51 protein-coding genes (1 of these 51 running past the window's edge) are annotated in these 56,411 nt (G+C 65.1%); 13 read left to right on the plus strand and 38 right to left on the minus strand.

Going from position 1 to position 56,411, the window contains the following annotated elements; genetic code table 11:
• Positions 1–166: 166 nt before the first annotated feature.
• From BraRD5C2_RS00850 to BraRD5C2_RS00860, 3 genes are all read right to left on the minus strand, one after another.
• A complete protein-coding gene (locus BraRD5C2_RS00850; RefSeq protein WP_223966181.1) occupies positions 167–1,081 on the minus strand; it encodes a DMT family transporter in 915 nt (304 codons plus the stop codon).
• A 214-nt stretch (positions 1,082–1,295) separates the two neighbouring features.
• Positions 1,296–2,354, minus strand: coding sequence for a phosphotransferase family protein (locus BraRD5C2_RS00855; RefSeq protein ID WP_223966182.1), 1,059 nt, complete (start codon positions 2,352–2,354; stop codon positions 1,296–1,298).
• Between the two features lie 134 nt (positions 2,355–2,488).
• Positions 2,489–3,721: an acyl-CoA dehydrogenase family protein gene (locus BraRD5C2_RS00860; RefSeq protein WP_212309687.1), complete on the minus strand. Its 1,233-nt coding sequence runs from the start codon at positions 3,719–3,721 to the stop codon at positions 2,489–2,491.
• Between the two features lie 295 nt (positions 3,722–4,016).
• Here BraRD5C2_RS00860 and BraRD5C2_RS00865 point away from each other — a divergent pair, with 295 nt between their 5' ends.
• On the plus strand, positions 4,017–4,706 hold the full coding sequence (locus BraRD5C2_RS00865) for a TetR/AcrR family transcriptional regulator (RefSeq protein ID WP_176530624.1): 690 nt from the start codon (positions 4,017–4,019) through the stop codon (positions 4,704–4,706).
• 11 nt (positions 4,707–4,717) lie between these two features.
• On the opposite strand, the gene BraRD5C2_RS00870 is transcribed toward BraRD5C2_RS00865, so the two are convergent.
• Both BraRD5C2_RS00870 and BraRD5C2_RS00875 read right to left on the minus strand, forming a co-directional pair.
• Complete coding sequence (locus BraRD5C2_RS00870) at positions 4,718–5,113, minus strand: Rid family hydrolase (protein ID WP_223966183.1); 396 nt, start codon at positions 5,111–5,113, stop codon at positions 4,718–4,720.
• A 236-nt stretch (positions 5,114–5,349) separates the two neighbouring features.
• Entirely contained in the window at positions 5,350–6,576 is a 1,227-nt protein-coding gene (locus BraRD5C2_RS00875; protein WP_223966184.1) for a CaiB/BaiF CoA transferase family protein, read from the minus strand.
• Positions 6,577–6,860: 284 nt separating this feature from the next.
• Here BraRD5C2_RS00875 and BraRD5C2_RS00880 point away from each other — a divergent pair, with 284 nt between their 5' ends.
• The gene (locus tag BraRD5C2_RS00880; RefSeq protein ID WP_223966185.1) at positions 6,861–7,103 is read left to right on the plus strand and encodes a hypothetical protein; all 243 of its coding nucleotides are present in this window, start codon (positions 6,861–6,863) and stop codon (positions 7,101–7,103) included.
• A gap of 20 nt (positions 7,104–7,123) precedes the next feature.
• Here the strand turns inward: BraRD5C2_RS00880 and BraRD5C2_RS00885 are convergent, their stop codons facing one another.
• From BraRD5C2_RS00885 to nirB, 4 genes are all read right to left on the minus strand, one after another.
• Complete coding sequence (locus BraRD5C2_RS00885; RefSeq protein ID WP_223966187.1) at positions 7,124–8,317, minus strand: lanthionine synthetase C family protein; 1,194 nt, start codon at positions 8,315–8,317, stop codon at positions 7,124–7,126.
• Between the two features lie 165 nt (positions 8,318–8,482).
• A complete protein-coding gene (locus BraRD5C2_RS00890; RefSeq protein ID WP_223966189.1) occupies positions 8,483–11,146 on the minus strand; it encodes a nitrate reductase in 2,664 nt (887 codons plus the stop codon).
• A gap of 21 nt (positions 11,147–11,167) precedes the next feature.
• Positions 11,168–11,497: a nitrite reductase small subunit NirD gene (nirD, locus tag BraRD5C2_RS00895; RefSeq protein WP_074130559.1), complete on the minus strand. Its 330-nt coding sequence runs from the start codon at positions 11,495–11,497 to the stop codon at positions 11,168–11,170.
• A complete protein-coding gene (gene nirB, locus BraRD5C2_RS00900; protein WP_223966191.1) occupies positions 11,494–13,953 on the minus strand; it encodes a nitrite reductase large subunit NirB in 2,460 nt (819 codons plus the stop codon). The genes nirD and nirB overlap by 4 nt, the downstream gene beginning before the upstream one ends.
• Before the next feature lie 114 nt (positions 13,954–14,067).
• Here nirB and BraRD5C2_RS00905 point away from each other — a divergent pair, with 114 nt between their 5' ends.
• From BraRD5C2_RS00905 to BraRD5C2_RS00915, 3 genes are all read left to right on the plus strand, one after another.
• Positions 14,068–14,268, plus strand: a complete 201-nt coding sequence (locus tag BraRD5C2_RS00905) for a hypothetical protein (RefSeq protein WP_223966193.1) — start codon at positions 14,068–14,070, stop codon at positions 14,266–14,268.
• 322 nt (positions 14,269–14,590) lie between these two features.
• Entirely contained in the window at positions 14,591–15,850 is a 1,260-nt protein-coding gene (locus tag BraRD5C2_RS00910; RefSeq protein WP_223966195.1) for an MFS transporter, read from the plus strand.
• Between the two features lie 30 nt (positions 15,851–15,880).
• Positions 15,881–17,584, plus strand: coding sequence for a bifunctional protein-serine/threonine kinase/phosphatase (locus BraRD5C2_RS00915; RefSeq protein ID WP_223966196.1), 1,704 nt, complete (start codon positions 15,881–15,883; stop codon positions 17,582–17,584).
• 101 nt (positions 17,585–17,685) lie between these two features.
• Here BraRD5C2_RS00915 and BraRD5C2_RS00920 read toward each other — a convergent pair whose 3' ends face one another.
• From BraRD5C2_RS00920 to BraRD5C2_RS00930, 3 genes are all read right to left on the minus strand, one after another.
• Positions 17,686–18,906, minus strand: a complete 1,221-nt coding sequence (locus BraRD5C2_RS00920) for an ABC transporter substrate-binding protein (protein ID WP_223966197.1) — start codon at positions 18,904–18,906, stop codon at positions 17,686–17,688.
• Positions 18,907–18,940: 34 nt separating this feature from the next.
• Positions 18,941–20,710, minus strand: a complete 1,770-nt coding sequence (locus BraRD5C2_RS00925; protein ID WP_374707942.1) for an acyl-CoA dehydrogenase family protein — start codon at positions 20,708–20,710, stop codon at positions 18,941–18,943.
• A gap of 61 nt (positions 20,711–20,771) precedes the next feature.
• Positions 20,772–20,951: a hypothetical protein gene (locus BraRD5C2_RS00930; RefSeq protein WP_223966199.1), complete on the minus strand. Its 180-nt coding sequence runs from the start codon at positions 20,949–20,951 to the stop codon at positions 20,772–20,774.
• A 19-nt stretch (positions 20,952–20,970) separates the two neighbouring features.
• Here BraRD5C2_RS00930 and BraRD5C2_RS00935 point away from each other — a divergent pair, with 19 nt between their 5' ends.
• Positions 20,971–21,966, plus strand: a complete 996-nt coding sequence (locus BraRD5C2_RS00935; protein WP_223966200.1) for an IclR family transcriptional regulator — start codon at positions 20,971–20,973, stop codon at positions 21,964–21,966.
• Between the two features lie 51 nt (positions 21,967–22,017).
• On the opposite strand, the gene BraRD5C2_RS00940 is transcribed toward BraRD5C2_RS00935, so the two are convergent.
• The 4 genes from BraRD5C2_RS00940 to BraRD5C2_RS00955 form a co-directional block, all read right to left on the minus strand.
• Positions 22,018–22,644, minus strand: coding sequence for a hypothetical protein (locus BraRD5C2_RS00940; RefSeq protein WP_223966201.1), 627 nt, complete (start codon positions 22,642–22,644; stop codon positions 22,018–22,020).
• Positions 22,641–23,183: a c-type cytochrome gene (locus tag BraRD5C2_RS00945; RefSeq protein ID WP_223966202.1), complete on the minus strand. Its 543-nt coding sequence runs from the start codon at positions 23,181–23,183 to the stop codon at positions 22,641–22,643. Before BraRD5C2_RS00945 ends, BraRD5C2_RS00940 begins: the two co-directional genes overlap by 4 nt.
• 79 nt (positions 23,184–23,262) lie before the next feature.
• Complete coding sequence (locus tag BraRD5C2_RS00950) at positions 23,263–25,035, minus strand: PQQ-dependent dehydrogenase, methanol/ethanol family (RefSeq protein WP_223966204.1); 1,773 nt, start codon at positions 25,033–25,035, stop codon at positions 23,263–23,265.
• 134 nt (positions 25,036–25,169) lie between these two features.
• Positions 25,170–25,655 (minus strand): copper chaperone PCu(A)C, encoded by a 486-nt coding sequence (locus tag BraRD5C2_RS00955; protein ID WP_223966206.1) that lies wholly within the window; start codon positions 25,653–25,655, stop codon positions 25,170–25,172.
• A gap of 129 nt (positions 25,656–25,784) precedes the next feature.
• Here BraRD5C2_RS00955 and BraRD5C2_RS00960 point away from each other — a divergent pair, with 129 nt between their 5' ends.
• Positions 25,785–26,780 carry a phosphotransferase gene (locus BraRD5C2_RS00960; RefSeq protein WP_223966208.1) on the plus strand — a complete coding sequence of 332 codons (996 nt, stop codon included), beginning with the start codon at positions 25,785–25,787 and terminating at the stop codon, positions 26,778–26,780.
• Positions 26,781–26,783: 3 nt separating this feature from the next.
• Here the strand turns inward: BraRD5C2_RS00960 and BraRD5C2_RS00965 are convergent, their stop codons facing one another.
• Positions 26,784–27,491 (minus strand): NUDIX hydrolase, encoded by a 708-nt coding sequence (locus BraRD5C2_RS00965; protein WP_223966210.1) that lies wholly within the window; start codon positions 27,489–27,491, stop codon positions 26,784–26,786.
• A gap of 120 nt (positions 27,492–27,611) precedes the next feature.
• Between BraRD5C2_RS00965 and BraRD5C2_RS00970 the strand changes: the two genes are divergently transcribed.
• Both BraRD5C2_RS00970 and BraRD5C2_RS00975 read left to right on the plus strand, forming a co-directional pair.
• Positions 27,612–28,655, plus strand: a complete 1,044-nt coding sequence (locus tag BraRD5C2_RS00970; RefSeq protein WP_223966212.1) for an SPFH domain-containing protein — start codon at positions 27,612–27,614, stop codon at positions 28,653–28,655.
• Positions 28,639–29,574 (plus strand): diacylglycerol kinase catalytic domain-containing protein, encoded by a 936-nt coding sequence (locus tag BraRD5C2_RS00975; protein WP_223966214.1) that lies wholly within the window; start codon positions 28,639–28,641, stop codon positions 29,572–29,574. The genes BraRD5C2_RS00970 and BraRD5C2_RS00975 overlap by 17 nt, the downstream gene beginning before the upstream one ends.
• A gap of 16 nt (positions 29,575–29,590) precedes the next feature.
• Here BraRD5C2_RS00975 and BraRD5C2_RS00980 read toward each other — a convergent pair whose 3' ends face one another.
• The 3 genes from BraRD5C2_RS00980 to BraRD5C2_RS00990 form a co-directional block, all read right to left on the minus strand.
• Positions 29,591–29,773 carry a hypothetical protein gene (locus tag BraRD5C2_RS00980; RefSeq protein ID WP_223966216.1) on the minus strand — a complete coding sequence of 61 codons (183 nt, stop codon included), beginning with the start codon at positions 29,771–29,773 and terminating at the stop codon, positions 29,591–29,593.
• A gap of 90 nt (positions 29,774–29,863) precedes the next feature.
• Positions 29,864–30,319, minus strand: a complete 456-nt coding sequence (locus BraRD5C2_RS00985) for a cupin domain-containing protein (RefSeq protein WP_223966218.1) — start codon at positions 30,317–30,319, stop codon at positions 29,864–29,866.
• A gap of 107 nt (positions 30,320–30,426) precedes the next feature.
• Positions 30,427–30,942, minus strand: a complete 516-nt coding sequence (locus BraRD5C2_RS00990) for a GNAT family N-acetyltransferase (RefSeq protein ID WP_223966220.1) — start codon at positions 30,940–30,942, stop codon at positions 30,427–30,429.
• Between the two features lie 199 nt (positions 30,943–31,141).
• Between BraRD5C2_RS00990 and plsY the strand changes: the two genes are divergently transcribed.
• On the plus strand, positions 31,142–31,816 hold the full coding sequence (gene plsY / locus BraRD5C2_RS00995) for a glycerol-3-phosphate 1-O-acyltransferase PlsY (RefSeq protein ID WP_223966222.1): 675 nt from the start codon (positions 31,142–31,144) through the stop codon (positions 31,814–31,816).
• A 53-nt stretch (positions 31,817–31,869) separates the two neighbouring features.
• Here the strand turns inward: plsY and BraRD5C2_RS01000 are convergent, their stop codons facing one another.
• The 15 genes from BraRD5C2_RS01000 to BraRD5C2_RS01070 all read right to left on the minus strand — a co-directional run bounded on the left by BraRD5C2_RS01000 (position 31,870) and on the right by BraRD5C2_RS01070 (position 50,374).
• Positions 31,870–32,697, minus strand: a complete 828-nt coding sequence (locus tag BraRD5C2_RS01000; protein ID WP_223966224.1) for a cysteine hydrolase family protein — start codon at positions 32,695–32,697, stop codon at positions 31,870–31,872.
• Between the two features lie 71 nt (positions 32,698–32,768).
• Complete coding sequence (locus BraRD5C2_RS01005) at positions 32,769–33,692, minus strand: ABC transporter permease (protein WP_223966226.1); 924 nt, start codon at positions 33,690–33,692, stop codon at positions 32,769–32,771.
• Complete coding sequence (locus BraRD5C2_RS01010; protein WP_223966228.1) at positions 33,689–34,777, minus strand: ABC transporter permease; 1,089 nt, start codon at positions 34,775–34,777, stop codon at positions 33,689–33,691. Before BraRD5C2_RS01010 ends, BraRD5C2_RS01005 begins: the two co-directional genes overlap by 4 nt.
• Positions 34,778–34,790: 13 nt before the next feature.
• Positions 34,791–36,347, minus strand: coding sequence for an ABC transporter ATP-binding protein (locus tag BraRD5C2_RS01015; RefSeq protein ID WP_223966229.1), 1,557 nt, complete (start codon positions 36,345–36,347; stop codon positions 34,791–34,793).
• 2 nt (positions 36,348–36,349) lie between these two features.
• Positions 36,350–37,336: a BMP family protein gene (locus tag BraRD5C2_RS01020; RefSeq protein ID WP_223966232.1), complete on the minus strand. Its 987-nt coding sequence runs from the start codon at positions 37,334–37,336 to the stop codon at positions 36,350–36,352.
• 102 nt (positions 37,337–37,438) lie between these two features.
• Positions 37,439–38,884, minus strand: coding sequence for a YlbE family protein (locus tag BraRD5C2_RS01025; RefSeq protein WP_223966233.1), 1,446 nt, complete (start codon positions 38,882–38,884; stop codon positions 37,439–37,441).
• Positions 38,884–40,482: an acyl-CoA synthetase FdrA gene (fdrA, locus tag BraRD5C2_RS01030; protein WP_223966234.1), complete on the minus strand. Its 1,599-nt coding sequence runs from the start codon at positions 40,480–40,482 to the stop codon at positions 38,884–38,886. Before fdrA (BraRD5C2_RS01030) ends, BraRD5C2_RS01025 begins: the two co-directional genes overlap by 1 nt.
• A 162-nt stretch (positions 40,483–40,644) precedes the next feature.
• On the minus strand, positions 40,645–41,604 hold the full coding sequence (arcC, locus tag BraRD5C2_RS01035; RefSeq protein ID WP_223966235.1) for a carbamate kinase: 960 nt from the start codon (positions 41,602–41,604) through the stop codon (positions 40,645–40,647).
• A 4-nt stretch (positions 41,605–41,608) separates the two neighbouring features.
• Entirely contained in the window at positions 41,609–43,117 is a 1,509-nt protein-coding gene (gene fdrA / locus BraRD5C2_RS01040; protein ID WP_223966236.1) for an acyl-CoA synthetase FdrA, read from the minus strand.
• Positions 43,114–44,364, minus strand: coding sequence for a YlbE family protein (locus BraRD5C2_RS01045; protein ID WP_223966237.1), 1,251 nt, complete (start codon positions 44,362–44,364; stop codon positions 43,114–43,116). The genes fdrA (BraRD5C2_RS01040) and BraRD5C2_RS01045 overlap by 4 nt, the downstream gene beginning before the upstream one ends.
• A 10-nt stretch (positions 44,365–44,374) precedes the next feature.
• Positions 44,375–44,563: a hypothetical protein gene (locus tag BraRD5C2_RS01050; RefSeq protein ID WP_050404632.1), complete on the minus strand. Its 189-nt coding sequence runs from the start codon at positions 44,561–44,563 to the stop codon at positions 44,375–44,377.
• Between the two features lie 204 nt (positions 44,564–44,767).
• On the minus strand, positions 44,768–45,523 hold the full coding sequence (locus BraRD5C2_RS01055) for an oxamate carbamoyltransferase subunit AllH family protein (RefSeq protein WP_223966238.1): 756 nt from the start codon (positions 45,521–45,523) through the stop codon (positions 44,768–44,770).
• Between the two features lie 201 nt (positions 45,524–45,724).
• On the minus strand, positions 45,725–48,259 hold the full coding sequence (locus BraRD5C2_RS01060) for a branched-chain amino acid ABC transporter ATP-binding protein/permease (RefSeq protein WP_223966239.1): 2,535 nt from the start codon (positions 48,257–48,259) through the stop codon (positions 45,725–45,727).
• Entirely contained in the window at positions 48,256–49,131 is an 876-nt protein-coding gene (locus BraRD5C2_RS01065) for a branched-chain amino acid ABC transporter permease (RefSeq protein ID WP_223966240.1), read from the minus strand. Before BraRD5C2_RS01065 ends, BraRD5C2_RS01060 begins: the two co-directional genes overlap by 4 nt.
• Positions 49,132–49,171: 40 nt before the next feature.
• On the minus strand, positions 49,172–50,374 hold the full coding sequence (locus BraRD5C2_RS01070) for an ABC transporter substrate-binding protein (protein WP_223966241.1): 1,203 nt from the start codon (positions 50,372–50,374) through the stop codon (positions 49,172–49,174).
• Positions 50,375–50,516: 142 nt separating this feature from the next.
• Here BraRD5C2_RS01070 and BraRD5C2_RS01075 point away from each other — a divergent pair, with 142 nt between their 5' ends.
• The 3 genes from BraRD5C2_RS01075 to BraRD5C2_RS01085 all read left to right on the plus strand — a co-directional run bounded on the left by BraRD5C2_RS01075 (position 50,517) and on the right by BraRD5C2_RS01085 (position 53,618).
• The gene (locus tag BraRD5C2_RS01075; protein WP_223966242.1) at positions 50,517–51,500 is read left to right on the plus strand and encodes a polysaccharide deacetylase family protein; all 984 of its coding nucleotides are present in this window, start codon (positions 50,517–50,519) and stop codon (positions 51,498–51,500) included.
• 17 nt (positions 51,501–51,517) lie between these two features.
• Positions 51,518–52,738 carry an amidohydrolase family protein gene (locus BraRD5C2_RS01080; protein ID WP_223966243.1) on the plus strand — a complete coding sequence of 407 codons (1,221 nt, stop codon included), beginning with the start codon at positions 51,518–51,520 and terminating at the stop codon, positions 52,736–52,738.
• A gap of 142 nt (positions 52,739–52,880) precedes the next feature.
• Positions 52,881–53,618, plus strand: a complete 738-nt coding sequence (locus BraRD5C2_RS01085) for a TetR/AcrR family transcriptional regulator (RefSeq protein WP_223966244.1) — start codon at positions 52,881–52,883, stop codon at positions 53,616–53,618.
• A 51-nt stretch (positions 53,619–53,669) separates the two neighbouring features.
• Here the strand turns inward: BraRD5C2_RS01085 and BraRD5C2_RS01090 are convergent, their stop codons facing one another.
• The 3 genes from BraRD5C2_RS01090 to hyi form a co-directional block, all read right to left on the minus strand.
• Entirely contained in the window at positions 53,670–55,262 is a 1,593-nt protein-coding gene (locus BraRD5C2_RS01090) for a gamma-glutamyltransferase family protein (protein ID WP_223966245.1), read from the minus strand.
• 151 nt (positions 55,263–55,413) lie between these two features.
• The gene (locus tag BraRD5C2_RS01095; RefSeq protein WP_212309725.1) at positions 55,414–56,301 is read right to left on the minus strand and encodes a 2-hydroxy-3-oxopropionate reductase; all 888 of its coding nucleotides are present in this window, start codon (positions 56,299–56,301) and stop codon (positions 55,414–55,416) included.
• A 106-nt stretch (positions 56,302–56,407) separates the two neighbouring features.
• Positions 56,408–56,411, minus strand: the 3' end of a protein-coding gene (hyi, locus tag BraRD5C2_RS01100; RefSeq protein ID WP_223966247.1) for a hydroxypyruvate isomerase. 782 nt of this gene lie beyond the right edge of the window; the window shows 4 of its 786 coding nt (coding positions 783–786); the start codon falls outside the window, past its right edge — the gene reads right to left on this strand; the stop codon is at positions 56,408–56,410.

The following is a 56,411-nucleotide window of genomic DNA, read 5'->3' on the forward strand; positions in this document are numbered from 1 at the left end:
CTGGTCTTTCCTTGGAACACTGAAGCTTCGCAACCTCAGCTTCCTCGGTTCAGACCAGATGGACAACCTCCTGAAAGAGCAAAGTTAGCCGAAGACGTAACCCGCCGCTCCTGCGTCGCGGCACCGTCGGCGGATTACGCCTTCGGCTAATCCACCCTGCACAGTATCACAACCCATCCGGTGGCAGGCCCGGTCCCGTCGCCGCGGGGCGGAGCTTGTCGCGCTTGCGCTCGCGGTAGAAGGCATAGAGGCCGGACGCGACGATGATCGCAGCGCCCGCGACCATCTGAATGTCCGGCTGGTGGCCGAAGGTGAGATAGCCGAGCAGCATCGCCCACAGCAGCGCCGAGTAGCGGAACGGCGCCACCGCCGAGATGTCGCCGGTGCGCAGCGACACGATGATGCATTGGTAGCCGATCAGGATCAGCACCGCGGCCAGCACCAGCAGGCCGAGCGCGTGGCCCGACGGCGGCCGCCAGCCGCCAAGCGGGACAAGAACGGCAGCGCCGGCCGTCGTCACCGTCACGGTGGTGAGCAGCGTAATGAACACGGTCGGCAGCTGTTTCGGGATGCGGCGGGTGGCGAGATCGCGCACCGCGCAGAAGCCGACTGACGCCAGCGCCAGCAGCGACGCCTGGCTAAAGCCCTCCGCCCCCGGCCGGACGATGACCAGCACGCCGATGAAGCCTGCGGCAATCGCAAGCCAGCGCCGCCAGCCGACCGGTTCGCCGAACACCAGCGCCGCCCCGAGCGTGATGACGAGCGGCAGCGCCTGGAAGATCGCCGACGCATTGGCGAGCGGGATCTGCGCGATCGCCGAAAGATAGGTCAGCGTGCCGCCGATCTCGCCCATGACGCGCAGTCCGACCGGCCAGATCAGCAGTGCGCCAAAACTGCGCAGCGCGTCGCGGTACCAGGCGAGTGCAGCGACCAGCACCATCGCGACCAGGCCGCGGACCAGCAGGATCTCGCCGATGTTGAGCTCGGCCGACACCGCCTTGGTGATGGTGTCGTTGGCCGTGAAGCTGGCCATGGCCGCAGCCATGAACAGGCTGCCGCGAAGATTCGGGGAAAGGGCCAAAGTGAAAGTGTCCGATCAGGACCAGGGCGGGCGTTGACCGGACTGCCTTGCCAAAGCGGCGCCGCGAACTCAAGTCACAGATGGCTACAATGCGGAAACATGCCGCACCACGCAGAAGCGGCGCGATTGTGCTACCTCGCCCCGCTCGTGCGGGGCGAGGTAAGGCGGAAGCAGAAGCGGCGCGAACCCTGGGGGATCGCGCCGCGTTTTCGGATCAGATTGCGCCGGCCTTCTGCGCGTATTCCCACGACGCCTGCGACAGCGGCACGGTGCGCTTGGCCGACTCGAGGGCCTTGGCATTCGCGGCGGTGCCATCGCGGACGCGGCCCGCAATGCCCTGCGTAATGCCCGCGAGGCGGAACAGGTTGTAGGAGAAGTACCAGTTCAGATCCGGCACAGCCATGCCGGTAACGTCGCAGTAGATCCGCGCGGCCTCGTCCTGGCTCGGAATGTTCAACGCCTTGAGGTCGGCATTGGCGAGGCCCGGCATGGTCCACTGCATCAACAGATAGGTGAAGTCGGCCATGGGATCGCCGAGCGTCGACAATTCCCAATCGAGCACCGCCTGCACCCGCGGCTCGGTGGCGTGGAAGATCATGTTGTCGAGGCGATAGTCGCCGTGCACGATCGAGACGCGCTTCTGCTCCGGCACTGTCTTGGGCAGCCACTCCGCGAGCTTCTCGAATTCGGGAATGTGCTGCGTCTCGGACGCACGGTACTGCTTGGTCCAGCGGTCGACCTGGCGCGCAAAATAATTGCCGGGCTTGCCGAAATCGCCGAGGCCGATCTTCTCGGGATCGAGCATGTGCAGCTTCGCCAGGGTCTCGATCTTGCTGGTGAAGATCTTGTGGCGTGCGGCTGGCTCCTGGCTCGGCAGCGTCGGGTCCCAGAACACCCGCCCCTCCTCCATCGACATGATGTAGAAGGCCGAGCCGATCACCGCATCGTCGGTGCACAGCGCGTAGGCTTTCGCGACCGGGAAATTCTGCTTGCCGAGCGCCGCGATGACGCGGAACTCGCGATCCACCGCATGGGCCGACGGCAACAATTTACCGAACGGACGGCGGCGCATCACGTAGTTGCGGCCGGGGGTCTCGAGCTTGTAGGTCGGGTTGGACTGGCCACCCTTGAACTGCAGGACCTTGAGCGGGCCCTGATAGCCCTCGACGTGTTCCTGCATCCAGGCCGCGAGGTTCGCCTCGTTGATACGATGGCGCTCCTCGACTTCCCTTGTGCCGGAAAATTCTTCGTCTTTCCTGACGCCGTCCGCCACGATGACGCTCCCTCAATTCAGTTTTTGGGGAGCGCCGTCGGACGCTCCTTCAATCAGGCTGGCACGCCAGCCTGATTTCTCTTTTTCATTCTGAGCACGATGTCAGCGCGAACGCCCTGCGGTCCGCGTCATGCTCAGTGCGACGTGTTTGCATACTTCCGAAGTTCAAGTCTGGCAATGGCGCGATTGTGCACCTCGTCCGGACCGTCCGCCAGCCGCAGCGTGCGGATGTGGGCATAGTCCTTGGCGAGTCCGGCCTCGTCGGAGACACCGCCGCCGCCATAGGCCTGGATCGCCTGGTCGATGATCTTCAGCGCCATGTTCGGAGCTGCGACCTTGATCATCGCGATCTCGGCCTGCGCGGTCTTGTTGCCGACCTTGTCCATCATGTCGGCGGCCTTGAGGCACAGCAGGCGGTTCATCTCGATATCGGTGCGGGCCTCGCCGATGCGCTGCTCCCAAACCGAATGCTCGATGATCTTCTTGCCGAACGCGGTGCGCGAGGCGAGCCGCTTCACCATTTTCTCCAGCGCCTCTTCGGCCTTGCCGATGGTGCGCATGCAGTGATGGATGCGGCCCGGGCCGAGACGGCCCTGCGCGATCTCGAAGCCGCGGCCTTCGCCGAGCAGGATGTTCTCCTTCGGCACACGGACGTTTTCGAGCAGCACCTGGGCATGGCCGTGCGGCGCATCGTCGAAGCCGAACACCGGCAGCATCTTCTCGACCTTGATGCCGGGGGTGTCGAGCGGCACCAGGATCTGCGACTGCTGCTGATGCTTGGCGGCGTTGAAGTCGGTCTTGCCCATCAGGATCGCGACCTTGCAGCGGGGATCGCCGACGCCCGACGACCACCATTTGCGGCCGTTGATGACGTAGTGATCGCCGTCCTTCTCGATCCGGGTCTCGATGTTGGTGGCGTCAGAGGACGCAACCGCGGGCTCGGTCATCAGGAAGGCGGAGCGGATCTCGCCGTCCATCAGCGGGCGCAGCCATTTGCGCTTCTGCTCCTTGGTGCCGTAGCGGATGAACACTTCCATGTTACCGGTATCGGGGGCGGAGCAGTTGAACACCTCGGACGCCCAAGAGATGTGGCCCATCTCTTCCGACAGCAGCGCGTATTCGAGGTTGCTCAATCCCGCGCCGTGGAATTCGTCGTCCTCATGCGAGGACGGCGGCATGAACATGTTCCAGAGGCCTTCGGCCTTTGCCTTCTTCTTCAGATCCTCGAGGATCGGGATCACCTTCCAGCGCGGGCCTTCGGCGTCCTGCTTGTCGTAGATCGGCACGGCGGGGCGGACATGCGTTTTCATGAAAGCCTGAACGCGCTCAAGCCATTCCTTCTGCCTGGCCGACATCGTGAAATCCATGGGACGCTCCTCGTTTCCTAGACTTGGGCCGCTGACCTGGCCGTGAACTCGGGCCCTGATTGGGTCTCGAACTTCGGCCTTGGCCTTTTGGGCAACATTGTTGACCCCGCCTCCTCGGTCCGCAAGGGCGTTCACGGAAACGGCGGCGGTGGTGTGCCAGAAAGTCGCCCCGCGATCAGCGGATTGACATTTCCGGCTCTTCAAACGATAGTTTCATACAAATGTTTGAAATGCAACTCCCTGTCGTCTTCGTCATTCCCCGGCATACCGCGGAATAACGGAAAGGCTCTCAGCCATGGCCAGCGACCAAACCAGATCCGCCATTCTCGCCGCCGCCGAGCGGCTCTATGCCGACCGCGGCTTCGGCGACGTCACGCTGCGCGACATCGTCGCGGAGGCGAACGTCAACCTCGCGGCGGTGAACTATCATTTCGGCTCCAAGGACGAATTGATCGCGGAACTGTTCGTCACCCGCAGCATCCAGACCAACCGCGAACGTCTCAATGAATTGAAGGCGGCCGAGGAAAGTGGCGGCGGCCGCGCCTCGATCGAGGACATCATGCGCGCCCTCGTCGGGCCCACTTTGCGCGGCTGCCTCGGACCCGATCGCGAGGGTTCGACCGCGGCGCGTTTCATGATCCGGGCCTCGATCGAATCCGTGCCGCCGATCCGTCGCATCAAGAATCGCGAGGTCGATCACTTGCGCAAATTCGCCGCCGCGATGCGCCGCGCGATGCCGGGCCGCGACGACACCGAGCTGTATTGGGGCCTGCACTTCGCGCTCGCGATGGCGCATCACACCATCCGCGAGAAGGAACGCCTGCTGCGGCTGTCGGAAGGCAAATGCGATCTCGACGACGTCCGCGCCATCATCGATCGCGTGGTCACGGTCTCGGTGATGGCGCTGACGATGGGCGACGTGCCGAGCAAGCCGGCGCTGCGGCCGGTCGTGGTGCACGGCCGGCTGACGCGCCAGGATCTGTAAGTGGCCCTGCCCTACACCATCGCGATGCAATCGATCTCGATGTCGAACGGCCCGGTCCATTCCGGGATGCAGACGAAGATCCGCGCCGGCAGATCATCCGCGAAGTATCTCCGGTAGATCGCGTTGAAGGTCGCGAAGTGCTTTGCCGAGGTGCAGAAGATGTTGCACTTCATCACATTGTCGAACGACGCGCCGGCGGCCTCGAGGCATTGCCTCAGCTGCTCCATCACCAGCTCACTCTGCCGCTCGATCGAGGCGCCGGCGGCGATCTCGCCGGTTGCCGGATCGAACGGCGGCAGGCCGGAGACAAAGATCATGTTGCCGGCGCGGGTGACCGCCGACGCCGGCGCCTTCCAGCGCTCCAGCCAGCTCGAGATCGGTTCGACGCGGACCACTTCCCGTTTCATGATTGGCACCTTCGATAAGGGATCGATGGCGCCAATCTAGCAGGCTCGTGTCAAGGATGCTTCGATACAAGTCGAAGTGTTATCGCGAGCCCCCTCTCGCTCCGTCATCCTGAGGTGCGAGCTCTTGCGAGCCTCGAAGGATGAACGGCCACCAGCCGGGCCGTTCACCCTTCGAGACGGCCGCTGCGCGGCCTCCTCAGGATGACGGAATTACGCGGCGTGGCTCCGGCGCGGGCCTACAGAATCCCCTGCGCCTTCAGCCCTTCGACCTTGGCGTCATCATAGCCGATGGTCGCCAGCACGTCCTTGGTGTCGGCCCCGAGCAGCGGCGGGGCGCGGTAGTCGGTGATCGGCGTGCCCGAGAAGGTCAGCGCGTTGCGGATCAGCGACAGGTTCGGCTCGAAGGGGTGATCGACCTTCACCCGCATGCCGCGCGACTGCACATGCGGATCGCTGAACACCTGCTCGAAATTGTTGATCGGGCCCGACGGCACGCCGGCCTCCTCGAGCTTGTCCAGCCAGTAGGCGACCGGATGCTTCAGGAACAGGCCGGCGAAGATCGCCATGATCTCCTTGCCGTGCACGACGCGGTCGTTGTTCTTGACGAAGCGCTTGTCGTTGGCGAGCTCGGGTTCGCCGAGCACGGCGCAGGTGCGCTGGAACTGGCCGTCATTGCCGACCACCAGCATCAATTCGCCGTCGGTGCAGCGGAACACGCCGGCCGGCATGCCGCCATTGCCCCAGGTGCCGCGGCGCGGCGGCATGTTGCCGTTGACGAGATAGATCTGCAGCCAGTGCGACAGTGAGGCGATCACGGTGTCGAACAGGCAGACGTCGACATGCTGCCCTTCGCCATTGTTGGCGTCGCGATTGTAGAGCGCCGACAGAATTCCGATCGAGGTGTTCATGCCGGTCATGTAGTCGACGATCGAGGGGCCGACCTTCATTGGGCCGGCGCCGGGCTCGCCGTCGATATGGCCGGTGACGCTCATCAGGCCACCCATCGCCTGCAGGATCGCGTCATAGCCGGCGCGCGTGGCGTAAGGGCCGGTCTGGCCGAAGCCAGTCACCGAGCAATAGATGATGCCGGGGTTGAGCTGCTTGATGGTGTCGTAGTCGAGGCCATAGCGCTTGAGGTCGCCGACCTTGTAGTTCTCCATCATCACGTCGACCGACTTGGCGAGCTCGCGGATGATCGCCTGCCCTTCGGGCTTGGCGATGTTGACCGTGACCGACTTCTTGTTGCGGTTGGCGCAGAGGTAGAACGAATTGTTGTTGTTCGCCTTGCCTTCGGGATCGGGGAGGTAGGGCGGGCCGAAGGCGCGGGCGTCGTCGCCGCCGCCGGGCCGCTCGATCTTGATCACCTCGGCGCCGAGATCCGCGAGCATCTGGGCCGACAGCGGGCCCGCGAGCACCCGCGTCAGGTCGAGAATCTTGATGCCCGAAAGTGGCAGAGCCGACATGAACGTTCCTCCGAAATCTTGCTCAATCTTGATTATCCGGCGCCGGACCGTGCCTTGCACGTGTCCTGCCCCCGTCTTGGGCGCGCCAGAGCTTGCCGATACACCATTTTGGCGCCGCGAGCACTGCATTGTCGGCATGAAGCTATCCCCGTGTGGCGCAGCGGCGGAGTCCTTCGGGAACCGGCCGCGAGGATCGGCCGATTGCCGCCACGCGAAATTGTGAAGTTGGCCGACACCGATTTGCCCCAGCGTCAGCGGTACTTTACCGCGACGAGGAGGACATCATGCGGACATTCACGACGGCCGGGCTGCTGATGCTGCTTGCGGCCGCAATGCCGGCAGCCTATGCGCGTGGCGGCCATGGCCATGGTGGCGGTCTGCACGGCATGCATGCCGGCGGCGCCAGTCGCGGCGGCGGATTTGCTGCCGACAGACGCCACGCCGACGACCCCTACACCAAGGCGGCCTCCGACGAGGAGGACCGCCTGCTCAACAGCAAGCTGAAGAGCATCTGCCGCGGCTGCTAGGACGCGGACTCATTCTAGAGTCAAAACACATCGATCGTCGGAAACCGGGCATCCCCGGTGATGCAATCCCAAAGGTAGATTGCAAGGCCGATGTCACCGGTCCAAAGCGAATACCGGCCGCGGCCGGTAACCATCTGGGCGCCACGAAACTGGACGATGGCCGTCATGGCGAACTGGCGCGCGCGGTCGAGCCAGATCGGATCATTCGTGCGTCGGTAGAGCTTGAGGAATGCGTAGCCGTTTCCACCCGTGCCGTGGCAAAGGTTCGAGCCCTTTGTCAGCGGTCCGGCGGCCCAGGCAAAGCGCCCGCCATCCAGCAGCAGCGCGTCAAATTCCGGCGTAGCGAACGGCGCGTCCGCAAAGCTCGTCACCATTCCCGGCGCGCCGTGACAATGCTGGCATATGAAAAGCCGCTTCTCGCGCTTGCTTCTCGGGCCCCATGTCGTGCCAATGTCGTAGCGCCACGCATTCGCTTCAAGCGAATTCGGCACGAATTCGGCGACGTGCGCCTGCTGCACTGCCGTCAACCAATCCCATCCGAGCAATAACGGGATCACGTTGCCGGCAAAGCCGTGAACCGGCCCGAGAAAGCGATCCTTGGCACCGTAGAGATCCTGGGTCCAAAGTGGACCTTGCGGCGTATCCTCCAGTTCGGCCAACAGCCGCGCCGCCTGCACTTCGAACAGGCCGCGCCATCTCAATTCCCCGGTCATCCTGCTCATGTGGACTGCCGCGACCATCGACCCCGGCATTCCCCACATCAGCTCCCGGATCGGCAGTTCATTGTTTGCTTCGGCCCGCCTATAGACTAGGTCGGCGAGGCTCGATGTCGGCTCAAGGCGCATTGCGAGAAGTGCCGCCCCCATGTCGCCGCGAAGCAGCGAGCCATGCTTCTCATAATCGGGCAGCGAACTGGCGTCGTGGTCGATGACGGTCTGCTCGATCAGCTTCGGCAGCACGGGGCGGAAATCGCCGGCGACCTGGGTAGCCCCCGCGCGGTGCAAGTAATCCAGTGCCCAGATGACCCCGGCCGCCCCCTTGTAGAAGCTGGGATCACCGTCTCCTCCACCGTCTTCACTCGGATGAGCCGGCCAGAACGTATCGGGATGGAAATGTGCGACCGCATCGGCCGCAATTTCTTCGATCGTGCCCCGAACAGCCGATTCATTCCAGGCGTCCGGCGCAAGCAGACGATGACGTCCCGCGGTAATCATGGCGTAGCGGCTCCTGCTCCTGAGCGCTGTCCATCTGTACTTCAGGTGAGGCAAGTAAGGATGGCACGATTGAACGAAAGCTATCCAAAAGCATGCCGCGCGGCAAACCAGCTGCACCACCTGAAGGCGCGGCGCAGCGATGAGGCGTCAAGTCGGCGCCGGGTCTCAGGACGCGATCGCCTGCTGCGGCCGCGCGGTGGCGCCGATCAGCTTGCCGATCTCGGGCTTGCAGCCGCCGCAATTGGTGCCGGCCTTGAGGCAGCGGCCGATCGCCTCGACACTGTCGGCGCCCTTCCTGATCTCTGCGGTGATCTGGTGCCGTCCGACGCTGAAGCAGGAGCAGACGATCGGCCCGACATCCTCGCCCGCGCCGAACGGCCGCCCGGCCAGCAGCGCCATCCGCGCATTGGCCGACAATTGCTGCTCGGCGAACAACCCGGCCAGCCACGCCCGCGATGGCAGCACGTGATCGGGCGCGATGAACACGCAGCCCTCGAGCCGGCCCTCGCGCACCGCAGCATAGCGGAAGCGGCCGGCGGCCGGATCGCGATAGGCGATCCATTCGATCTCGACGCCTTCGAGGCCGAGCTGCGCCCGCGCCCAATCGCGCCAGCTCTCCGGGCGGACGTCGAGCGCGAGCTCCAGCCGCGTGCAATCGCCGGCCTTGCCGTAAACCCAGTAGCCGCTTGCCGGACGCTTGATCGCATCGCGGCTCAAGATGAAGGCGTGCCATTTCGGCGCGTAAGGATCGGCCTTGACCGGCGTGTGCTTGGACTCCGGCTGGCCGGACAGCGGATCGACCACCGGATTGACCAGCGCGTTGACGCGGCCCTCGCCAGCGAATTCCTCGTTCCAGTGCATCGGCACGAACACGCAGCCACGGCGCTGGTCGGCGCTGACCACGACGCGCGCAATCATCTCGCCCCAGCTGCTGGTCAGCCGCACCAGTCCTTCGTTTTGCAGCCCGGCCTGCCGCGCATCCTCAGGGTGAAACTCGGCATAGGGCTCGAAGATATGCGACAGCAGCCGTCCGGTTTTCCCGGTCCGGGTCATGGTGTGCCACTGATCTCTGATACGACCGGTGTTGAGCACCAGCGGAAAGTCGCGGCTGGTCGCATGCTGCGCCGCGCGCGGCGCGACCGGCACGAAGCGCGCCTTGCGGTCGGGCGTGAAAAACTTCTGGCTCTCGAACATCCGCGGCGTGCCGGCCGGATGGTCCGATGTCACCGGCCACTGCACCGGCGCCAGCGCGTCATAGGCGCGATCATCGAGCGCAGCCAGCGCCGAGATATCGAAATCGCGCTGGCCTTGATTCTCGAAGCCCGACAATTCGGCGTGCTCGCGGAACACCTCCGCGACCGAGGCGTAGTCGAAGCCGGAATATCCCATACGACTGGCGACGTCGCGGATGATGCGCCAGTCGGCGCGCGCCTCGCCTGGTGCTGCGAGGAACGGCCGCTGCCGCGAGATCCGGCGCTCCGAATTGGTGACGGTGCCGTCCTTCTCGCCCCACGCCAGCGCCGGCAGCAGCACATCGGCATGCCGCGTGGTGTCAGTGTCGCGCATGCAATCCGTCACCACGACGAGCTCACACGCGTCGAGCGCCGCACGCGCGCGATCGGCATCGGGCAGGCTCACCACCGGATTGGTCGAGATGATCCACACCGCCTTGATGCGTCCGTCGGCGACGGCGTCGAACATGTCGACCGCTTTCAGCCCGCCCTTCTCCGCAATGACAGGCGCGCGCCAGAAGCGCTGCACCAGCTCGCGATGCGCGGGATTCTCGATTTCCATGTGCGCGGCAAGCTGGTTGGCGAGCCCGCCGACCTCGCGGCCGCCCATCGCGTTGGGCTGGCCGGTGAGCGAGAACGGACCCATGCCGGGACGGCCGATGCGCCCGGTCAACAGATGGCAATTGATGATGGCGTTGACTTTGTCGACGCCGCTCGACGACTGGTTGATGCCCTGCGAATACAGCGTGACGACGCGCTCGGTCTTCGTGAACCAGTCGAAGAACAGTCCGACCGCGCCTTCGCTCAGCCCACACGTCGCGGCGGTCTGCGCCAGGGTCTGGCCTGCCACCTGCTTGAGGGCGTCGACGATCCCCGTCGTGCAATTGCCGACAAAGCCGCGATCGACCGCGCTGCTGCCGGCGAGGAATGCGAACAGCCCGTTGAACAGCACGCTGTCGCTACCCGAGCGCAGCGGCAGATGCAGATCGGCGCCCTCGCAGGTCGCGGTGCGGCGCGGATCGATCACCACGATCTTGCACGCCGGGTTCTTCTCCTTAGCCGCCAGCATGCGCTGGTGCAGGATCGGATGGCACCAGGCGGCGTTGGAGCCGACCAGCACCAGCAGGTCGGCCTGCTCGAGGTCCTCGTAGCAGCCCGGCACGGTGTCGCTGCCGAAGGCGCGCTTGTGCCCCGCGACGCTGGAGGCCATGCACAGCCGCGAATTGGTGTCGATATTGGCGGTGCCGACAAAGCCCTTGGCGAGCTTATTGATGACGTAATAGTCCTCGGTCAGCAGCTGGCCGGAGACATAGAACGCGACCGCATCGGGCCCGTGCTCGCGAATGACCTTGTTAAAGCCATCGGCGACGCGATCGAGCGCGTCGTCCCACGCCGTGGGCACGCCGTCGACGACAGGCTCGAGCAAACGCCCATCGAGATCGATGGTCTCGGCGAGCGCCGAGCCCTTGCTGCAGAGCCGGCCGAAATTGGCCGGATGCTGCTTGTCTCCCTCAACCTGGACCGCGCCCGCCGCGTCCTTCGACGCGATGACGCCACAACCGACACCGCAATAGGGACACGTGGTCTTGACGGGCATGGCTGGCCGATCCTTGCCCGCTCAGCTCACCGCGGCCGCCTGACGCACCGACAGCCAGACAACGCCGTTCTCGACCTTGGCCGGATGGGTATGCGTGCAGCCCTCGTCGGGTGCGACCGCCTGGCCACTGGCCAGCTCGATGACGAAATTATGCAGCGGACAGGTCACGCGCTTGTTGTGCACGATGCCCTGCGACAGCGGCCCGCCCTTGTGCGGGCACCGATCGTCGAGCGCGAACACCTCGTCGCTCTCGGTCCGGAACACCGCGATGTTGCCGCCCGGCGTGCGCACCACGCGCGAGCCGAGCCGCGGAATGTCGTCGAGCGCGCCGATTTCGATCCAGCTGGTCATGCGAGCTCCAATTCGGCGAGAGGCGCGAACTCGTTGCGGTCGACGCCGCGGCTGGCGCGCTCGGCCCACGGATCGGTCTGCGCGAACTGCTGCGAATGGGCAAAGCGGGCGAACAGCGCCTTGCGGTTCGCGATGTCGTCGACCACCCGCTTCCTGATCTGCTCCAGACCGACGCGGTCGCACCATTTGTACATGCGCTCGAGATACCAGCCCTCCTCGCGGTAGAGCTGAGTCAGCGCCACGATCACCTCGAGCGTCTCGTCCTCGGTCTCGACCTTGGTCAGGAACTCGGTGCCCTTGATGTGCAAGCCCGCGGCGCCGGCGAAATGGATCTCGTAACCGGAATCGACGCAGACCACGCCGACGTCCTTGCAGGTCGCCTCCGCGCAATTGCGCGGGCAGCCGGAGACGCCGAGCTTGACCTTGGCCGGCGTCCAAGAGCCCCACATGAACTTCTCGAGCTTGACGCCGAGACCGGTGGAGTCCTGGGTGCCGAAGCGGCACCATTCGGAGCCGACGCAGGTCTTCACCGTGCGCAGGCCCTTGGCGTAGGCATGGCCCGACACCATGCCGGCGTCGTTGAGATCGGCCCACACCGCCGGAAGGTCCTCCTTCTTGACGCCGAGCAGGTCGATGCGCTGACCGCCGGTGACCTTCACCGTCGGGATGTTGAACTTCTCGGCGACATCGGCGATGGCGCGCAGCTCGCTCGGCGTGGTGACGCCGCCCCACATCCGCGGCACCACCGAATAGGTGCCATCCTTCTGGATGTTGGCGTGGACGCGCTCGTTGATGAAGCGCGACTGCTGATCGTCGCGATATTCGCCCGGCCAGGTCGCGAGCAGGTAGTAATTGAGCGCCGGACGGCAGGAATGGCAGCCGTTGAGCGTCTTCCACTCCATGAAGCGCATGACGGCGGGAATGGTCTTGAGCTGCTGCTCGACGATGACGCGGCGGACGTCGTCGTGGCTGTGATCGGTGCACTTGCACAGCGGCTTGACCTTCGGCGCCGCCGAATAGTCGCCGCCGAGCGTGAACGCCAGCACCTGCTCGACGAGGCCGGTGCAGGAGCCGCAGGACGATGACGCCTTGGTATGGGCGCGGACGTCGTCGAGCGTGAACAGCTTCTTCTCGGAGATCGCCTTGACGATCGCGCCCTTGCAGACGCCGTTGCAGCCGCAGATCTCGGTCTCGTCGCTCATCGCGGCAACCGAGTTCTGGCCGTTGACGCCGCCGTCGCCGAGATTGGCGGCGCCGAACACCAGGCGCTCGCGCATGTGCGAGACGTCAGTGCCGTCGCGCAAATGCTGGAAGTACCAGGGGCCGTCGATGGTGTCGCCATAGAGCACGGCGCCGACGATCTTCTTGTCCTTCAGGATGATGCGCTTGTAGACGCCGCGATTGGCGTCCTGCAGCACGATCTCCTCCTTGTCCGGGCCCGGCGCGAAGTCGCCGGCCGAGAACAGGTCGATGCCGGTGACCTTCAGCTTGGTCGAGGTGACCGAGCCGTCATAGGTGGCAAAGCCCTTCATCGCGAGATGGTTGGCGCAGACCTTGGCCTGGTCGAACAGCGGCGCGACCAGACCGTAGGTCTGGCGGCGATGCTGCACGCATTCGCCGACCGCATAGATGCGGCCGTCATAGGTCTGCATGGTGTCGGAGACGACGATGCCGCGTTCGCAGTAGAGCCCCGCCTTCTTGGCGAGCTCGAAGTTCGGACGGATGCCGACCGCCATCACCACGAGATCGGCCGCCAGCTCGGTGCCGTCTCCGAAGCGCACGCCGGTGACGCGGTCCTCGCCCAGGATCGCCTGGGTCTGCGCCGGCATCTTGAACACCATGCCGCGCTCTTCCAGCGACTTGCGCAAGAGACCGCCGGCCACGGGATCGAGCTGGCGCTCCATCAAGGTGTCGAGCAGATGCACGACCGTGACGTTCATGCCGCGCTTCATCAGCCCGTTGGCGGCTTCGAGGCCCAACAGGCCGCCGCCGATTACGACCGCGTTGCGATAGTCGGTCGAGGCCTTGATCATGCGGTCGACGTCATAGATGTCTCGGAAGCCGATCACGCCCGGCAGGTCCTTGCCCGGCAGCGGCAGCATGATCGGATTTGAGCCGGTCGCGATCAGCAGGCGGTCATAGGGCACGCGCTCGCCTGCCTCGGTGACGACTTCACAGGTGCGGCGATCGATCATGCTGATCGTCTCGCCCTTGCGCAGCGTGATGTTGTTGTCTTCGTACCAGTCGACGGTGTTGAGCATGATGTCGTCGACGGTCTTCTCGCCGGCGAGCACCGGCGACAGCAGGATGCGGTTGTAATTGCCGTACGGCTCGGAACCGAACACCGTGATGTCGTAGAGATCTGGGGCGCGCTCGAGCAGCGCCTCGACCGTGCGGATGCCGGCCATCCCGTTGCCGATCACCACGAGCTTCTGCTTGGTCACTTTGTCGAGCATGGTCTGCCTTTCAATTCCGACGGCGCTATCCAGCGACGCGGCGTGCGTCGTTGATAGGCACCGATAAAGGTTTGGAGTTGTAGGAAGCCCAGCCGCGGGCGCAGACCGTCTTCGATGACGACCGATGTTCCGTTACTGACTGATATTCAAGACGCGTGCCAACTCGGCCCGAGCGAATATGGCAGCAAAATCAACGGCTTTTCTGCGACCTCGCATGTGCCTGATGCCGCGGCGCGCGTCCGGCTGGCCGATTTTTTAGCCACGCCGATGATCTCTTGTGCATCACAACATCAGCGGCCGCGGCCGCAATCGTGAACCCGCCATTGATACGTCATCGCGCGCTCGTGACGCATCGCACAAGAAAGCATCAGCATGCGCGTTTGCGCGGCGGCGCTTGCTGCAAGCCACGCCAATTCCGAGCGCCGAACTTGGTTCGCGATCTCGCGGCAACGTCTTGCGACTGCAAGGCAAAGCGACGCGATCGATTCGATGGCACGCAACTTGCTGACCTGAACTCTTGACGGAGTGCGTCTCAACGGCGAGCGCGCTCACGCATTCACCCACATTCGATTTATCTGCGCCCGAGAGCGTCGCACGTCAGCGGCCATCTCCGCCGCATCACCGCGAGACGCTTGCAATGAAGCTAGCTGAGTTCAAGAAGGCAGGTCACTGGCCGACCCTGCTCGCCGCGTTCCTGTACTTCGACATCAGTTTCATGGCGTGGGTCGCGCTCGGCCCGCTGATCGTCTACATCGCGCGCGACATGAATCTGGCGGTGAACGAGAAGTTCACCCTGGTCGCCATTCCCGTGCTGGCCGGCGCGCTGTTGCGCGTGCCGATGGGCATTCTCGCCGACATCATCGGCGCCAAGCGCACCGGCATCATCGCCCAGCTCGTCGTGATCGCCGCGACCGCATCGGTCTGGCATTTCGGGCTGACCAGCAAGCTCGCAATCGAGCTGTTTGGGCTTGCGCTCGGCGTCGGCGGCGCCTCGTTCGCGGTCGCCCTGCCCCAGGCCAGCCGCTGGTATCCGCCGCAATATCAGGGCGTGGTCATGGGAATCGCCGGCGCCGGCAATATGGGCGTGGTGCTCGACACGCTGCTCGCGCCGACCATCGCCGAACATTGGGGCTGGCAGGCCGTGTTCGGCTGCCTTTTGATTCCGATGCTGATGGTGCTCGCCTATTACGCATTCGCGGCCAAGGACGCGCCGGGCGAGCGCAAGAAGATTTCGCTGAAGGCCTACGGCGCGCTGCTGAAGGATTCCGACAGCCGCTGGTTCATGTTCTTCTACTTCATCACCTTCGGCGGCTTCGTCGGCCTCGCCAATGCGCTGCCGCTCTATTTCACCGTGCAGTATCACGTCTCGGGCGTCGCGGCCGGCATGCTGGTCGCGCTGATCGTCGCGTTCGGCTCCGGCTTCCGCCCCGTCGGCGGCATGATCGCCGACCGCATTGGCGGCATTCGTTCACTGTCGATCCTGTTCGGCGTGGTCGTGGCTGCCTATCTCGTGATCGCCTTCATGCCGGAGGGCCCGACTGCGCCGACCGCGGGCGGCTGGGCTTTGACCGAGCTGCCGCGCATCGCCTGGATCTCGGTGCTGCTGTTCTCGATCGGCGTGCTGGCGCTCGGCATGGGCAATGGCGCGGTGTTCCAGCTGATCCCGCTGCGCTTCCGCCACGAGATCGGCCTGATGACCGGGCTCGTCGGCTGCGCCGGCGGCGTCGGCGGCTTCTTCCTCGCCCAGACCCTTGGCTTGGCCAAGGGCATGACCGGCGGTTTCGGCGCCGGCTTCCTGTTCTTCGGTGTGCTGGCGTTGCTTGGCTTCATCGGACTTGCGATGGTCAAGGTCCGCTGGCGCACCACCTGGGGCGCGGTGTCGGGAGCGCGCGTCTAACGGCCCGCTCCGAAAAGGACGGGTTCGGACGTGGCGAACGGCGCGCAACACGATCTGGGCGTACGCGTCGGTTTCGCCAGCGAGACCGGCAAGCGCGCAGCCAATGAGGACTATGTCGCGGCCTGCCTCGGCCAGCCGGGCGCGCTGCATCGCGACGTCGTGGCCGCGGTCGCCGACGGCGTCGGCGGCCACAAGGGCGGACGTGAGGCGGCGGAGGTCGCGGTCCGCAGCTTCATCGATGCCTATTATTCGCTGCCCGAGACGCTCGGCGTTCGCCGCCGCGCCGCGCGGGCGCTGGAAGCTGCCAACAGCTGGATCTACGGCCAGGGCCGCGTCGACGCCGCGCGCAGCGGCATGGCCTGCGCGTTCTCCTCGATCATCCTGTCGCGGCGGCAATGCCATGTGATCCATATCGGCGACACCCGCGCCTACCGCCTGAGCGATGGACGGCTGGAGCGGCTGACGCAGGACCACATCGCCGGTCGCGGCGACCTCGCCCATATGCTGAGCCGCGCCATCGGCTTCGAGGAGTTCGCCCGCTTCGATTACACCTCGGTCGGGCTGCGGCAGCATGACCGTCTCGTGATCTGCAGCGACGGGGTTCACGGCGCGCTCTCCGATTCCCGCCTGCAGCAGCTGCTGGAGGAACGCACGCCGCCCGACGAGTCGGCGCGCAGCATCGTCGATGCCGCGCTCGCGGCCGGCAGCAGCGACAACACGACCGCGCTGGTGCTCGACGTCGTCGACCTGCCGCCGGCGGATCGCGACGACCTCACTGATGCGATCGCGACCTTGCCGATTTTGGACTTGCCGGAAAGCGGCGACACGATCGACGATTTCGCGCTCCACGACGTGCTGTCCGACGGGCGCTACAGCCGCCTGTTCAAGGCGACCGACAAGCGTGCCGGACGCGAAGTGGTGCTGAAGTTTCCGCATCCGCGGGTCGCCAGCGAAGGCTCCTACCGCCTCGCCTTCGTGCGTGAGGCCTGGGTCGCCGCGCGCGTGCGCAGCCTGTGGATCGGCGAGATCATCGAGGTGCCCGCGGAGCGGCAGACCAGGCTCTATTCGGCGATGCCGCTCTACGAGGGCGAAACGCTGGAGCAGCGGCTCAACCATGCGCCGCGGCTGTCGCTCACCGAAGGCATCGCGATCGCAACCAAGCTGGTGCGCGCGGTCACTGCGCTGCACCGCGCCGGCATCATCCATCGCGACATCAAGCCCGACAACGTGATCCTGCTGAAAGATGGCGGATTGCGCCTGGTCGATCTCGGCGTCGCGCGCGTGCCGCTGCTGGAGGATTTTCCCGCCGAGGATATTCCGGGCACCGCGAGCTACATGGCGCCCGAGCTGTTCGGCGGCAAGGCCGGCGACGAGGCCTCCGACCTGTTCGCGCTCGGCGTCACCGTCTACCGCATGTTCACCGCGAACTATCCGTTCGGCGAGATCGAGCCGTTCTCGCGGCCACGGTTCGGCAAGCCGGCGCCGCTGTCACGCTACCGGCCGGACCTGCCGGCCTGGCTCGATGCGGTGATCGGCAAGGCGCTCAGCGTCGAACCCGCGCAACGCTTCGGCGACGCCATCGAGTTCGCGCACGAGCTGGAAAACGGCGCGACCTGGGCCGGCCCCGCCGTCACGACCCGCAAATCGCTGCACGACCGCGATCCCGTGACCTTCTGGAAGGTGCTGTGCGCCATCCTGGCCCTGATCATCGTCGTGCTGCTGGCGCGGCACTAGCGGGCTGTTGAAGACGTCTTCCATGGCGGCGACGAAGCAGACTCCACCGCGAGGCCATGGACGACGTCTTCAGCAGCCTGCCAACGCTGCGAACGCAAACGTTACTGAGCTTTCGTCACGAACGGACACCCGCCTTCCGCGAGAGGCCGCCAGGCTTCGTCCGGCGAAATCGTCGCGATCACCTTTTCATAGTCCCAAGGCTCGTACGATTCGGATGGCGATTTGGCCTGGACCAAATACATCGAACGCATCACCTGCCCATCCTCGCGGATCTGTGCATTCTGTGTCATGAAATCGTTGACCGGAAGCTTGCGCATGGCGGCGGCAACGGCGCCGGGATCGTCGGTTCCGGCCGCCTGCACTGCCTTCAAATAGTGCATCACTCCACTGTAGACGCCGGCCTGGATCATGGTCGGCGCCTGCCCGTGCCGACGCGCCATGAAGCGATGACCGAAGGTCCGGGTTGCCTCGTTCTGGGTCCACGAAAACGACGTCGCGTAGATGATGCCCTGCGCCGCCTCGAGGCCGAGCGAATGCACGTCCGTGATCAACATCAGAAGAGCGACGATGTTCTGGTCGGCAGATTTTCCGATGCCGAACTCCGCAGCCTGCTTGAGGCTGTTGACCGTATCGCCGCCCGCGTTCGCCAATGCAATGACTTTCGCCTTCGAGTTCTGTGCCTGGAGCAGAAACGACGATAGGTCCGACGCACCGAGCGGATGGCGAACCGACCCAACGACCTTGCTCCCCGCGGTCGTTATGAAGCTTGATGCGTCGCGCTCCAGCGCATGGCCGAAGGCGTAGTCCGCAGTCAGGAAGAACCACGTATCCGCGCCCTTCTTGAGCATGGCCTTGGTAACGGCGGAGGCTTCAGCGTAAGTGCTGTAGGTGAAATGAAACCCATAAGGCGAGCACTGCTTTCCGGTAAGATCGGAACTACCAGGCCCGGAAATTACAAAGATGCGCTTCTTCTCGCGGGTGATGGCTTGAATGGCAAGCGCCGTCGCCGAATTGCCGCCATCGGCAATCAGATCGACACCGTTCTCGTCGATCCAACGACGCACGATGCCGGAGGCGATATCGGGCTTGTTCTGATGGTCGGCCGACATCAGCTCAATCTTCTTGCCGAGCACGGTCGGGCCAAAATCCTCGATCGCGAGCCGCGCCGCCTCCACCGAGCCCTCGCCCCCAAGATCGGAATAAAGTCCCGACATGTCGTTGATGACGCCGATGCGCACCACGTCGCCGGACACCTGCGCGCGCACCGACCCAACGGCAGCCAGACACAAGACCGCCGTGAGCGCGGCCGCAATCGATCGCATCGAAACCTCCCCGAGATGTTTTTTGTTGTTGTGGTCAGGCCGTCAGGGATCTGACCGCTTGACCGAACGTGACCGGCGCATCGCTCAGCATCAGATCGATGGCCTCGCGCTCCCACGCGTCGTCGGCCGGAGCCAGCGGATCCTTCGTCGACAGACGATGCTCGAGCACGAAACGCGACAGCAACAAACGCCGTGCGTCCACCTCAGGCTGGGATCCTTCCCATGCGAGCGTGATCGCAGATGCCGCATGGTAGAGCGCGCTCGCCGCAAGCCGCGCCGTGTGCTCCGAGCTGGGATCGGCCGCCACCCGTTCGGCAAAGGCAATCGCCCGATCGAGCGCTGTCCGAAGCCGCTTGCGGAACGGCTCGGGCAACGCCTTCGCCTCCTCGAGGCGCGACTGAAGGACAGCGGCGAGCGCCCGGTGCGCGCCGCTCTTGCCGACGGCGCGCGAAATGATGTCGAGCGCGTTGATGTTGCTGGTGCCTTCCCAGAGCACGCCGACATGTGCATCGCGCACCAGCCGCGGCTGCACCCATTCCTCGATGTAGCCGTTGCCGCCGCGCACCTCCATCGCACCGGTGGCGACCGGAATGTTGTCGCGGCAGGCGCGGTACTTCAACAGCGGCGTCAGGATCCGCAGCAGGTCCCTCGCCTGCGCCGAGCCGGCGTTGGCATCGTCCATCGCGCGCGCCGCCACCAGCATCATCGACAGCGCCTGCTCGGTCGGTACGATCAGCTTCATCAGCTGACGGCGCAGCAGCGGGAAATCGATGACGCGCTGGCCGAACGCCGCGCGCGACGAGGCACTGACGACAGCCTCGTTGACACAGCGCCGCATCATCGCGGCGGCACGCACGCCGTGCGACAGGCGCGAGAGGTTGACCTGCTCCATCATCTGCTTGAGGCCCTGCGTGGGATCGCCGACCAGATAGGCAACCGCGTTGTCGAGCCGGATCTCGCCCGACGCCATCGATTTGGTGCCGAGCTTGTCCTTGAGACGGACGATCCGGTAGCTGTTGCGCCGGCCGTCCTTGAGGCGGCGCGGCAGCGCGAACAGTGCGAGCCCCCTGGTGCCGTCGGGCGCGCCTTCCGGCCGCGCCAGCATCAGCGCGACGTCGGCATCGGCGTGCGAGCAGAACCATTTGTCGCCGGTCAGACGCCAGACGTCGCCATCCCGCCGCGCAACGGTCTCGACGGCGCCGACATCGGAGCCGCCGGCGCGCTCGGTCATGAACTGGGTGCCTTTCCACAGCGTCGCCATGTCGTCCGACAGCATCTTCGGCAGCAGATAGGCCTTGAGCTCGTCGGAGCCGAATTTGCGGATCAAATGCGTCGAGGTGTCGGTAACGCTGATCGGGCACATCAGCCCGAACTCGGACTGCACGAACAGATACTGAAACACGTATTTGGCCACCGCCGGCAGCGGCCGGTCCATGCCGAGCACACCGGCGCGATGGCTCATGGCGTGAAACTGGAAATCGCCGAACGCGATCGCCTCCATCTCGCGGTAGGACGGATGATAGTCGATCCAGTCCTCGTCGCGGCCGTAGGCGTCCCTCGGATTGAGCACCGGCGCATGCTTGTCGGCGATCCGGGCCAACCGGTCGAGGCTGCCGCCCGCCAGTTCTCCGAGACGCTTGAAGTGCGGCTCCAGCCGCTCGCGATCCTCGCGCGCCAGATAGAGCCCCAGCAGGCCGCGGAGCCCGCGATCGAAATCATAGAAGTTGAGGCCGGCGCAATCATGCGAGATGTGGCGGGCCGGATCGGCGGCATCGTCGGGGCTGCGAAGGTCGCGCGCGCTCATCTGCATCGGGGCTCTCCTGGTTCGGGATGACGTCGCGGCAGCCTTGCCGGTGTGCGGGATGTCATCGCTCGGTGTTCAAAACCTTGCCTGCAACATCGGGAACGATCGCGGCGATGTCCACCGGCGAGCCGGCTTGCGAGAATAATTTCAGATACGTGGAGGAAATGCCGTCCGCACGCGGATCGCACGCCCGGTCATGCCGCACCGCGGACGCTTGACGTCCGTTGGTTTCGCTGCACATTCGACAGCACAAGGCGACAATGGATATTGCAGCGCACCAGGCTTGCGCTGCCTTCAAGGACACGAGCGGCAAGAAGATGAAGGGCGTTCGCTCCGATACCCAGCCCCCGCCCCGGCGGGGCCGCAGGCGCATCGTCGCCGACCGCGTGCGCCTGCAAGCGGACGATCCCTCGGCGATGGTGATCGAGGCCAACCGGCATGACGAATTGTTTCGCGCTGCCGACGGCAGCCCCGATCCGTCAATCGTCAAGTCCGCCCATCGCGTGCTCCGCATCTTCGAATATTTTGCCGAGATCGAGCGGCCCGCGGCCATGACCGAGATCGCGCGCCGGTTGAACTATCCGCCGTCGAGCACGTCGGCGCTGCTGAAGAGCCTAGTCGAACTCGGCTATCTCGACCACGACCGGCAGGCGCGCACCTACCGGCCGACGGTCCGCATCGCCCTGCTCGGCGGCTGGCTCACGAGCCAGACATTGCCGGGAGCGACGCTCGATGCGATCACGCGCGAGCTGCACGAGGCGACGCGGCTGACCACCTTCGTGGTGGCGCGCAACCAGCTCTACAGCCAGTACATCCGCGTGCTGCAGGGCACGACACCAGTGCGCTATTATCTGGAGCCCGGCGCACGACGGCTGCTGACCCATTCGACTCCGGGCCGGGTGTTTCTCAGCCTGATGAACGACGAGGATGCGCGGCGGATCGTGCAGCGGATCAACGCCGAGGAAGCACCGTCATCCGCGGTCCGCTTCGGCGATATCCAGCATGCGCTGGCGACGATCCGCCGCCAGGGATTCGCCTACACGCGCGACATGGGAACGCCCGGCCTGAGCGCGATTGCGATGCGGCTGACCGAGGCCGACCAGACGCCCCCGCTCGTCATCACCGTCGCCGGCCCGAGCTCGATCATCTCCGCGGAAGGCAAGGCGATCATCGGAAAGATGCGCGAGCTGGTCGAACGGCAGTCGCCCGGCCTGCTACCACAGATCGACGTCGACGCAGCGCCGATCGAGACCTGAGATCGGGCGGGCTACCCGGCGCAAACGCGCCCGATCGATGTTCGAAGTCTCTCAGGACCCCGCGCGGCTGATCGTGATCCGGGTCTCGTCGGTCATGTCCTTGAGTTCCTTGTTCGGCTCACGGTAGAGGTGACGCTCGATCCGGACGGTCCGGCCATCGGTCGTCTTGCTGCACGTCTCGTCGACGAATACGCCGCCGACCTCCTGCTTGTCGGCGCCCGGCTTCGCCTCCGAGCAGGTCCAGCCGTCCTCGCCGTAGCGTGACTTCGCCTGCAGGCCGAGCAGGAACGCCTTCTTGCGCAGATAGAGCCGCGCCTTCGGATCGGTCTCGATCGTCAACGCCGCGATCCTGGCGTCCTTGTCGATCATGACAGTCAGGATGGCCGGATGGCCGCCGACCATGGTGCCTTCCCGCGCGGTCTCGCGGTCATACTCGAAGCGGATGCCGCGGAGCTCGTCCGGCCCGGCCGGGCAAGCCGCCCACTGCGCCCATTCCGCCAATCTGTGCGTCTTCTCCCCAACGCAGGTCAGGTTGATGTATCCCGCGTCGGGAACCTTGCCGATGTCCATGCCGACATTGATGTCGCGCAGATCTCCCGCGGTCGCCATCGCTGGCACGGCCGCGGTGACGGTAGCCGCGAAGACGAACCCACGGATTGTCGATCTCTGCTTGCTCATGGTTTTGCCTTCTCGCTTGGGTCGGACGGCGCGGCGGCATGGCCGGCCTCCTTGTAGATATTGCAGACGCGCGAGCCGTCGCCGAAGAAGGCGATGCATTCGTCATAGCTCGGCTCACCCTTGCCCTTGACGTGGGCGAGCACGTAATCGGCGACCGCCTCGATCTCGTTCGGCCGCAGGAACACATTGGCCTCGGGTGGCATGCGGTCGGCGACATCCTGCCGGGTCATCTCGTAGCATTTCGTGGTGTCGTAGGAGCCGCGCACGAAGAACGGCATGCCGGTGCCTGGCCGCCCGCACGTCACGGTCTCGATGATCTGCTCGCGCGTCAGCTCGGTCTTGCGCAGCGACAGCGCGTCGCCGCCATAGCCGCCGCCGCCATTGCCGTGCCATTTGTGGCAGCCGACGCAATTGCCGCGCTTGAACACCGCCTTGCCTGCATCGGTCGGGTCGCCCGCCGACTGCGCCTGCGCCGTGCTCACGAACCCCATCACGAGCGCGCAGCCGAGCCACGCGCCAACCAGCCATGTTTGTTTCATTTGTCTTGTTTCTTGTTTTACTTCTCTCGGCCAGATCGACGCGGGAGGCCTCTCGCTGAGGCCTCCCGCGCTTACGATGTCAGAGCGCGAACACGTAGAGCATCGAGCCCGGCTGCATCCGCTTCAGCTCGGGCGTGGCGTCGATGAACCACTTGTCCCAGGCACCGCCGAGGCCGACCAGGATCGCGACATACTGCTTGCCGTCCACCGAGAACGTCATCGGAGGCGCGTTGACGCCACCGCCGGTGTTGAACTGCCAGAGTTGCTGCAGCGATTTCGCATCATAGGCGATCACCTCGCCGGACGGCTGTCCGGAGAACACGAGATCAGGCGTCGCCAGGATGCCGCCGAGATTCGGGAATTGCGTCTCCGCTTTCCCCGCCACCTTGCCGGTGGTGACGTCGATCGCGGTGACGCTGCCGGTGATCTTGACGTTCTGGCTCGGCCCGCCGCCGGTGAAGAACTCGCGCGCCTTCACCTTGTCCGGCGTCATCTCCTCGACCTTGATGTGGTTGCAGCTCTCGATGACGGGAATGTACCAGAGCTTCAGGGTCGGATTGTAGGCGGTCGGCGGCCAGTTCTTGCCGCCCATATTGCCCGGGCAGATATCCGTCTCCTTGTTGGTGCGGCTCGGCGTCACCGACGCGTTGTACTTCTGCACCCCCTGCTTCGGATCATACTCCACCGGCTTGCCGGATTCGGGATCGAGCCCCTTGGTCCAGGTCACCTTCTTGACGAAGGGCAGACCCCAGACGAACTTGCCGCTGTTGCGATCGACCGCATAGGCAAAGCCGTTGCGGTCGGCCTCGAGCGCGAGCTTCAGCGTCGTGTTGTTGGGGCCGGGAACGTCGACCAGCACGTTCTCCGCCACGCTGTCATAGTCGTAGGGATCGTTCGGCGTGTGCTGGTAGTGCCACTTGATCTTGCCGGTGTCGGCATCGAGACCGAGCGACGAGTCGGTGTAGAGGTTGTCGCCGGGCCGGTATTCATTGTCCCAGTCCGGTCCGGGATTGCCGACGCCCCAGACGACGGTGTTGGTCGACGGGTCGTAGCTGCCGGTGACCCAGGTCGATCCGCCGCCGCTAGCCTTGGCGTTCTTGTCGTCCTTCCAGGTCTCGGAACCGGGTTCGTCCTTGCCCGGGATGGTGTGGGTGCGCCAGACTTCCTTCTGGCTCTTCAGGTCGGTCGCGGCGATCCAGCCGCGAATGCCGTATTCGGCGCCAGCGACGCCCGTGATCGCCATGCCCTTGACGATCAACGGCGCGCCGGTGATCACCTCACCCTTGTCGGGATCGGCGACCTGACGCTGCCAGGCGACCTGCCCGGTCTCCTTGTTGGTCGCGATCAGGCGGCCGTCGAGCGTGTGCGAGATCACGAGGTTGTCCCACAGCGCGACGCCGCGGTTATCGACGCCGCAGCAAGCGACCGCGCCGGCCCAGTCGTGGTCGGTCTTGGGATCCATCTTCCAGAGCAGCACGCCTTTGCCGTCATGCGCGTCGATCTTGTAGACCGAGCCCCAGCCGTCGGTGACGTACATGAATCCGTTCTCGACGATCGGAGTTCCCTCCAGGCCGCCGTGTCCCCAGATTCCGCCGCCCTCGACGCCGCCGAGATGCATGGTCCAGGCGACCTTCAGGTTCTTGACGTTGTCCTTGTTGATATCCGCCAGCGACGAGAAGCGGGTCGCCGAATAGTTCTTGTGATGGTGCAGCCAGTTGCCTGCTTCCTTGTCAGCATTGAGCAGGCGATCCTGGTTGACATCGTCGGCGAGCGCGAAAGAGCCCGCGAAGGTCGCGGCGGATGCTACTGCCGCCGCAAGCATGTGCGATTTAACCCAATTCAACCTTGTCATGAGTTCATTTCCTCCGGATCCAGCATTCTTCATTGATCGAACCGCCCGTCACATACGGGCGGTCGCGCGAGAAGCCTTGAGTCCTGGCGATCGGCTGTGCCGCCCGCCGCCTTCCTTAGCGACTTGTCTTGTGGTCACTTCTGGACCTGTACCTCCGTCTCGATGGTGCCTGCTTTCTGAAAAACGACCGCGCATTTGAAGGTCTCGCCCGGCGCGAGCGCCTGACGCAACTGCAGCAGCATGACGTGATAACCGTCGCGCTTCAGTTCGAGCGTTGTCTTGGCGGGGACTGGTATATTGGATATCGAGCGCATGGCGGGCGCGCCTTCGCCGCGATCGACGATGTGGCGCTCGGAAAAATTCGCGACCGGGCAGCGCACACGGAGCAGCGCATCGGCGCTGTCGGCCTCGTTCTTGATCGTCATCGTCAACGGAAGGTCTCCGCCTTCTTTGTCCGCAGCCGGTACGCGCGCATCCACAATCTGCAAGGATTCGTTCGCGACGGCGTGATGCACCACTCCGAACGTGCCGATCAGGCAGAATAATGGCAACGCGATCCATGATCTGCGCTTGACGGTCCTGCACGCAACGGCGCAATGCAACCCCCGCTCGAACGACATCAAGTTTTCTCCCGACATGATTTTTCAGTAGTGTTTCATGCTTCGTCGCGCACGGCCAGCGATTGAAGATCGGGAACCCAACATCAAAGCGATTTCGGCACGCATAGCCGTCATGCTAACTCTTTAAGCATGAGCGACCTCGATACACTTCAGCCGGAACAGCGTGATGCAGCGCATGCTGCGTTGCGTGAGGTCATCGGCAGAGCAACGGTCGACGCGGTGACGCCGATCTCAGGCGGCGCTACGTCGGCACGTTTGTTTCGGATCGATGCAGGCGGCAAGAATTATTTGCTACGGATCGAAGGCGTGCCGAGCCCGCTGCGCAATCCGTATCAGTATGCTTCGCTGCGTATCGCGGCCGAGGCCGGCATCGCGCCACGACTCTATTATGTCGACGAGGCATCACGCGTCGCGGTGATGGATTTTATCCAGTGGCAGCCGCTCGGTCATTATCCCGGCGGGCTGCCGGCGCTGGCAAAGGCGCTCGGCGGATTGCTGGCGCGGTTGCAGGCGACGCCGACCTTTCCGGCTTTCGTGCGCTATCCCGACATCGTGGCACGGCTCTGGGCCCATGTCTGCCGCACCGGCCTGTTCGCACCCGGCGTGCTCGACCGATGCAACGAGCATCTCGAACGCATTCGCGCGGCCTATGTCTGGGATGAGGCGAACTCGGTCTCGAGCCACAACGACTCGCTTCCAGCCAACATCCTGTTCGACGGCAACAGGCTCTGGATGATCGACTGGGAATCCGCCTATCGCACCGATCCGCTGGTCGATCTCGCTGTTGTCGGCGACAGCTTCGCGCGAACGCCGGAGTTGGAGGAGATTTTGCATCGCGCCTGGCTTGGCTGCCCACCCGACGAAGCGCTGCGCGCCCGGCTGCGGCTGGTCCGCACCCTCACCCGTCTCTATTATGCCGGCGTGCTGTTCAGCGCATCTGCGACGGCACCGCGCGCCGCGCCCGACACGAGCCTCGCCGCACCGACGCTGACCGAGCTCGCAGCAGCCGCCCGCGCCGGCCGGCTCAGGATCGACACGCCGGCGGCAAAGCACGTGCTTGGAAAAATGTTCCTTGCCTCGTTCCTGACCGACGTTGCGACGCCCGGCTTCGATCTCTCGGCTTGACGGTCAGCCCGGCGGATTGAACGTCCGTGCAAAGAACACCGGCGACCTGGCCTTCTTCAACCGGTAGAGCTGCGCCGGCCGGTTCGGTCCCTTGCGCATCTTCGCGACTGGTTCGATCAGATCGGCGGCGAGCATACGGGTGCGGAAGGCGCTTTTCTCCAACGGACGATCGAGCACGATCTCATAGGTCCGCTGCAGTTCCGGCAGCGTGAATTCCGGCGGCATCAGATAGGCGGGCAGCGAGGTATACTCGACCTTGCTCCGCAAACGCTGCACCGCGGCCTGCAGGATCTCGGCATGGTCGAAGGCAAGCTTCGGCCTCACTCTCTCGCCCTCGATCGCGAACCACTGCGCATCTGCGGCCAGCGCGCCGCCCGCGGCGTGTTCCGGCAGCAATGCGAAGTAGGCATGCGTCGCAGACCAGCCGCGCGGATCCCTTGACGCGCTGCCCCAGCTGCCGAGTTGCTCCAGATACGGACTGACCACGCCGGTCTTGTCCTTCAGCTTGCGCGCCGCGCACGCTTCGAGGTCGCGATCGCCGGCGATATCGACGAAGCCGCCGGGCAAGGCCCAAGACCCTGGAAACGGCTCGGTTTCCGCTCTTGGGCGTTGAACCAACAGAACCTGAAGCGCGTCTGACCGTATGGCGAAAATGACGACGTCGACCGTCGTCAGCGGCCTCGGAAAGTCGAGTTCCGGCTTCTCGGGCATGCTCTCCCCGCTTCCCCTGCTGGCGTGAACCTTCTCGCCGCCGGCCTTGACAATAACATACTTAGTTGTACAGTGCAACTAACTTAGTTGCCTAGACACACTTACTTAGGAGTGCACGCCATGTTCGGTCTCCGCTTCATCAAGGCCCAGCCGACCACCTATCTCATGAAGTACCGCCGCGGGGCGGTGACCCAGCAGGGCGCCGGCCTGTCCGGCTTCTACTATGGGCCGGTCACCTCGCTGGTCGCGGTGCCGATCGGCAGCCGCGACGCCGCCTTCATCTTCCAGCAGATCGCGCGCGACTTTCAGGCGCTGACCATCCAGGGCCATGTCACCTACCGGATCAGCGAGCCGCAGAAGGCCGCCGCGATGCTCAACTTCACCCTCAAGGCCGACGGCAAGACCTACGAGTCCGACGACCCGGAGCAGCTGGCGCAGCGCATTCTCGCGACCGTCGAGGTGTTGGCGCAGCAGGCGGTGAAGGAACTCACCTTGAAGGAGGCGCTGCAGGCCGCCGATCGCATCGCCGGCCTGATCGAAAGCGGACTGCGCGCCCGCGCCGATATCGCCGCCCTCGGGCTCGAAATCCTCGGCGTCTCCATCCGCGGCGTGAAGCCGACGCCGGACACCGCCAAGGCGCTGGAGGCCGAGGCGCGCGAGGCGATCCTCAAGAGCGCGGACGAGGCGATCTTCGCGCGGCGCAACTTTGCGGTGGAGCAGGAACGCGCCATCCGCGAGAGCGAGCTCGACACCGAGATCGCGGTCGAGCAGAAAAAGCGCTCGATCCGGGAGACCCAGATGGATGCCGAAGCGAGCGTTGCGGCCAAGCAGGCCGAGCTGCGCGAGGCCGGCATGGTCGCCGACATCACGCTGGAGAGCAAGCGCAAGGATTTCGTCGGCCTCAACGCCGAGAACACCCGCACCTTGGCGGATGCCGAGGCCTATCGGGTCGGCGCGCTTATGAAGATCTTCGAGGGCGTCGACACCCGCGTGATCCAGGCGCTGGCCGCCGCCGGCATGCAGCCGGGGCAGCTGATCGCGCAGGCCTTCAGCGGCATCGCCGAAAAGGCCGAGAAGATCGGCCAGCTCAACGTCTCGCCCGACCTGCTCAACACGCTGCTGGAAAGGCCCGTCGTGGAGGCTCCCCGTGCCCGCCGACAATGACCGCAAGATCGTCCTCGTCACCCGCAAGACGCGGCTCGAGGAGCTGATCGCCAAATACCTGACGGCGGCGCAGGCGCGATTCTATGTCGAGCATCTCGGCGCCGACTTCTCCGATTACCAGCGCGAGCACGATGTTTATCAGGCCGAGCGCCACGTCACCGTGCAGGCGCTGGAGCAATGGGGCCGTTACCAGGTGATCGACCGGAGCTTTCTGCCGAACTTCATTTTCGGCCCCTCCGACATCGTGGTGGCGCTTGGCCAGGACGGCGTCGTCGCCAACACGATGAAATATCTCGACGGCCATCCGCTGATCGGACTCAATCCGGATGCCGGACGCTACGACGGCATCCTGCTGCCCTTCGTGCCGCGCGACCTCCCTGCCCTGCTGCGCGAGGTCGCCGCGGACAGACGCGGCTACCAGGCAGTGACGATGGCCAAGGCCGCGCTCACCAACGGCCAGATCCTCTATGCCGTCAACGATCTCTTCATCGGCGCGCGCACGCATACATCAGCCGTCTACGAGATCGCCCTCGCCGACCGGAAGGAGCGACAGTCCTCGAGCGGCCTGATCGTCGCGACCGGGCTCGGCTCGACCGCCTGGTTCAAGAGCATCGTCACCGGTTCGCTCGCGATCGCAGGCAGCTTCGGCGGCGGCGCCGGCAGCCCGCCCTATCTGCCGCAGCCTTGGGACGCCGGCGCGCTGCGCTTTGCGGTGCGCGAGCCGTTTCCGAGCCGCACCTCGGAGGTCACGCTGGTCTGCGGCAACCTCGAACGCACCGAGCGCCTCAGCATCCGCTCGCTGATGCCCGAGAACGGCGTCATCTTCAGCGACGGCATCGAAGCCGACCGGCTCGATTTCAACTCGGGAACGGAAGCCCAGATCACGGTCGCTGACCGCGAAGGCCGGCTGGTGGTGTAAGCCTGCCGCGCGCGGCTCACTGCGGCACGGGATGCAGCCGCACCAGCTGATCGATCGACAGCCGCGCCTCGCGCTCCGTCAAGGGAAAGCGGACAATGATGTCCTGGCGCGCAAGCTGGCCCCACAGCGCGTCCGACGACCATTTCTGCGGCTCGGGGCCGCGCGGCCCATCAATCCAGATGAAATACCATTCCGTCATGAGCCGTGACCAAGCTCCCTCTCCGGAAGATTGTCCCTTCGCCGGCCAATCCGCAACGCCGGATTTTCGCGCCGACTTGCGGTTCAGGAGTTATTCGTACGGACGGCCGTCCTTATGCAGGAAGCGGCCGTCGGAACTCGGGCTCATCATGTCGATGTCGGAACAGGTGATGACGTCGGCACGTGAGCGCGAGCCGACCTCGAGATAGGTCGCCGTCATCTGCGACCGGTTGATCATGTGGTGGCCGTTGCCGGAATTCTTGGGGAATGCCGCGCAGTCACCGGCGCGCAGCACGGTCTCGCCGTCGTCCTCGACCAGCACCACCTCGCCCGCAAGCACATAGACGAACTCGTCTTCGTCCGAATGCCAATGGCGCTGGCTCGACCAGTTGCCCGGCGGCAGCCGCATCAGATTGACGCCGAAATCGGCGAGCCCGCCGGCGTCGCCGAGACGCTGCCGGGTTCGTTCCGCGCATGGTGCGGCGAACTCAGCGGGATAGCCGGAGCCCTTGCGTTCCGGCACTTTCGTCAGATCGATCTTCGGCATGGCAGCGCCCCCAGGGCGATGACAGCAAGCGGATGCGTGACGTTGAGCGTGGATGTGCGGCTATCGCAACGGCTCGCCGGAATTGTGACGCTTCACTTCATGCGACGTCAGGCGCGCCCGAGCAAGTCCTTCGCCATCAGGATGTCGTCGTAGTAGCGGCCGTCGATCTTCAGGGCATGCCTCTCCAGCCCGTACTCGACAAAGCCGGCGCGCCGGTAGAGCTCGCAGGCCGGCTCGTTGCCCTTCACCACGGCGAGTTGCACCAGCTCGACCGATTGCGCGGCGAGATCGAGCACGGCATCGACCAGGAGCCGCCCGACACCGGCGCGTCGCGCCTGCTGCCGCACATACATCCCGACCAGCATGCCCTTGTGCTGCTGTTTCGGCCCTTGCGCCGCGATGAAGCCGGCGATGCCGGCGAGTTCGCCGCCACGAAACGCCCCGATTATCGCCGCCCCATGCGCGAGCCTCTCCGCGAACCAGCCGACGGGATGCAGGCTCTCCGTCTCATACGCACTGCCGAACGCTTCAGGGCTCAAGCGCAGCGCCTCGAGGCGGATGTCGCGATAAAGCGCAGCGTCCGCAGGCAAGAGGCGGCGAATCTCGATGGAGTGGGTCGTCATTCCGTGTCCTGTCTCGGTCGCGGCAGCATGGCTGATCGATCGGCATTGTCGCTCGCAATATCTATCGCGCGGCCAGCCTCTTCCAAAGAGGGTTGCAGCGGGTAAGCGATTCCACCTCTCATATCCGCGGCATCGGCCGTCGCATAGAGGTAGACTCCGGATGACGCTTGCCTGACACTGGCGCGTCGAGGAGAAGCCGATGATTTTCTGGATCGCGAGTGTAGCTGGACTGGCGACCGCCTATCTTCTCGGTTCGATACCCGCGGGCTATCTGGCGGGGAAACTGCTCAGGGGTATCGACATCCGGGAGCACGGCTCCAAATCCACGGGGGCCACAAACGTGTTGCGAACCCTCGGCAAGTGGCCCGCATTGGCGGTCCTCCTGGTCGATGTGCTGAAGGGCGCGGCGGCGATCGCGTTTGCCCGCTGGTTTTATCCCTGGCTCGGGACATTACCGTCGGTCACGCCACCGACAGCGATCGATCTGCACACCTTGGAGCCTTGGGCAGTCTGCCTGGCTGGACTTGCCGTATTGTTGGGGCACAGCCGTTCGATCTGGCTGAATTTTACGGGCGGCAAATCCGCCGCGGCAGGGCTCGGCGTGTTGCTGGCGCTGTCCTGGCCGGTCGGTTTAGGCGCTGCCGCAGCCTTCGGCGTTGTACTGGCGCTTTCCCGGATGGTGTCGCTTGGTTCGATGCTGGCGGCGCTCACTGCGATCGCGCTGGTCTGCGCCTTGGAGCAGCCGCTGCCCTATCGGCTGCTGGTCATCGCTGGTGGCCTTTACGTGATCGCACGCCATCGTGCCAACATTCAGCGGCTGCTGGCCGGGACCGAGCCGCGGCTGGGATCATCGAAAGCGACTTCGCAAGGCTAGCGTGTGCACTCAGAATGCGATCGCTGCCGCTAGCGGCAGCGCGCCCGAATCCGTCACGCCGTTCGATGTGCGCCTGAAATGGCCTCGATGACATCTGACGAATGCGTCACGAAGCCGAAGCATTTCTTGACGTTGAACAGGGTTGCTTCAACACAGTAGCCCGGCGAGGTCGTTGCGCAGCAATCCTCGACCAGAAGGCAACCGTAGCCCAGGAAGTTCGCGTCGGTGAGCGAATGCAGCACGCACTGATCGGTGTTGACGCCGGCAAACAGGACCGTCTTGGTTCCGAGATTACGCAGAATGCTGTCCAGCGGCGTGTCCCAGAAGCCGCTGATCCGGTATTTGTCGACGTGAATGTCCTCGGGCTCCTGCTTCAATTCATCGACAACGGCCGCGGCCCAACTGTCCTTCTGCAGCACACGCGCGCCGCTATCCGGCAATGGCTCGCCAAGCCCGATGCCGACGCCCTTCGGCTTGTAGAGATGGAGCTGGTTGGGTGCCATGTTCTTCAGATCGGGCCGATTGCCCCAGTTCAGCCAAATGACGTGCACGCCGGCCTTTCGCAACACCGGGAGAAGCTTCTGCAGCGGCTCGATCGGCGCCCGATCCGGCGTGTAGTCGACTCCGAGATGATCGACCCATCCCTCCTTCGCACAGAAGTCGTTTTGCATGTCGACGACGATGAGAGCCGTGCGGTGCAGATCGACCGTCACCGTTTGCGGCTGCGCGTCGATCGTGACCGCCTTGGGCGGCGGCGGCGCCATCGCCATGTTGACGTTGGTGTCGTCGACCAGCCATTTGTAGCCGGGAGCAGACCCAAGGGGATTGGCCGTACCGGGCGCTGTGGATTCCGCGGCCTTTGCTAAAGTGGAACTCGTCATCGGACTTTCCTCCCTTGCCTATGTTTTCTTGGCTATGTTTTCTTGCCTATATTTTTTGACGTCTGTTGCGATCAGCCGCCGCGTTCGAACGGAATGGTCAGGGCCGAGGGCTGTCGGCTTTTGCCGACGAAGCCCGCGATAGCGACCAGTGCCAGCAGATATGGCAGCAGCAACAGCAGCGCGACCGGCACATCGAGCTGCAACGCCGGCACCAGGAATTGCAGCGCTGTCGCAAAGCCGAACAGCAGGCAGGCCGCCAGCGTGTACCAGGGATTCCAGCCGCCGAAGATCACCGCCGTGATCGCGAGATAGCCCGCCCCCTTGGTCATGTTCTCGGTGAACGTATTGCTGTCCGCGACCGACATGAACGCGCCGCCGAGGCCCGCCAGGATGCCGGCGTAGAGCACGCCGAGATAGCGCGTCTTCGCCACGCTAATGCCGGCCTTGTCCGCGGCGCGCGGATCCTCGCCGACCGCCCGCACCGCGAGCCCGAACGACGTGTACTTCAGGATCAACCACGTCACGACGACCATCAGGATGCTGACATAGGCAAGGCCGGTCTGGTTCGCCAACGCCGGCCCGATCACCGGAATGCTGGCGAGCCACGGCAGATTGAGCTGCGCGAAGCCGGGAATCGGATCGCGCGACAGCGGTCCGAAGATCTCGCGGTAGAGGAACGTCGTCGTACCCAGCGCGAGGATGTTGAACCCGATCCCCACCACCAATTGATTTGCGCGCAGTGTCACGCTCAGCACGGCCTGGACTGCGGCAACCGCCATCGCGACCAGGACGCCGGCCGCCACGCCGAGAAGCGGCGAGCCGGTCGCCCACGATGCCAGCGCCGCCGTGAAGGCCGACATCAGCATCATGCCATCGAGGCTGAGATTGAGCACGCCGGCGCGCTCGCTCAGCATCTCGCCCGTTGCGGCGAAGATGATCGGAACCGCAAGGCGAAGTCCGGAACCGATGAACACGGCCATTTGTTCGTCAATCATCGGGTTACCTTTCGGTTGGTGAGGATCGCGGAGCCTGCAATGACGATGACGATCAGGCCCTGGCAGATCAGAACGACGGCGGACGGGACGTGCGCCGAGATTTCCATGTTGATGGATCCCGATCGCAGAAAGCCGAACAGCAACGCACCGATCACCACGCCGACGGCCGAGCCGCGCGACAACAGGCCAACCACCAGGCCGTCAAATCCGTATCCGGACGAGAAATCGCTCGTCAGATAGAACTGCTGGCCGAGGATCATGATCGCGCCGCCGAGACCGCCCAGGCCGCCAGAGACCGTCATGGCCAGGATCACGTACAAGCTCGTCCGCATGCCGGCACGACGGGAGGCCGTGGCATTCAGGCCGACGGCGCGCAGCCGCAGGCCGAGCGTGCTGTGCTTGAGTACCAGCCACACCACGACGACCGCGATCGCCGCGATCAGCAAACCGATATGGAGCGGTGATCCATTGTCGGGGAATAGCAGCGGCAGCTTGGTCGTATCCGGAATCTCCGCCGATTCCGGCAGCGACGACACGTCGCTGATCGGCTTGCGCAGCAGGTGAAAGGATTCGACGGACCAGTAAACCAGCGGCAGCGCAATGAAGCTCAACAGCAGCGTGCTGATGACCTCGTTGGTGCCGCGTACCGCCTTGAGGAAGCCCGCGAGGCCGCCCCAGACGGCGCCGGCGATGGTCCCCACAGCAAGCGGCACGATGAACGCCAGTCCGAGCGGCAGGCCGCCGGCGCCGTGCAGGGCTGCCGCCGTCGCGAACATGCCGCCCATCGCGATCTGTCCCTCGCCGCCCACATTGGTCAGGTTGGCACGGCTGGCGAAGATGAAGCCGAGGCCGACCAGCGCGAGGCTGATGGCGCGATTGATCGAGGCACCGATGTTGAAATCGCTTCCTGCCATGCCGTCCCAGAACGCCTCGATGGCCTCGAGGACGGATGCACCGGTGGCGGCGATGATGAGCAGGCCGATCCCGAGCGCGATGATGGTCGATATCACCGGAACCAGAACCTGCAACGGCACGAGCTCGAGTCTTGCGCCCTTTGCGACCCGCGCAAGCTTCGGATTTTTCATAACCATGGCCAACCTAGACATGCGCGTGCCCCGACATCATCGCTCCGATCGCCTCGCGGCTGAACGATCCAGCCGCGAGCTCGCCAACCAGCTTGCCGCGGTAGATCACCGCGATCCTATCCGACACCGCCATCAGCTCCTCGAGCTCGCTGGAGATCAGAAGCACCCCGAGGCCGTCATCGCGCGCGGCACGAATGCGATTGTAGACGGCCTCGATCGCGCCGACGTCGAGCCCGCGCGTCGGCTGCGCGGCGAGCAGGAACACCAGCGGATCGAGCGAGAGCTCGCGCGCAAGGACTGCCTTCTGCTGGTTGCCGCCGGAGAGGCTCGCCATCGAAACATCCGGGCTGCTCGCCCGCACGTCGAAGTCGCGCATCATCGCCTCCGCCGCCTTGCGCCGCGCCGACTTGTCGAGCAGGCCGACGCGGCTGAATTTTCCGATCGCGCCGAGAAACAGGTTCTCGGCCACCGACAATTCCTTGATGCAGGCCACCGCATGGCGATCCTCGGGAACGATGCCGACGCCCGCATCGGTGATCTCCTGCGGCGTGCAGCCGCCGACCTGTGCCCCGCCGACCACGATCGCGCCGGCGCTTGGCGCGGCGAGACCGGCCAGGATCAATCCGAGCTCGGTCTGGCCGTTACCCTCGACGCCCGCGATCCCGACGATCTCGCCGGTGCCGACCGTGAGGCTCAGGCCGTCGAGCCGCGGCACGCCATGCGGGTCGCGATACACGAGGTCCGAGATCTGCAGCACCGGGTCGCCCGGCGACACCGGACCGGCCGCGTCCACACTGGATTTCGGCGGCGTCTTGCCTTCGATGTCGACCGCGGCAGCAAGCACCGAGCCTGCCGACTGGACGTCGCGGCCGACCATTGAGCGCACCAGCGATCGGATGTCGGCGCCCTCCATGGCGACGGTCTCGATGATGCGGCCCTGCCGCAGCACCGTGGTGCGATCGGCCACACGGCTGATTTCACCGAGCTTGTGCGTCACCAGGATCACGGACTTTCCGCGCAGCGCCACCTGGCGGCAGATCGCCAGCAGCGCATCGATCTCGTCCGGCTGCAGCACCGCCGTCGGCTCGTCGAGCACGAGCAGCTGCGGATCGCCGAGCAGGCATTTGATGATCTCGACCCGCTGCCGCTCACCGACCGAAAGCTCATCGATCCGCGCTTCGGGGTCGATCTCGAGCCCGTATTCCGCTGCGAGCTGCTCCATCCGCACGATGATGTCTTGCGGCTTCAGCACCGCACTGGCGCGGCCGAGCATCAGGTTCTCGGCCACGCTCATGTTCGGCACCAGATTGAAATGCTGATGCACCATCACGACGCCGCGCTGCAGCGCCTCCGCCGGGCCGCGCGGATCGAACGGCTCGCCGCCCAGCGTCATCGTGCCGGCATCCGGCCGATGCACCCCGAACACCAAATTGCACAATGTCGATTTGCCGGCACCGTTCTCGCCAAGCAGGCAATGCACCTCGCCGCGCTCGATCAGCAGCGATATGTCGTCGAGCGCGGTGAAAGCCCCGAAGCGCTTGGTCAAGCCAGACAGTTCGAGAAGAGCCACGGTCAGCCCACCTTGACTTTGATCTTGTTCGACAGCAGGTCGTCCTTGAGCTCCTTGATCTTTGCCTGGATCTCCGGCGTTGCCCCGGCGCAGATCTCGATGTCGGCCGAGCGCGGCCCCATGGCGAGTCCGAACTGCTTGTATTCGGGGTGCCAGGTTCCGGCGACGGCCTGGTCGATGGCGTATTCGACCATGAACCCGATGCCGCTGACCGTGTAGGCAATGTAAAGCGGGTTGTTGTCGGAGCAGTAGTTGGTATAGCTCCCGATCATCCTGGTGCCCTTCTCGCGTGCCGCCTGCTCCATTCCGCGCACGCCGAGATTGAGGATGTTGTAGTGGACGTCGGCGCCCTGCGCGATCGCGGCAAGGGTCGCCTCCTTCGCCTTGGCGACGTCGTCGAAGTCGCCGGTGTAGGTCACGAAGCACTTGGTGTCCGGCTTGACGTGCTTGGCGCCGTTCGCGAACTCCGTTCCGGTGTTGACGATGGCCGGAATTTCAAGGCCGCCGACGTAACTCACCGCACCGTTCTTCGACATCATCGCGGCGACCGCGCCGGCAATGAAGCCGATCTGCGCCTGCAGCACGTCGTATTGCGCGACGTTCTCGGTCGGTTGTCCGGTCGGCCCGACGATAGAGAACTTCACCTTCGGGAATCGCTTGGCGACCTTGAGCACCGATGCCTGGGTCTGCCCCGCGGCGCCGATCACCATGTCGTTCTTGGTCGCGAGCGTGACGAGCGCCTGCTCCATGTCGGCGAACTTGACGTTCTCGATCGACGTGATCACGACATTCTTGCCGTGGCGCTGCTCGGCCGCCTTCATGCCGTTGTAGGCCGACTCCATCCAGCCATGGTCGGCCCGCGACCCCGGAATCAGAATGCCGATGCGAAGCGGCTTCGCCGCATCGTCGGCGAAGAGCCGGCCTGATGAACCGATGAAGGCTGCCGAGAGCAGGCCTGTTTGCAGAAATGCACGACGGGTACCGTTCATGTGTTTCCTCCTGTTCGTTCCCGGTGTCGCCGCATTGCTTGTTGCGGCATTTTTTTCAATCGGCGGCGCGACCGCGCCGTCGTTCTCAAACTCGAAGCAACGTCATCTCCCGGCCGTCGCCGCCAATGCGCCGACGGCGTCGACGAAGCACTTCATCGGAGCCTGCACGACGCCGGCGCCGATGATCCCCATGCCCGGCTCCTTGTGCGCGGTTGCGGTGTTGATGACGGGCCGCCTGCTCTCGTCCACGACCTTGCGGATGTCGATGCCGACAGGCGCTCCGATGAAATCGAGCATCGGCAGAGTGAAGCCGGGATTGCGGCCGATCGTGACGTGGGCCATCTCGCGCGAATAACGCAGCGCGTCCTGCGGCGTGCCACCGACGAACTGGACCATCGCGGGAGCCGCCGCCATCGCGAACGCGCCCAGGCCGGCGGTCTCGGTGATCGCGCTGTCGCCGATATCGGGATTGGCATCGGCCTCGCTGAAGCCGGGCAGGAACAGGCCGACAGGAATGTCCGCCGGACCGACAAACCATTGCCCGTCCAGGCCGCTGACCCTGATGCCGACATTGACGCCGTTGCGCGCCATTGCGGTGACGATGCTGCTGAACGGCACGCCGTGCGCGGCATCCATGGTCGCCTTGCACGCCGCCATCGACAGGCTGAGGAAGAACATGTCGTCCGCCCCGATCGTCCGCAGCGTCTCGTGAACCAGATCGCGCGAGATCGGGGATTTCAGCAGCGATTCCGTGACGGCGCGATACAGCAGCAGGGTTGCCGCCGTGTTGCGGTTGTGGACGTCGTCGCCCATGTGCAGCGACTGCGACATCAAAGGTTTCAACGGCAGTCCGCCGTCGATGCCGGTGACCGCGGCCTTCAGACATGGGGCCAATACATTCTCGATCAGCTTGAGGCCTTCGATCACCTCGGGCGCGAAGGCCCCGAACCGCAATGTCTTGGCGCCGCCGGATTCCATCATCGGCGCATAGGCGCGATTGCCGGTGGTCTGGTTCTCCACCACGAACAGCGGCATCGAGGGCGAGATGATCCCGGTCATCGGTCCGACCGCGCCGAATTCATGGCACGGTGCGAAGCGGATGCCGCCCGCCGCCACGAGTTGTTCGGCCTCCTGCTGGGTCGTCGCCCAGTTCTCGTAGAGAATTGCGCCGACGACCGCCCCCTTCATCGGGCCACACATATCGTTCCAGGCGATCGGCGGACCGGCGTGGAGCAGCGTCCGGCCCATGTCCGGCCAGACCTCGGATGCGTGCGCCGCCACGTCGACCCAGACCGGCTGCGCGGTCAGGATGCGCTCGAGCACTTCCGCATTGGCGCGATCGATCCGCGATCCCAGACAGTCCGCATCACCGGCGTCGCCGACCAGTTGCGCGAGGCTCCAGGCGACCTCGGGGCTTCCGTCGCCGACCGGCTGCCAAAGCAGACGCACCAGCGGGGCACCGCTGCTCTCGACGCCGCGATCGAGGCCGGAGGCGCCGAGGCTGATCACCGATGTCTCGTTCTGGAGCGCGGAAGAGGCTGCGTTCATCATCGTTCTCCACCTTGCATCGCGCGACGCGCTGTGGCGTTGTCGTCCACTGCCATGCGGCTCGCGATGGCTTGCGCGGAAAGCGCTGCGCCGGTGCTGCTGCCCACAATCTCCGCGCCGGCGTCCGCCAACATGGCCTTCTGGGTCTCGTAGGGCTGCGGATCTGAACCCGTGCCGCAGACGAAGCAGACCACGGGAAGCTCCCGCCCCTGCGCTCTCGCCGCGGCCTTCGCCCGGCGGATCGCCGGAGCCAGGATCTCGGCCGGATTGGGGTGGCTGCCGTATCCGAGCACGACGTCCAGGACGATGCAGGCAACAGTCGGATCGTCCGCTTCCTTGAGCAGCCGTTCGATCCGCACGCCATAGTCGATCATCGGATGCGGACGTCCCACCGTGAATTCGTCACTGCCGAGATCGATCGCCGTGTGCCCGTGGCTCTCGGCCGCGTCGGCCAAGCGGTCTGCCGCGGCAAGCGGCGCGTTCGACCGGGCACGAATGCCCGCCGCCCGCCAAATGGTCTGGGCTTCCGAGCAGAACGTTCCACCGGAGTAGAGACCGCGCAGGTAGCGCTGCGACGGCGCCAGCGACGCACAGACCCGCGTTGCCAACGCTTCAATGGACTGTTCATCGCCGCCGGGTTGGCGTGCTCCCGCAAGCGCGACGGCCTGCCGCGCCGTCTCCTCGAGCGACGACGTGCGGTGAACATTGCCGGCGGATGCTGCCGGCTCGCCGCCGAGGAAGCAGATTACGATCGGTTTCCCGATCGCACGAGCGCGCTCGATTACGCGCTTCTGCACATCGGGTGCAGGAGGTTTTGAGACGATGGCGACGACTTTGGTCTGCGCGTCGGCGGCCAGCAGTTCCAGGCCCTGCAGCATGGTGATGCCGCCGACTTCGCTTGAAACGTCGTGGCTGCCGGTGCCGATCGCCTGCGAGATGCCCTGGCCATGGCGATGGATCTGGCACATCACCTCCTGCAGGCCGGTGCCGGACGCGCCGACGAGCCCGATCGCGCCGCGCCGGACGACGTTGGCAAATCCAAGCGGCACGCCGTTGATGATGGCCGTGCCGCAATCCGGTCCCATCACCAGCAGACCCTTCTGCGCCGCAACGCGCTTGATGGCCACCTCCTGTTCGATCGGCACGTTGTCGCTGAACAGCAGCACATTCAGGCCCAGGCGCAGCGCCTTCAAGGCTTCCGCCGCGGCATAGGGGCCCGGCACCGAGATCAACGCGAGATCAGCATGATCGGCAATCGCGACGCCGCCGGAGATCGAGCGCGGCGGCGCTTCCGCCGTCGCTTCGCTCGATCCTCCCTTCGGCTCTTCACCGGCGATCAGGGAGTGGATCTCGCGCTCCGCGGCGGCGACCTTGTCGGGCGCATCGTCCGCAACGACGATCATGATGTCGCCCGGCTTGGCGCTCTCGAGCGCCGGGCTCATCAGCCCGGCCTGCTGCAGGAACTCCTTGTTGCTGCGCGTTCCCATCAGCAGCGTGACCCGCTGCACGCCGGTCCGCGCGACCGTGACCTGGGAAATCCGCATCAACGACACGGAATCCTTGTACAGGTTCGCCCTTATGCTGGATTGAATGGCCATTGCCTTGTCGTTCCCTTGAATCCCGCAGGCTGCTTTGTTTGTCTTGAGCTTGAGCCATCGGCCAGCCCGATTGCCTGATCAGAATGAGGCGCCGACGCGCCTCAACTGCTTCAACTCGGTGAGGCGCGGGCGGATGTGCCGCCGAAGCGCCAATCCCGGTGGCTATTGAACGACGTGCGTCCCGGTCTCGCCCCGCAGCGCCGCCATGGCGCAATCGAGGTGACTGATGATCGCGCGCTTGCCGCCGCCCTCGAGAAACCGGATCGCCGCATCGACCTTGGGTCCCATGCTTCCCGGAGGGAAATGTCCCTCACGGTGGTAGGCCTTGATCTCCTCGAGACTGACCTGATCCAGATCCTTCTTGTTCGGCTTGCCGAAATTCACCGCGACACGCGGGACCGCGGTCAGGATCAGCAACTCTTCGATACCAAGCACATTCGCGATATGAGCGGACGTCAGATCCTTGTCGATGACCGCCGGCACGCCGGTGCGCACGCCCTTCGCATCACGAACCACGGGAACGCCGCCGCCGCCTCCGGCAATGACGATCGTTCCGCGCTTGACCAACGCGTCGACCAGCGAGATGTCGCAGACATGCTTGGGCTTCGGCGACGGCACGACATGACGCCAGCCGCGCCCGGAATCCTCGCGCATCGCCCAATTGAGCTCGGCGCTGATCTTCTTCGCCTCGTCCTCGGAAAAGAACGGTCCGACGAACTTGGTCGGATTCTTGAACGCGGGATCGTCCTTGTCCACCTCTACCTGGGTCAGCAGGCTTGCCACATGTCGCTGGTTGCCCTGTTCGCGCAGGGCATTCTCGATCGCCTGCATCAGGAGATAGCCGATGCCGCCCTGGCTGTGCGCGACGCAGATGTCCAGGTCCATTGGCGGGATTCGGTTCATCGTCAGCATCTGGCGCATCATGATCTTGCCGACGACCGGGCCGTTGCCGTGCGTGATGACCAGCTCATTGTCGAGTTGCGCAAGCGGCAGCAGCGCTTCCGCCGTGATCTGCGCGACCGACTTCTGCTCCTGGGAGGTGCCCCTGATATCCTCGGGGTGAACCGCATTGCCACCGATCGCGACCACCAGGCGACGCGGCACGTCATTGAGTGTACGCATTTCCTTACCTCCCGGCATTCTGGACGATGGCAACCGCTAGCTCGCACGCCTGGGCGTTCGACGGCGCAACGAGGATTCCGGCCTGCTCCAGTTTCCTGACCTGCGCGGAGCGCCCTTGCGGGTCCTGCTCCGTGCCGACAACCGACGCGATCAACGCCGGCGCATCCTGCCCGCGATCGGCGACGATCTTCGTCAGATGCTCGGCAGGATCGGCATGCGCGCCATAGCCGAGCACGAGGTCGAGCAGCACCACCGAAAGATCGCGATTCCTGAGCGCAGCACGCAACGCATCGTCGCGCACGGATGGGTCGATCATCGGGTGCGGCCGGCCACGGGTATATTCGTCGTCGCCGAGGTCGATCAGCCGGTCCCGTCCGGCATTCGGTTCCACGCCGAGCTTGACCACGCCGGGGATTGCGGCGTTCGACGCCACCTTCCGGCCTGCGGCAGCGAGGATCACCTGAGCTTCGGCACACAGCGTTCCGCCGGCGAACAAGCCCTCGATCCCGCCTCGGCCGCTGCGCGGAAGCCGTGACGCGACACCTTTCGCGTCGAAGCCTGCGCCGATCTTCTTGTCTCCCAGGGCCAGCTCCGCGGCGCCCCTCAGCGTCGGCGAGAAACGGGCGTTCGGCGGCAGCTCGATCTCCGTAGCACCGATGAAGCACACCGTGTACGACTTCCTGCTTCTGCCGATCCGCTCAAGCACGGATTTGGCGACATCGGGATGCGGCGGCTTCGAGATCAGCACCACGTGATCGGTTTCCGGATCTGACTCGAATGCATCGATTGCCATCAACGTGGTGATGCCGCCGATATCCTTCTTCAGATCGCGCCCGCCGACCCCGATGGCGTGGGAGATTCCCGCGCCGGCTTCCGAGATCAGGCACGAGACCTCCTGCGTGCCGGTCCCGGACGCCCCGATGATGCCGATCCTGCCGCGCCTGATCTTGTTGGCGAACGCCAGCAGCGCACCGCCGATCACGGCCGTTCCGCAATCCGGTCCCATCATCAGGAGGCCGGCCGTCCGCGCCTGCTGCTTGAGCGACAATTCGTCCTCGAGGGACACGTTGTCGCTGAACATCAGGACATGCAGGCCGCGATTGAGCGCCTTGCGGGCCTCGGCGGCGGCGAACTCGCCGGGCACGGAGATCAGCGCAAGATTGATCTCCGGCCTGACCTTCACGGCCGCGGCGATCGAGTGCGGCTGCCAGGCGGACTGCGCTTCGCCCTGGGTCTTCGGCTTGTCGAGCGACTTGATCGCATTGTCGAGGGCTTCGCGGGCAGCGGACTCGGACTCGGCCTTGACCGCGATCACGAGGTCATTGCCCTTCACGGCAGTGCCCTCCTCCAGCAGCCCCGCGTTGCGCATGATCGCGGCGTTCGACGGCGTTCCCATCATCAGCGCCGCCTCGATCACGCCGGGCGAGCCGGCCACCTCGCGCGACAGCCGCATCAGCGCGACCGAGTCGAGATAGAATCCCTTGCGGACCTCGTTCAGGACAACGACGTTCATGACACACCCAAATCCTTGGCGATCGCGACGATCGCCTGCTGGAAGCACGCCAACGGCGCCTTGACCACGCCGGCACCGACCTGCCCGATGCCGGGCTCGCGATGCGCGATGCCTGTGTTGATGACCGGCACCACGCCGGAATCGACGACCAGGCGGATATCGATGCCGGTCGGCACGCCCGCGAAGTCCATTGCGGCAATGGTCCATTCCGGATTCTGCGCCACCGTGATCTCGCCCATCGAGCGGGTGAAGTTGCCGGCCTCGGACGGCGCGCCGGCCCCCACGAAGCCCGCGACTGCCGGCGCCGCGGCCATCGCGAATCCGCCGAGACCGATCGTCTCGACGATGGCGGAATCGCCCATGTCCGGATTGGCGTCCTTCTCGGAATAGCCGGCGAAATACAGCCCTTCCGGCATTTCGACCGGCGCGGTGAACCATTGCTCGCCGAGCCCGCTGACGCGGATCCCGAAATCGGTGCCGTTGCGGCACATGGTGGTGACGATGGTCGAACCCCGGATGCCGTTGGCGGGATCGGTGATCGCCTTGCCCATCGCCATCGCGATGTTGAGGAAGAACTGATCGTTCTGTCCGATGAACGCGAGGCATTCGGCGAGAACGGCGTTGTCGGTCGAGGTTCGCGCCATCCAGGGCGCGATCTCGCGCAGGAAGACGCTCGAGCATGCCAGATTGCGCTGATGCAGCTCATCGCCCATCGACAGGCCCCGCGCGACGATCGATTTCAGGTCGACGCCGCCGGCAGCTCGGATCGCCTTGCCGAGCGTCGGCCCGAACACGTCGCGCAGCCAGGCGAGCCGATTCAGCACGCTGGCGTCGTTGCCGCCGAAGCGCATCACTTTGCCGAGCCCCTCGTTGATCGCGCAATAGGCGCGGTTGGAGAAGCGCGCGTTCTCGACCACGAACAACGGCATCGACATCGTGGTCATGCCGGTCATCGGGCCGACCGCGCCGAAGTGGTGGTTCGGGTGAAACTCGATCTCGCCATTGGCAGCGAGCTTGGTCGCAGTCGGCAGATCCTTCGCCCATCCCTCGAACACGATGGCGCCGGCGACCGCACCGCGCATCGGGCCACACATCCTGTCCCAGGAGATCGGTGGCCCGGCGTGGAGGATCATCCGTTCGCGCAGGCCCGGGATCAATTCGCGGGCGGGAACGATGTCGATCAGCCGCGGCTCCCCTTCGAGGATCCGGGTGAGCGCCTGCTGGTTTGCGTCTTCGATCAGTTTCATCGGTGCGCCCTCACACACCGAGCTTCGCGAGCAGGGCCGCCATCTGCGGATCGCCGCCCGCCGACGGCTTCCAGTCGACGTGAACGACGTCGATGCCGCAGTCGCGGAGGTCCTTCACGAACCCCTCTAGCCCGACATTCACGACTTCGACCTTGCGCGCCAGCAACTGCTGATACTGCGGCCTATCCTGATCCGTCATCGTCTCCGCCCTAATCAAGTTCGTTTTCGTTGCCTCGAGTAAATAAGAAAACACTTACTTCGTCAAGACCGGATCCCCGGAAAATGCGAATTTCCGTATCCGCCCGAACAGCGGACCGGCCGAAGCGCAATCCGCCTTAAAAAAAGTGCTCCGAACTTCGTTCGGAGCAGTCTGGGAGAACTCGAAATTCGGTCTGCAACGGCGTCACCGTTCGCGAAGGGCGTGGCGCAGGACGATCAGACTGCCGGCAAATGCATCCAGTCCGGATGTATGTCCGATCGCCGTCAGAGCCGTGAGGGCGCGACCAAACTCGGCGGCCTCCCCGCTCATCGTTGCATGGATGGCGGCGTGCAGCGCCGCCGCTCCGTAACCCAGCGCCGCGGCACGCAGATGGATTCGGCTGATGTCGTTGGTGCCGTCGAGCAGCTCGCGGCAATGCTCCCACAATGCGTCGCGAGCTTCGATGCGTCCCAGCGCAGCCAACGCAATCAGAGCACCGCCGATCAGATCGTCGCCGGACGGCGTCAGCCCCGGCCCGAGACCGATCAGGCTGCCAAGCCCGGACTCGCGATCCGTATCGTCATCCGAGCCTGCGAGGATCAGCTCCAGCGCAGCGAGACCAGGCATGGCGGCCCGAACCAGCGCAGAGGCGTCGCCCGGAGCACTTCCGGACCCGGCCACAGCGAGGCCTTCCGCAATCAGATCACCGCCCCACACCTCGTCGACAGCATCAAGGCCGCGCATGAGGCTGCTCATCGACCAGTGTGGTGCAGCGGGCGGCGCCCAGACGGACCGAGCGGCCAGGTTTGCGAGCGGCGTCGCTCCGATCCACAGAATGGAGTCCGCGACCCGCACGGGATCGCCGACCACAAGGCCCGGCCATCGGAAGTCGCCGACCACATGCAACGGACCCGATCCGATCCCGATCCGCCCAACGCAGATCCAGATCCCGTCGATCACGGCGTAGAACGAACGTTCGAACACAGCGACGACCTGGCCCGCGGCGCGATCGCGAAGCGCCTTGTCGGCAAGGAGCCCCACTTCCACATCGGCACAGATCGTCGCTGCGGGCTCGGGACGCCGCTCGCCCGGTGCACTTGCGCGACCTGGCTGCTTTCCATCAGCTTCGCGGTCTCCGACCAACATCCGCCCTCGCCTCCCTCAGCGCGCCTGGGCCGCGAACCGTTGCGGCGCGCCGGCCTGGGCCTCACCACCCAGATAGGCCGCCTCGAGCTGCGGATCCTCGGCGATGATGTCGGCGGCGCCGCTCTTGAGGATCGCACCCGTTTCCAAAAGATAGGCCCGGTCGGCCAGCGCGAGCGCGTGGCCTGCCATCTGATCGACCACGATGATGGTCATGCCCTCGCTGCGCAGCCGCTCGAAGGACGCGAACAGTTCATCGACCACCAGCGGCGCCAAACCGAGCGACGGCTCATCCAGCATGTAGATCTTCGGCCCGGTCAGAAGCCCGCGCGCCACCGCGAGCATCTGCTGCTCGCCTCCGGACAGCAGGCCGGCGCGCTGGTCGATACGCTCCTTCAGCCGCGGGAAGCGCACGAACATCGCCTCGATCTCGGCATCGAGGTCTATTCCCTTGCGGGCATAGGCTCCGAGCTGGAGATTCTGCTTCACCGTCAGCTCCGGAAACACCTGCCGCCCTTCCGGCACCAGCACGACGCCATTGCGGGCACGAACATGCGCGGGCATCCGGTCGATGCGCGTCTCGGCGAGCCGCACTTCGCCCGTGGAGCGCGGCGGCTCGAGCCCGGCGATCGACCGCATCAGGGTGGTCTTGCCGGCGCCGTTGGCGCCGAGCACGGCGACCGCCTCGCCGGGAGCGACCACCAGATCGATCCCGTTCAAGGCGCGCGACAGCCCGTAGAACGAATCGAGCGTCTTGACCTCGAGTGCAGTGCCCTGCCGCGCCGGCCGCGGCGCACGGGTTTTCTCACCGGCCGTCACGTCGCCGAGATAGGCCTTGCGGACCAGCGGATCGTTGCGGATCGCCGCCGCATCGCCGATCGCGATGCGCTTGCCGCCGTCGAGCACGACGATGAGATCGCTCAACGACATGATCATCGGCATGTCGTGCTCGACGATGATGACGGCGATCCCGAGATCGGCGATCCGGCGCAACAGCGTGGTCAGGCGCTGCTTGTCGCCCTTGGAGAGGCCGGCCGCAGGCTCGTCGAGCAGCAGGATGCGGGGCCGCAACGCGAGCGCGCGCGCGATCTCGACCAGCCGCTTCTCGCCATGGGACAGCGAATCCGCAAGGCGATCGACGTCGCCGTCGACACCTGCAAAGCGCAGCAGGAACCGGGCAAAGCCTTCCGTCTCCGCGTTGCGCAGCGCGGAGACAACGCCGCCGAGACGGCCGACCCGCTCGGCCAACAGGATGTTCTCCAGGATCGTGAGCGAGCCGAACAGCTGCGTGGTCTGGAACGTGCGCGCCACGCCGACCCGCGCCAGCACATGTGACGTCATGCCCGTGACGTCGCGATCGCCGAGCTTCACCGTCCCCGCCTGCGGCCGGTAGAAGCCGCAGAGCAGATTGAGCGCGCTGGTCTTGCCGGCGCCGTTGGGGCCGATGATGCTGGTGACGGCACCGGGCGCCGCCTTGAACGAGACGCCCTGGACCGCACGCACGCCGCCGAACGAGATCGACAGATCCGTGACGTCGAGCCCCGCCGCGTTGTGCGTCTCGAGGATCGCCGCATCGGTTTCCGCCGCAGCGATCGCGGGCTCGGCCACCGGCTTGCGCGCCGGCAGGAATTTTGCGGCAAGCTGCTCCACGAGCCCGACGATGCCGGACGGCGCGGCGCGCAGCACGACGAACAACAGCACGCCGAAGGCCAGCAGGCGATACTCCGCGAGATCCGACAGCGCTTCCGGCAGCAGCACCACGAGCGCTGCGCCGATCACCGGACCGAGCACCGAGCCGGCGCCGCCGACCATCACCGCGAACAACAGCAGCACCGATTGCAGGAACGGGAACGAGCTCGGGCTGATATAGCCCTGCAACGGTGCGAACAGCGCGCCGGCCAGCGCCATCGCGGCCGCCGAGATCACGAAGGCCACGGCGCGGACCTGCACCAGATCGATGCCGAGCGAGCGCGTCGCGACCTCGGTATCGCGAGCGGCACGCATGGCATAGCCCCAGCCGCTGCGCTTCAGCCGCTCGAACAGGATGAGGCCGGCAAACACCAGCACGACGCCGGCGATGGCCAGCGAACGCTCGGACAGCGTATAGCCGAACACGCTCGGCGGCGCGCTCAGCATCAGCCCGTTGCCGCCGCCGGTGAGATCGCGCCACTCGATCGTGACATGCTCGACGATGAAGCCAAAGGCAATCGTCACCATCGCGAGATACGGCCCGCGCACCCGCAGCGCCGGCATCGCGAGCAGCCCGCCGACGATGCTGACCAGCACGATGGCCCCTGCCGTCGCGGCGAGGTAGGGCCAACCGGCCTTCTCCATCAGCAGCACGGTGGTGTACGCACCGATCGCCATGAAGCCGATATGGCCGAGCGAGATCTGGCCCGCGAGGCCGAGCAGGACGTTGAGGCCGATGCAGCCGATCGCCGTCAGCGAAATCGTCGCGATCAGGAACACCGAATAGCTGTCCGCGACCGCGGCATAACCGACAGCAATCGCGAACGCCGCGACCGCGACGAGAAGGGAGGCGCGAGAAGTCATACCTTCTTAACTCCAGCTCGGCCGAGCAGCCCGTGCGGCATGACGACGAGGATGACGATGACGGAAGCGAACGTGATGATCTGGGTGTAGACCGACCCGAGATAGTTGGTCGCGAACACCTCGATCAGGCCGAGGCACAATCCGGCCAGCATGACGCCCCAGGCGCTGGCGAGACCGCCGATGATCGCGGCGGCGAACGCCTTGATGCCGAACAGCGTGCCCATCTCGGACGAGACGTTGAACAGCGGCGCGATCAGCAGCGCGGCAACACCCGCCAGCATGGCCGACACCGCGTAGCTCGCGGCAATGGCGCCGCTGACATTGATGCCCATCAGCCGCGCGGCATTGGGATTCTGCACCACCGCAAGCATCGCGACGCCATGCCGCGTGCGGCGGGTGATCAGATGCAGCGCCAGCGCAAGCAAGAGGCCGACCACGGGAATCAGGAGCTGCAGCGGATAGACCCCTGCCCCCTCCACGATCTGGATCGGCTTGGCCGCGAGCATCGACGGGAAGCTGCGCGGCTCCTTGCCGAACACGAACAGCATCACATTGTCGACGATGATGCCGACCGCGACAGTCGCCATCAGCCAGTTCTCCGAACCGCGCAGCACGAACGGACGAACCGCGAAGCGTTCAATCAGGACACCGTAGACCGCGCAGACCAGCAGCACCGCGGGGATGCCGATCGCGGCCGGCCAGCCCCACACGACGAGGAAGAAGTATCCGGCAACGGCTCCCAGGGTCATCGAGCTGCCCTGCGAGAAGTTGACCGTGCCGGACACGGCGTACGTGACGTGAAAGCCCAGCGCGAGCAGACCGTACATGCTCCCCAGCGCCATTCCGGTTATTATCGCCGAAAGAAACGACATCGATGATCACCCCGATCTGCTTGCTGGACGACCGCTACCGTCAGTTCTTGAACGGCAGGATGTGATTGTCTTCGAAGTGGGCCCAGATGTAGTCCTGTGCCGTCAGCGCATCGTGCTTGTCCTGGGCGAACGGCTTCTCATAGGTCTTGATCAGGCCTTCCAGCCGGTCGATTCCGTAGAAGCCGTCACGAATGGCGGTCGGATCCGTGCTGCCGGCCTTCTGGATCGCGCCGGCGATCACCAGGACGCTGTCATAGGCGTTGGCGAAGCCGACCGCGGGCGTCACGTCCGCCGGACCCTTGATGTCCGGATACTTCGCCTGCAGCTCGGCGAGCACGCGCTTGCCGACCGGCGAGAGGTTGCCGAAGAAGCTGTAGGTCTGCACGAAGACGACGCTCTCGGCGCTCGGCCCGGCGAGCTCGGTGAAGCGGCCGCCGGCCGGTCCCCAATGCGACACGATCGGCGGCGCCCAGCCCATCCGGTCGAGCGATTTCACGACCTGCGAGGATGGACCGACATTGCCGACCAGGAACAGGGAGTCGGCGCCGGCCTGCTTGAGCCGGGACAATTGCGCGACCACGTCGACGTCGTTCCCCTCGAACTTCTCGACACCCGCCGGTTCGATCCCGGCCGCCTTCAGCGCCGCGCGCAGGCCGTGCTCGTTCGATTCGCCCCAGGGATTGTTGACGAGGATGAGGCCCGGCTTCTTGGCCGCGAAGGTCTTGCCGGCGAACGCGACGATCGCCTTGTCGACCTCGTCGTCCATCGCAGAGACGCGGAATACGTAGTTGGACGCGGCGCCGTTCTGCGTGATGTTGGTTCCGGCCGCCCATGGCACGACGAACGGCATCTTGACGTTGTTGACGAACGGCACGATCGCAAGCTGGACCGGCGTATCGAGACCGCCGAGCAGCACAGCGACCTTCTCGCGCTGGATCAGTTCGCGCGCGGCGGTCAGTCCCTTCGCGGGATTGCTTTCATCGTCACGGCGCACCAGCTCCAGCGGACGGCCGAGCACGCCGCCTTTGGCGTTGATCTCCTCGATCGCGATCGTGGCGCCGCGGGTCAACGCTTCGCCGGCGCGCGCCGACTGCCCCGACAGCGCGGTGACCAGGCCGATCTTGATCGGCTCGGCGGCCCGTGCCCGCTCCGCAAGCGGCACAGCGCCGATGAGAATGGCGAGCGCGCCCTGCAAGACGACGCGGCGGCACAACCCGGTGATGGGGGTACAAGCGTAGCTCATTTCTGCAATTCCTCCCGCTCCGACGGCTCCCAAGCCGCCTCTGGTCCGCTGCCGCTGTCTCCGCGGCCTTGACGGAAGTAAAAACTTTCTTCACAAATTGACGAATGTCAAGCGGCTGATCGCGCGCAGGATGGAGATTGCAATGCAACGGGAGACTGGAGCGGAACCGGAGCGGGCCACCTCGCGTGGCGTTCTCGGCGGTGCAACATCCGCGCAAACGCCGGATCCGGCACGCGGTCTCCGCTCTCACGACCGCTACCGCTACAGTGCGATCACGCGCCGCCCCGATTTCTTGTGGCCAAACAAAAAGCGGCTCGCGGTTTACATCGCGCTCAACCTCGAGCACTTCGCTTTCGGCGATGGACTCGGCGCCGAACTCTGCCCGGGCGGTCCACATCCGGACGTCCTCAATTACGCATGGCGCGATTATGGCAACCGGGTCGGCGTCTGGCGGCTCATCGATCTGTTCGATGAACTGAAACTGCCGGTCTCCGTGCTTGCGAACAGCAGCATCTATCACTACTGCCCGGAAGTCATGGACGCATTTCGTGCGCGCGGCGACGAGGTCGTCGGCCATGGACGGACCAATTCCGAACGGCAGGGCGTGCTCTCACCTGCCGACGAGCAGCAACTGATTGCGGAAGCAACGGATGTGATCGCGCGGGCCGAGGGACGACAGCCGCTCGGCTGGCTCGGTCCATGGATCTCGCAATCCGCCGTGACGCCGGATCTTCTCGCCGAAGCGGGCTACCAATACCTGCTCGACTGGTGCATGGACGATCAGCCGGTGTGGTTCTCGACAAGGGATGGCGGGCGGATCCTGTCCGTCCCCTATCCACAGGAACTGAACGACATCCCCTCGATTGTCGGGCGCAAGGACAGCGGCGAACAGTTTGCGACCATGATTACGGACACATTCGAGGAGATGCTGGCGCAATCCGCCAAGCAATCGCTGGTGATGGGGATCGCGCTGCATCCATATCTGGTCGGCCAGCCCCACCGGCTGCGGCCGCTGCGACGCGCCCTGCAGGCGATCGTCGCACGGCGCGACGACATCTGGATCACCACCGCCGGCGAGATCGCGGCATTTTCGCGCGCCCTGCCCGACGGCATCGTGCCGACATAAGAAACTGGAGACTTGAAGTGACAGCCATCGACACACTCTTTCAGAACGCGCGGCTCACCGACGGCCGGCTGGTCGAAATCGCCGTCCGCGGCGGCAAGATCGTGGCGATCGCGTCGTCCCCGCAAAGCTACGGCGCAGTCGGCGAAAGGCGCGATCTTGGCCGGCGCCTGGTGCTGCCCGGCATGGTCGAAGGTCACATCCACCTCGACAAATGCTTCATCGGCGACGACTGGAAGCCGCACCGGCCCTGTACCGCGGGCTTCAATGTGCGCGAGCGCGTCAAATTCGAGAAGGAAGCCCTCGCCGCCGCCAAACCGATCCCGGTTCGGGCCGCGGCCCTGATCGATCTTTGCGTCTCGCAGGGCACGACTCAGATGCGCAGCCATGTGGATGTCGACGCCGAGGTCGGCCTGCGACATTTCGAACCGATCGCCGCCGCGCGGGAGGCGCACCGGGAGAAGGTTTCAATCCAGATCGTCGCGTTTCCCCAGAGCGGCATCGTGACATCGCCCGGAACGGCCACATTGCTTGAGGAAGCCGTTCGCGCCGGCGCCGATCTGATCGGCGGACTCGATCCCGCAGGCCATGATGGCGACGTTGCCGGGCATCTTGACGTCGTCTTCGGGATCGCCGAGCGGCATGGCGTCGGCATCGATATTCACCTGCATGACGGCGGTCTGCAGGGCATCTCGGAGATCGAGGAGATCGCGCGACGCACCAAGGCGTCGGGCCTTGGCGGCAAGGTCGCGATCAGCCATGCCTACGCGCTCGGCGAAGTGGCTGTCGACGTGGCTCAACGGACCGCGCAGCGGCTTGCCGAAGCCGGCGTCGCCATTTTCACCAATGCCCCCGGCGCGCACGCATTTCCGCCCGTGTTGCTGCTTCGCGATGCCGGCGTCACCGTGTTCTCCGGCAACGACAACATCCGCGATTCCTGGTGGCCCTACGGCGACGGCGACCTGCTCGAACGCGCAATGATGGTCGGCTATCGCTCCGGCTTCAACACGGACGATCAGTTGGCCGCGGCCTTTGACATGGTGACGACCAACGCAGCGCGCGCGCTTGGCCTCAAGGATTACGGCCTGACTGTCGGCGGGACGGCGGATTTCGTCGTGCTCGACGCCCGGCATGTCCAGGAAGCCGTGGTTGCTCGTCCCAAGCCACGCGATGTCTACAAGGCCGGCCGACTCGTCGCGCAGAGTGGCGTGATGGTGGCACCCGACGCCCGGAAGCAGTGAACATGGAGGAATCGCACTTGACGAACAGTCGCAATGCCGATCTCAATCCCAGCTGCTTGCGCCGGGAAACGGTCCGCTGCCCGATATGGCCTGATGCGGACCTGCCCTGCGTGAATACCCGAGCCCAGGCAAGGTTGACGCCGTGACAGAAACGACAGCACCGACCAGCCCCACCCGCAGCACCACACGCGGAAAGCGGCCGCGCGACTCCGCGCTCACCAAGGAAGCGATCCTGCGCGCCGCGACCTTCGAGTTCTGCCACAATGGCCTCGGCGGCGCACGCGTCGAGGCCATCGCGCAGCGCGCCAAGGCCAATATGCGCCTGCTCTACGCCTATTTCGGCGACAAGAACGGGCTCTACATAGCCGTCCTCGAGGACGTCTACACCGAAATTCGCGCGGCCGAACAGCGGCTGAACCTGGATGATCTCGAGCCGATCGCCGCAATGAGCGGGTTGATCGATTTCACATTCACCTTCTTCGGACAGCACCAGAACTACATCGCGCTGATCAACACCGAGAACCTTCAGCGCGGGCGCAATATGCGCAAGTCGCGCAAGATTGCCGATCTCACTTTGCCCCTGGTTGCAAGCATCGAAAGTATTCTGCGGCGCGGCGTGGCGGCGGGCCTGTTTCGCGGTGATGTCGATCCCATCCAGCTCTATGTCTCGATCACCGCGATGAGCTATTTCCACGTTTCCAACCGGTACACATTGTCGGCGATGTTCGACAAGGATCTCGGCGCGTCGGACTGGCTCGAGCTGCGGCGCGAGCATGCGCAGGACATGATCCTGACCTGGCTGACGGCCCCTGCCGGGGCACGCAAGGACAGGTCAGCAGCATCGAAGGCGACGGCGCGCCTCGGCAAGCCGTCCCGCTAAGAGGTCAGCCGCACGACGCGGTGTCGTGCGGATCACGCGCCGGGAATGCCCTCAGCGGGTCGCAACGACGCCGTCGCTGCGCGGATCGCTGGCCCCTTCCATCAGGCCGTCCGGATGCCAGACGATCGCGCCGGCGTGTCCCATGATCTCCTCGAACGGACCGGTCACCTGAATGTCGTGGCCGAGCGCGCGGAGCCGATCGATGATTGCGGGATCGAAGCGGGATTCGATCTTCAGATTGTTGTTTTCCTCGCCCCAGGTGCGACCAAGCAGCCAGCGCGGCGCCGTAATCGCGGACTGCAGCTCCTGGCCGTGCATGGCGTAACGGGAGAAGATGGCGGCCTGGGTCTGCGGCTGCCCCTCTCCGCCCATCGTACCGAAGGAGATCAGCCGCCCATCGCCGAGTTCGGCCATCGCCGGCTGGATGGTGTGGAACGGCAGGCGTCCCGGATCCAGCCGATTGGTATCGGTCTCGCCGAGGCTGAAGCTCGTTCCACGGTTTTGCCAGGTGACGCCGCTCTCGGGCAGGATGACGCCTGAACCAAACTCCCAGTAGACGCTTTGAATGAAGCTGACGCTGAGCCCGTTGCGATCGGTCGCAGCGAGCCACACGGTATCGCCCTGCTTGGACGGATCGGGCCACGGCGCGGCGCGGCGATCGGATATTGTTTCGTGAAGCGCGGCGAGCGACTGCTCGGACAGGAATTCGGCGGCCAGGCGCTTCATGTAGTCGGGATCGGTCACATGGCCGTTGCGAATACGGAACGCGGCCTTCGTGCATTCGACGAGCCTGTGCAGATGATCCACGCCATCGGCTTCGCCGGCGATGCGCCGGGCATACAGTGCCAGGATCAAAAGCGAGGCCAGCCCCTGCGTCGGCGGAGGCATGTTGAAGACCTTGTGGCCGGACACCTCGACCGAGAGCGGCGTCACCAGCGATGCCTGATGCCGCTCCAGATCAGCCAATCGCAGCGGGCTCCCTGCCCGCTCGAGGTCGGCCGCCATCGAGCGTGCCAGTTCGCCGCGATAGAAATCAGACAGCCCGGCCTTGGCCAGACGCCGCAATGTCGCGGCGACACGCGGCTGCCGCAACCGCGCACCGAGCGCGAGCGGGGCGCCTTGCGGCAGATAGACCTCGGCATAGCCGGGCACGTTTTCGAGCTCAGGCCGCTTCTTGCGGATGTTCTCATGCAGCGTGCTGGTGACGGCCACGCCCTCCTCGGCATGCCGGATTGCCGGCTCGAACAGCCGCGCCATCGGCAGCCGACCGTCATGACGATCGCGGCTGAGTTCATAGGCCTTCTGCCAACCGTCGACGGTGCCGGCAACGGTGAGCGCGGCGAGCGGGCCGCGGCCGGGAATGCTGCTGCAGCCACGCTCGCGATACCAGCTGCGATCCGCCGCCATCGCAGCCCGTCCGCAAGCCTGAATCCCAACCGGCTTCGAGCCGGCGCGGCCGACCAGCCAGAAGCTGTCGCCGCCGAGGCCGTTCATGTGCGGATAGGCCACGGCAATCGTCGCGGCCGCAGCGATCATCGCCTCAATGGCATTGCCACCTTCCGACAGGACAGCGAGTCCCGCCTGCGCCGCCAGGTGGTGCGGCGCGGTCACCATGCCGCCATAGCTTCGTTTTGTCTGCAACATCAGCCGTATCTCCCAAGCACGGTATGTAATAATATTTTTACTTACCGTGTCAAGGAGCCAGAGATCGGTCGTTAATATACGGGTGCCGAACCGTCGAGCTCGTCACCAGGACTGGCCATTGCAGTTCGGCACCGCGATCATTGCACGAAGCTCAGGCAGCCGCCACCTCGTGGCTAGCCATCACCTCCAGCGCTCGCAGAATAGCGGAATGGTCCCAGGCCTTGCCGCCGAGCGCGGTACAGGCGTTGAACAATTGCTGGGCCGCCGCTGTGCCCGGCAGCGACAACCCGAGCGCCCGCGCGCCTTCGAGCGCGAGGTTGAGATCCTTCTGGTGCAGCTCGATGCGAAAGCCCGGATCGAAATTGCGCTTCAGCATGCGCTCGCCGTGGACCTCAAGGATCCGGGACGACGCAAAGCCGCCCATCAGGGCCTTGCGCACCAGCGCGGGATCAGCACCCGCCTTGGACGCGAACAGCAGCGCCTCGCTCACCGCCTCGATGGTCAGCGCCACGATGATCTGGTTCGCAACCTTGGTGGTCTGGCCGTCGCCATTGCCGCCGACATGAGTGACATTCTTCCCCATCGCGTCGAACAGGGGCTTCATCGCGTTGAACGCCCGCTCCCGCCCGCCGACCATGATGGTCAGGCTTGCCGCCTTTGCGCCGACCTCACCGCCGGAAACCGGCGCGTCGAGATAGTCGGCTCCGAGCGCATCGATCTTACGTGCAAACTCCTTCGTCGCCAGCGGCGAAATCGAGCTCATATCGACCACGATCATGCCTTTGGACACCCCCTCCGCGACGCCGCCCTGACCGAACAGCACGGCTTCGACATGCGGCGTATCCGGCACCATGATGATCACGGCGTCGGCTTCCTGCGCCACTTGCCTCGCGGACTCGCAAGCGACGGCGCCGGCTGCAATCAGGTCCGGCGGAAGCGGCGCGACGTCGTGCAAAAACAGGCGATAGCCGGCAGCCAGGAGGTGGCTCGCCATCGGACGTCCCATGGTGCCGAGCCCGATAAATCCGATGTCTTTCATTGTCGTCGCTCCTGTCAGGCGGGTTAGAGCGTTCTCCAGCGAAGCGGAAAACGCATCAAAACAAAGTCCAGAGCTCCGTTCCTATTCGATCGGAACGGAAACAGCTCTAG

It is taken from the genome of Bradyrhizobium sp. RD5-C2 (assembly GCF_019972155.1).
GTDB lineage: Bacteria > Pseudomonadota > Alphaproteobacteria > Rhizobiales > Xanthobacteraceae > Bradyrhizobium.

What these genes read in the sequence shown, in the direction of transcription:
- BraRD5C2_RS00860 (WP_212309687.1), bottom strand. Translation starts at nt 3,721, where the DNA reads ATGGATTTCACGATGTCGGCCAGGCAGAAGGAATGGCTTGAGCGCGTT.
- BraRD5C2_RS00865 (WP_176530624.1), top strand. Translation starts at nt 4,017, where the DNA reads ATGGCCAGCGACCAAACCAGATCCGCCATTCTCGCCGCCGCCGAGCGG.
- BraRD5C2_RS00870 (WP_223966183.1), bottom strand. Translation starts at nt 5,113, where the DNA reads ATGAAACGGGAAGTGGTCCGCGTCGAACCGATCTCGAGCTGGCTGGAG.
- BraRD5C2_RS00875 (WP_223966184.1), bottom strand. Translation starts at nt 6,576, where the DNA reads ATGTCGGCTCTGCCACTTTCGGGCATCAAGATTCTCGACCTGACGCGG.
- BraRD5C2_RS00880 (WP_223966185.1), top strand. Translation starts at nt 6,861, where the DNA reads ATGCGGACATTCACGACGGCCGGGCTGCTGATGCTGCTTGCGGCCGCA.
- BraRD5C2_RS00885 (WP_223966187.1), bottom strand. Translation starts at nt 8,317, where the DNA reads ATGATTACCGCGGGACGTCATCGTCTGCTTGCGCCGGACGCCTGGAAT.
- BraRD5C2_RS00890 (WP_223966189.1), bottom strand. Translation starts at nt 11,146, where the DNA reads ATGCCCGTCAAGACCACGTGTCCCTATTGCGGTGTCGGTTGTGGCGTC.
- nirD (WP_074130559.1), bottom strand. Translation starts at nt 11,497, where the DNA reads ATGACCAGCTGGATCGAAATCGGCGCGCTCGACGACATTCCGCGGCTC.
- nirB (WP_223966191.1), bottom strand. Translation starts at nt 13,953, where the DNA reads ATGCTCGACAAAGTGACCAAGCAGAAGCTCGTGGTGATCGGCAACGGG.
- BraRD5C2_RS00905 (WP_223966193.1), top strand. Translation starts at nt 14,068, where the DNA reads ATGACGACCGATGTTCCGTTACTGACTGATATTCAAGACGCGTGCCAA.
- BraRD5C2_RS00910 (WP_223966195.1), top strand. Translation starts at nt 14,591, where the DNA reads ATGAAGCTAGCTGAGTTCAAGAAGGCAGGTCACTGGCCGACCCTGCTC.
- BraRD5C2_RS00920 (WP_223966197.1), bottom strand. Translation starts at nt 18,906, where the DNA reads ATGCGATCGATTGCGGCCGCGCTCACGGCGGTCTTGTGTCTGGCTGCC.
- BraRD5C2_RS00925 (WP_374707942.1), bottom strand. Translation starts at nt 20,710, where the DNA reads ATGAGCGCGCGCGACCTTCGCAGCCCCGACGATGCCGCCGATCCGGCC.
- BraRD5C2_RS00930 (WP_223966199.1), bottom strand. Translation starts at nt 20,951, where the DNA reads ATGTGCAGCGAAACCAACGGACGTCAAGCGTCCGCGGTGCGGCATGAC.
- BraRD5C2_RS00935 (WP_223966200.1), top strand. Translation starts at nt 20,971, where the DNA reads ATGGATATTGCAGCGCACCAGGCTTGCGCTGCCTTCAAGGACACGAGC.
- BraRD5C2_RS00940 (WP_223966201.1), bottom strand. Translation starts at nt 22,644, where the DNA reads ATGAGCAAGCAGAGATCGACAATCCGTGGGTTCGTCTTCGCGGCTACC.
- BraRD5C2_RS00945 (WP_223966202.1), bottom strand. Translation starts at nt 23,183, where the DNA reads ATGAAACAAACATGGCTGGTTGGCGCGTGGCTCGGCTGCGCGCTCGTG.
- BraRD5C2_RS00950 (WP_223966204.1), bottom strand. Translation starts at nt 25,035, where the DNA reads ATGACAAGGTTGAATTGGGTTAAATCGCACATGCTTGCGGCGGCAGTA.
- BraRD5C2_RS00955 (WP_223966206.1), bottom strand. Translation starts at nt 25,655, where the DNA reads ATGTCGTTCGAGCGGGGGTTGCATTGCGCCGTTGCGTGCAGGACCGTC.
- BraRD5C2_RS00960 (WP_223966208.1), top strand. Translation starts at nt 25,785, where the DNA reads ATGAGCGACCTCGATACACTTCAGCCGGAACAGCGTGATGCAGCGCAT.
- BraRD5C2_RS00965 (WP_223966210.1), bottom strand. Translation starts at nt 27,491, where the DNA reads ATGCCCGAGAAGCCGGAACTCGACTTTCCGAGGCCGCTGACGACGGTC.
- BraRD5C2_RS00970 (WP_223966212.1), top strand. Translation starts at nt 27,612, where the DNA reads ATGTTCGGTCTCCGCTTCATCAAGGCCCAGCCGACCACCTATCTCATG.
- BraRD5C2_RS00980 (WP_223966216.1), bottom strand. Translation starts at nt 29,773, where the DNA reads ATGACGGAATGGTATTTCATCTGGATTGATGGGCCGCGCGGCCCCGAG.
- BraRD5C2_RS00985 (WP_223966218.1), bottom strand. Translation starts at nt 30,319, where the DNA reads ATGCCGAAGATCGATCTGACGAAAGTGCCGGAACGCAAGGGCTCCGGC.
- BraRD5C2_RS00990 (WP_223966220.1), bottom strand. Translation starts at nt 30,942, where the DNA reads ATGACGACCCACTCCATCGAGATTCGCCGCCTCTTGCCTGCGGACGCT.
- plsY (WP_223966222.1), top strand. Translation starts at nt 31,142, where the DNA reads ATGATTTTCTGGATCGCGAGTGTAGCTGGACTGGCGACCGCCTATCTT.
- BraRD5C2_RS01000 (WP_223966224.1), bottom strand. Translation starts at nt 32,697, where the DNA reads ATGACGAGTTCCACTTTAGCAAAGGCCGCGGAATCCACAGCGCCCGGT.
- BraRD5C2_RS01005 (WP_223966226.1), bottom strand. Translation starts at nt 33,692, where the DNA reads ATGATTGACGAACAAATGGCCGTGTTCATCGGTTCCGGACTTCGCCTT.
- BraRD5C2_RS01010 (WP_223966228.1), bottom strand. Translation starts at nt 34,777, where the DNA reads ATGAAAAATCCGAAGCTTGCGCGGGTCGCAAAGGGCGCAAGACTCGAG.
- BraRD5C2_RS01020 (WP_223966232.1), bottom strand. Translation starts at nt 37,336, where the DNA reads ATGAACGGTACCCGTCGTGCATTTCTGCAAACAGGCCTGCTCTCGGCA.
- BraRD5C2_RS01025 (WP_223966233.1), bottom strand. Translation starts at nt 38,884, where the DNA reads ATGAACGCAGCCTCTTCCGCGCTCCAGAACGAGACATCGGTGATCAGC.
- fdrA (WP_223966234.1), bottom strand. Translation starts at nt 40,482, where the DNA reads ATGGCCATTCAATCCAGCATAAGGGCGAACCTGTACAAGGATTCCGTG.
- arcC (WP_223966235.1), bottom strand. Translation starts at nt 41,604, where the DNA reads ATGCGTACACTCAATGACGTGCCGCGTCGCCTGGTGGTCGCGATCGGT.
- fdrA (WP_223966236.1), bottom strand. Translation starts at nt 43,117, where the DNA reads ATGAACGTCGTTGTCCTGAACGAGGTCCGCAAGGGATTCTATCTCGAC.
- BraRD5C2_RS01045 (WP_223966237.1), bottom strand. Translation starts at nt 44,364, where the DNA reads ATGAAACTGATCGAAGACGCAAACCAGCAGGCGCTCACCCGGATCCTC.
- BraRD5C2_RS01050 (WP_050404632.1), bottom strand. Translation starts at nt 44,563, where the DNA reads ATGACGGATCAGGATAGGCCGCAGTATCAGCAGTTGCTGGCGCGCAAG.
- BraRD5C2_RS01060 (WP_223966239.1), bottom strand. Translation starts at nt 48,259, where the DNA reads ATGACTTCTCGCGCCTCCCTTCTCGTCGCGGTCGCGGCGTTCGCGATT.
- BraRD5C2_RS01065 (WP_223966240.1), bottom strand. Translation starts at nt 49,131, where the DNA reads ATGTCGTTTCTTTCGGCGATAATAACCGGAATGGCGCTGGGGAGCATG.
- BraRD5C2_RS01070 (WP_223966241.1), bottom strand. Translation starts at nt 50,374, where the DNA reads ATGAGCTACGCTTGTACCCCCATCACCGGGTTGTGCCGCCGCGTCGTC.
- BraRD5C2_RS01075 (WP_223966242.1), top strand. Translation starts at nt 50,517, where the DNA reads ATGCAACGGGAGACTGGAGCGGAACCGGAGCGGGCCACCTCGCGTGGC.
- BraRD5C2_RS01090 (WP_223966245.1), bottom strand. Translation starts at nt 55,262, where the DNA reads ATGTTGCAGACAAAACGAAGCTATGGCGGCATGGTGACCGCGCCGCAC.
- BraRD5C2_RS01095 (WP_212309725.1), bottom strand. Translation starts at nt 56,301, where the DNA reads ATGAAAGACATCGGATTTATCGGGCTCGGCACCATGGGACGTCCGATG.